Annotated in this window: 57 protein-coding genes and 2 pseudogenes (2 of these 59 running past the window's edge); 16 read left to right on the forward strand and 43 right to left on the reverse strand. The window is 71.5% G+C overall.

Translation table 11 applies throughout. The annotated features are described in order from the left end of the window. From FHX46_RS21080 to FHX46_RS21150, 15 genes are all read right to left on the reverse strand, one after another. On the reverse strand, positions 1-1,174 hold the 5' portion of the coding sequence (locus tag FHX46_RS21080; RefSeq protein ID WP_167117815.1) for a phage major capsid protein. Its footprint begins 137 nt before the window's first position; 1,174 of the gene's 1,311 nt are visible here — the first part of the coding sequence; it begins with the start codon at positions 1,172-1,174; its stop codon lies off the left edge, out of view. A 139-nt stretch (positions 1,175-1,313) separates the two neighbouring features. After that, on the reverse strand, positions 1,314-2,138 hold the full coding sequence (locus tag FHX46_RS21085) for an HK97 family phage prohead protease (RefSeq protein WP_167117818.1): 825 nt from the start codon (positions 2,136-2,138) through the stop codon (positions 1,314-1,316). Continuing rightward, positions 2,131-2,289 (reverse strand): hypothetical protein, encoded by a 159-nt coding sequence (locus tag FHX46_RS21090; RefSeq protein WP_167117821.1) that lies wholly within the window; start codon positions 2,287-2,289, stop codon positions 2,131-2,133. Before FHX46_RS21090 ends, FHX46_RS21085 begins: the two co-directional genes overlap by 8 nt. After that, a complete protein-coding gene (locus tag FHX46_RS21095; protein ID WP_167117824.1) occupies positions 2,286-3,527 on the reverse strand; it encodes a phage portal protein in 1,242 nt (413 codons plus the stop codon). The genes FHX46_RS21090 and FHX46_RS21095 overlap by 4 nt, the downstream gene beginning before the upstream one ends. Next, on the reverse strand, positions 3,527-3,709 hold the full coding sequence (locus tag FHX46_RS21100; protein ID WP_167117827.1) for a hypothetical protein: 183 nt from the start codon (positions 3,707-3,709) through the stop codon (positions 3,527-3,529). The genes FHX46_RS21095 and FHX46_RS21100 overlap by 1 nt, the downstream gene beginning before the upstream one ends. An 11-nt stretch (positions 3,710-3,720) precedes the next feature. Continuing rightward, entirely contained in the window at positions 3,721-5,220 is a 1,500-nt protein-coding gene (locus FHX46_RS21105; RefSeq protein ID WP_167117830.1) for a terminase large subunit, read from the reverse strand. Next, complete coding sequence (locus FHX46_RS21110) at positions 5,168-5,575, reverse strand: terminase small subunit (protein WP_167117833.1); 408 nt, start codon at positions 5,573-5,575, stop codon at positions 5,168-5,170. Before FHX46_RS21110 ends, FHX46_RS21105 begins: the two co-directional genes overlap by 53 nt. Positions 5,576-6,099: 524 nt before the next feature. After that, complete coding sequence (locus FHX46_RS21115) at positions 6,100-6,381, reverse strand: hypothetical protein (RefSeq protein ID WP_167117836.1); 282 nt, start codon at positions 6,379-6,381, stop codon at positions 6,100-6,102. 657 nt (positions 6,382-7,038) lie between these two features. Then, on the reverse strand, positions 7,039-7,431 hold the full coding sequence (locus FHX46_RS21120) for a hypothetical protein (RefSeq protein ID WP_167117838.1): 393 nt from the start codon (positions 7,429-7,431) through the stop codon (positions 7,039-7,041). Continuing rightward, the gene (locus FHX46_RS21125) at positions 7,428-8,360 is read right to left on the reverse strand and encodes a hypothetical protein (protein WP_167117841.1); all 933 of its coding nucleotides are present in this window, start codon (positions 8,358-8,360) and stop codon (positions 7,428-7,430) included. The genes FHX46_RS21120 and FHX46_RS21125 overlap by 4 nt, the downstream gene beginning before the upstream one ends. Positions 8,361-8,457: 97 nt before the next feature. Next, the gene (locus tag FHX46_RS21130; RefSeq protein ID WP_167117843.1) at positions 8,458-8,808 is read right to left on the reverse strand and encodes a hypothetical protein; all 351 of its coding nucleotides are present in this window, start codon (positions 8,806-8,808) and stop codon (positions 8,458-8,460) included. A 17-nt stretch (positions 8,809-8,825) separates the two neighbouring features. After that, positions 8,826-9,347, reverse strand: coding sequence for a hypothetical protein (locus FHX46_RS21135; protein ID WP_167117845.1), 522 nt, complete (start codon positions 9,345-9,347; stop codon positions 8,826-8,828). After that, positions 9,344-9,532 (reverse strand): hypothetical protein, encoded by a 189-nt coding sequence (locus tag FHX46_RS21140; protein ID WP_167117846.1) that lies wholly within the window; start codon positions 9,530-9,532, stop codon positions 9,344-9,346. The genes FHX46_RS21135 and FHX46_RS21140 overlap by 4 nt, the downstream gene beginning before the upstream one ends. Further along, positions 9,529-10,014 (reverse strand): hypothetical protein, encoded by a 486-nt coding sequence (locus tag FHX46_RS21145; RefSeq protein WP_167117848.1) that lies wholly within the window; start codon positions 10,012-10,014, stop codon positions 9,529-9,531. The genes FHX46_RS21140 and FHX46_RS21145 overlap by 4 nt, the downstream gene beginning before the upstream one ends. Further along, entirely contained in the window at positions 10,011-10,226 is a 216-nt protein-coding gene (locus FHX46_RS21150; RefSeq protein ID WP_167117850.1) for a helix-turn-helix transcriptional regulator, read from the reverse strand. The genes FHX46_RS21145 and FHX46_RS21150 overlap by 4 nt, the downstream gene beginning before the upstream one ends. 97 nt (positions 10,227-10,323) lie before the next feature. On the opposite strand from FHX46_RS21150, the gene FHX46_RS21155 reads away from it, so the two are divergent. Next, on the forward strand, positions 10,324-11,325 hold the full coding sequence (locus FHX46_RS21155) for a helix-turn-helix transcriptional regulator (protein ID WP_167117852.1): 1,002 nt from the start codon (positions 10,324-10,326) through the stop codon (positions 11,323-11,325). Positions 11,326-11,327: 2 nt separating this feature from the next. After that, positions 11,328-12,575 (forward strand): tyrosine-type recombinase/integrase, encoded by a 1,248-nt coding sequence (locus FHX46_RS21160; RefSeq protein ID WP_167117853.1) that lies wholly within the window; start codon positions 11,328-11,330, stop codon positions 12,573-12,575. An 81-nt stretch (positions 12,576-12,656) separates the two neighbouring features. Here the strand turns inward: FHX46_RS21160 and FHX46_RS28610 are convergent. From FHX46_RS28610 to nadD, 7 genes and pseudogenes are all read right to left on the reverse strand, one after another. Next, a pseudogene (locus tag FHX46_RS28610) lies at positions 12,657-13,076 on the reverse strand (ComEC/Rec2 family competence protein); the annotation flags it as partial. Positions 13,077-13,696: 620 nt separating this feature from the next. Continuing rightward, positions 13,697-14,452, reverse strand: coding sequence for a ComEA family DNA-binding protein (locus FHX46_RS21170; protein ID WP_167117855.1), 756 nt, complete (start codon positions 14,450-14,452; stop codon positions 13,697-13,699). Positions 14,453-14,631: 179 nt separating this feature from the next. After that, positions 14,632-15,486 (reverse strand): DegV family protein, encoded by an 855-nt coding sequence (locus FHX46_RS21175; RefSeq protein ID WP_167117858.1) that lies wholly within the window; start codon positions 15,484-15,486, stop codon positions 14,632-14,634. A 10-nt stretch (positions 15,487-15,496) separates the two neighbouring features. Next, positions 15,497-16,231, reverse strand: coding sequence for a diglucosylglycerate octanoyltransferase (gene octT, locus FHX46_RS21180; RefSeq protein ID WP_167117861.1), 735 nt, complete (start codon positions 16,229-16,231; stop codon positions 15,497-15,499). Between the two features lies 1 nt (position 16,232). Then, complete coding sequence (locus FHX46_RS21185) at positions 16,233-16,844, reverse strand: histidine phosphatase family protein (protein ID WP_167117864.1); 612 nt, start codon at positions 16,842-16,844, stop codon at positions 16,233-16,235. Beyond that, complete coding sequence (gene rsfS / locus FHX46_RS21190) at positions 16,841-17,230, reverse strand: ribosome silencing factor (protein WP_167117867.1); 390 nt, start codon at positions 17,228-17,230, stop codon at positions 16,841-16,843. Before rsfS ends, FHX46_RS21185 begins: the two co-directional genes overlap by 4 nt. 70 nt (positions 17,231-17,300) lie before the next feature. Then, positions 17,301-17,894 (reverse strand): nicotinate-nucleotide adenylyltransferase, encoded by a 594-nt coding sequence (nadD, locus tag FHX46_RS21195; protein WP_167098152.1) that lies wholly within the window; start codon positions 17,892-17,894, stop codon positions 17,301-17,303. A gap of 263 nt (positions 17,895-18,157) precedes the next feature. Here nadD and FHX46_RS21200 point away from each other — a divergent pair. Beyond that, a pseudogene (locus FHX46_RS21200) lies at positions 18,158-20,264 on the forward strand (RecQ family ATP-dependent DNA helicase). 705 nt (positions 20,265-20,969) lie between these two features. Then, a complete protein-coding gene (locus FHX46_RS21205; protein ID WP_167117904.1) occupies positions 20,970-22,259 on the forward strand; it encodes an MFS transporter in 1,290 nt (429 codons plus the stop codon). Here FHX46_RS21205 and proB read toward each other — a convergent pair. From proB to FHX46_RS21230, 5 genes are all read right to left on the reverse strand, one after another. Beyond that, positions 22,256-23,365: a glutamate 5-kinase gene (gene proB / locus FHX46_RS21210; protein WP_167098158.1), complete on the reverse strand. Its 1,110-nt coding sequence runs from the start codon at positions 23,363-23,365 to the stop codon at positions 22,256-22,258. The two genes, FHX46_RS21205 and proB, sit on opposite strands and share 4 nt — an antisense overlap. Next, on the reverse strand, positions 23,362-24,813 hold the full coding sequence (gene obgE / locus FHX46_RS21215; RefSeq protein ID WP_167117907.1) for a GTPase ObgE: 1,452 nt from the start codon (positions 24,811-24,813) through the stop codon (positions 23,362-23,364). Before obgE ends, proB begins: the two co-directional genes overlap by 4 nt. A 120-nt stretch (positions 24,814-24,933) precedes the next feature. Then, on the reverse strand, positions 24,934-25,191 hold the full coding sequence (gene rpmA, locus FHX46_RS21220; protein ID WP_094007727.1) for a 50S ribosomal protein L27: 258 nt from the start codon (positions 25,189-25,191) through the stop codon (positions 24,934-24,936). A gap of 15 nt (positions 25,192-25,206) precedes the next feature. Further along, positions 25,207-25,521, reverse strand: coding sequence for a 50S ribosomal protein L21 (gene rplU / locus FHX46_RS21225; protein ID WP_094007728.1), 315 nt, complete (start codon positions 25,519-25,521; stop codon positions 25,207-25,209). A 155-nt stretch (positions 25,522-25,676) separates the two neighbouring features. Beyond that, positions 25,677-29,006, reverse strand: coding sequence for an Rne/Rng family ribonuclease (locus FHX46_RS21230; RefSeq protein ID WP_167117910.1), 3,330 nt, complete (start codon positions 29,004-29,006; stop codon positions 25,677-25,679). Positions 29,007-29,504: 498 nt separating this feature from the next. Here FHX46_RS21230 and FHX46_RS21235 point away from each other — a divergent pair, with 498 nt between their 5' ends. Continuing rightward, a complete protein-coding gene (locus FHX46_RS21235) occupies positions 29,505-30,830 on the forward strand; it encodes a S8 family peptidase (protein WP_167117913.1) in 1,326 nt (441 codons plus the stop codon). A gap of 8 nt (positions 30,831-30,838) precedes the next feature. Here FHX46_RS21235 and FHX46_RS21240 read toward each other — a convergent pair whose 3' ends face one another. From FHX46_RS21240 to folC, 8 genes are all read right to left on the reverse strand, one after another. After that, positions 30,839-31,666 carry an ABC transporter permease gene (locus tag FHX46_RS21240; protein WP_167117916.1) on the reverse strand — a complete coding sequence of 276 codons (828 nt, stop codon included), beginning with the start codon at positions 31,664-31,666 and terminating at the stop codon, positions 30,839-30,841. A gap of 2 nt (positions 31,667-31,668) precedes the next feature. Then, the gene (locus FHX46_RS21245; RefSeq protein ID WP_167117919.1) at positions 31,669-32,472 is read right to left on the reverse strand and encodes an ABC transporter permease; all 804 of its coding nucleotides are present in this window, start codon (positions 32,470-32,472) and stop codon (positions 31,669-31,671) included. Beyond that, positions 32,472-33,383 (reverse strand): ABC transporter ATP-binding protein, encoded by a 912-nt coding sequence (locus tag FHX46_RS21250; RefSeq protein WP_167121599.1) that lies wholly within the window; start codon positions 33,381-33,383, stop codon positions 32,472-32,474. Before FHX46_RS21250 ends, FHX46_RS21245 begins: the two co-directional genes overlap by 1 nt. Positions 33,384-33,501: 118 nt before the next feature. Then, positions 33,502-33,912, reverse strand: coding sequence for a nucleoside-diphosphate kinase (gene ndk, locus FHX46_RS21255; RefSeq protein ID WP_017987723.1), 411 nt, complete (start codon positions 33,910-33,912; stop codon positions 33,502-33,504). A 45-nt stretch (positions 33,913-33,957) separates the two neighbouring features. Then, positions 33,958-35,508 (reverse strand): alkaline phosphatase D family protein, encoded by a 1,551-nt coding sequence (locus FHX46_RS21260; protein WP_167117922.1) that lies wholly within the window; start codon positions 35,506-35,508, stop codon positions 33,958-33,960. A gap of 61 nt (positions 35,509-35,569) precedes the next feature. Then, entirely contained in the window at positions 35,570-35,935 is a 366-nt protein-coding gene (locus FHX46_RS21265; RefSeq protein ID WP_167117925.1) for a DUF4260 family protein, read from the reverse strand. A gap of 112 nt (positions 35,936-36,047) precedes the next feature. After that, positions 36,048-36,440 carry a DUF4233 domain-containing protein gene (locus FHX46_RS21270; protein WP_167117928.1) on the reverse strand — a complete coding sequence of 131 codons (393 nt, stop codon included), beginning with the start codon at positions 36,438-36,440 and terminating at the stop codon, positions 36,048-36,050. Further along, positions 36,437-37,909, reverse strand: a complete 1,473-nt coding sequence (folC, locus tag FHX46_RS21275; protein WP_167117930.1) for a bifunctional tetrahydrofolate synthase/dihydrofolate synthase — start codon at positions 37,907-37,909, stop codon at positions 36,437-36,439. Before folC ends, FHX46_RS21270 begins: the two co-directional genes overlap by 4 nt. A gap of 72 nt (positions 37,910-37,981) precedes the next feature. Here folC and FHX46_RS21280 point away from each other — a divergent pair, with 72 nt between their 5' ends. After that, positions 37,982-38,578, forward strand: a complete 597-nt coding sequence (locus FHX46_RS21280; protein ID WP_167117933.1) for a class I SAM-dependent methyltransferase — start codon at positions 37,982-37,984, stop codon at positions 38,576-38,578. Here FHX46_RS21280 and FHX46_RS21285 read toward each other — a convergent pair. Next, positions 38,566-38,841 (reverse strand): DUF2277 domain-containing protein, encoded by a 276-nt coding sequence (locus FHX46_RS21285; protein ID WP_167117936.1) that lies wholly within the window; start codon positions 38,839-38,841, stop codon positions 38,566-38,568. The genes FHX46_RS21280 and FHX46_RS21285 overlap by 13 nt on opposite strands. Before the next feature lie 62 nt (positions 38,842-38,903). On the opposite strand from FHX46_RS21285, the gene FHX46_RS21290 reads away from it, so the two are divergent. The 3 genes from FHX46_RS21290 (at position 38,904) to FHX46_RS21300 (ending at position 42,281) form a co-directional block, all read left to right on the forward strand. Continuing rightward, positions 38,904-40,124, forward strand: coding sequence for an amidase (locus FHX46_RS21290; protein WP_167117939.1), 1,221 nt, complete (start codon positions 38,904-38,906; stop codon positions 40,122-40,124). Then, entirely contained in the window at positions 40,121-41,287 is a 1,167-nt protein-coding gene (locus tag FHX46_RS21295; RefSeq protein ID WP_167117942.1) for an acyl-CoA dehydrogenase family protein, read from the forward strand. The genes FHX46_RS21290 and FHX46_RS21295 overlap by 4 nt, the downstream gene beginning before the upstream one ends. 109 nt (positions 41,288-41,396) lie before the next feature. Beyond that, a complete protein-coding gene (locus tag FHX46_RS21300; RefSeq protein WP_167117945.1) occupies positions 41,397-42,281 on the forward strand; it encodes an SGNH/GDSL hydrolase family protein in 885 nt (294 codons plus the stop codon). On the opposite strand, the gene FHX46_RS21305 is transcribed toward FHX46_RS21300, so the two are convergent. Together FHX46_RS21305 and FHX46_RS21310 are read right to left on the reverse strand one after the other, a co-directional pair. Then, positions 42,270-42,752, reverse strand: a complete 483-nt coding sequence (locus tag FHX46_RS21305; RefSeq protein WP_243871321.1) for an ATP-binding protein — start codon at positions 42,750-42,752, stop codon at positions 42,270-42,272. The two genes, FHX46_RS21300 and FHX46_RS21305, sit on opposite strands and share 12 nt — an antisense overlap. 48 nt (positions 42,753-42,800) lie before the next feature. Beyond that, on the reverse strand, positions 42,801-44,288 hold the full coding sequence (locus tag FHX46_RS21310; RefSeq protein ID WP_167117948.1) for a long-chain-fatty-acid--CoA ligase: 1,488 nt from the start codon (positions 44,286-44,288) through the stop codon (positions 42,801-42,803). Positions 44,289-44,403: 115 nt separating this feature from the next. On the opposite strand from FHX46_RS21310, the gene FHX46_RS21315 reads away from it, so the two are divergent. Further along, positions 44,404-45,567, forward strand: a complete 1,164-nt coding sequence (locus tag FHX46_RS21315; protein ID WP_313886212.1) for a PucR family transcriptional regulator — start codon at positions 44,404-44,406, stop codon at positions 45,565-45,567. Between the two features lie 34 nt (positions 45,568-45,601). Continuing rightward, positions 45,602-46,099 (forward strand): DinB family protein, encoded by a 498-nt coding sequence (locus FHX46_RS21320; RefSeq protein ID WP_167117953.1) that lies wholly within the window; start codon positions 45,602-45,604, stop codon positions 46,097-46,099. 59 nt (positions 46,100-46,158) lie between these two features. Here the strand turns inward: FHX46_RS21320 and FHX46_RS21325 are convergent, their stop codons facing one another. Continuing rightward, positions 46,159-48,783 carry a valine--tRNA ligase gene (locus tag FHX46_RS21325; protein ID WP_167117968.1) on the reverse strand — a complete coding sequence of 875 codons (2,625 nt, stop codon included), beginning with the start codon at positions 48,781-48,783 and terminating at the stop codon, positions 46,159-46,161. Positions 48,784-49,016: 233 nt separating this feature from the next. On the opposite strand from FHX46_RS21325, the gene FHX46_RS21330 reads away from it, so the two are divergent. After that, entirely contained in the window at positions 49,017-49,454 is a 438-nt protein-coding gene (locus FHX46_RS21330; protein WP_167117971.1) for a MarR family winged helix-turn-helix transcriptional regulator, read from the forward strand. Between the two features lie 4 nt (positions 49,455-49,458). Beyond that, on the forward strand, positions 49,459-50,862 hold the full coding sequence (locus tag FHX46_RS21335) for an MFS transporter (RefSeq protein WP_313886213.1): 1,404 nt from the start codon (positions 49,459-49,461) through the stop codon (positions 50,860-50,862). A gap of 10 nt (positions 50,863-50,872) precedes the next feature. Here FHX46_RS21335 and FHX46_RS21340 read toward each other — a convergent pair whose 3' ends face one another. Both FHX46_RS21340 and FHX46_RS21345 read right to left on the reverse strand, forming a co-directional pair. Next, the gene (locus FHX46_RS21340; RefSeq protein ID WP_167117974.1) at positions 50,873-51,370 is read right to left on the reverse strand and encodes a VOC family protein; all 498 of its coding nucleotides are present in this window, start codon (positions 51,368-51,370) and stop codon (positions 50,873-50,875) included. A gap of 67 nt (positions 51,371-51,437) precedes the next feature. After that, positions 51,438-51,995, reverse strand: a complete 558-nt coding sequence (locus tag FHX46_RS21345; protein WP_167117977.1) for a YceI family protein — start codon at positions 51,993-51,995, stop codon at positions 51,438-51,440. 85 nt (positions 51,996-52,080) lie between these two features. Here FHX46_RS21345 and FHX46_RS21350 point away from each other — a divergent pair, with 85 nt between their 5' ends. After that, entirely contained in the window at positions 52,081-52,554 is a 474-nt protein-coding gene (locus FHX46_RS21350; protein WP_167117981.1) for a MarR family winged helix-turn-helix transcriptional regulator, read from the forward strand. Here the strand turns inward: FHX46_RS21350 and FHX46_RS21355 are convergent. Together FHX46_RS21355 and FHX46_RS21360 are read right to left on the reverse strand one after the other, a co-directional pair. After that, a complete protein-coding gene (locus FHX46_RS21355; protein WP_167117983.1) occupies positions 52,539-53,294 on the reverse strand; it encodes an SDR family NAD(P)-dependent oxidoreductase in 756 nt (251 codons plus the stop codon). The two genes, FHX46_RS21350 and FHX46_RS21355, sit on opposite strands and share 16 nt — an antisense overlap. Then, entirely contained in the window at positions 53,291-53,710 is a 420-nt protein-coding gene (locus FHX46_RS21360) for a VOC family protein (protein ID WP_167117986.1), read from the reverse strand. The genes FHX46_RS21355 and FHX46_RS21360 overlap by 4 nt, the downstream gene beginning before the upstream one ends. A 69-nt stretch (positions 53,711-53,779) precedes the next feature. Here FHX46_RS21360 and FHX46_RS21365 point away from each other — a divergent pair, with 69 nt between their 5' ends. Both FHX46_RS21365 and fdhD read left to right on the forward strand, forming a co-directional pair. Next, positions 53,780-54,439: a GntR family transcriptional regulator gene (locus FHX46_RS21365; protein WP_167117989.1), complete on the forward strand. Its 660-nt coding sequence runs from the start codon at positions 53,780-53,782 to the stop codon at positions 54,437-54,439. 83 nt (positions 54,440-54,522) lie between these two features. After that, positions 54,523-54,971, forward strand: partial view of a formate dehydrogenase accessory sulfurtransferase FdhD gene (fdhD, locus tag FHX46_RS21370; protein WP_167117991.1) — the 5' portion only. It continues 388 nt past the right edge of the window; 449 of the gene's 837 nt are visible here — the first part of the coding sequence; its start codon is at positions 54,523-54,525; its stop codon lies off the right edge, out of view.

Raw genomic sequence — 54,971 nt, forward strand, 5'->3', positions numbered from 1 at the left:
CGGCCAGGATCACCGCGTTCCTGCGGAGGACCGCGAACTTCTCGGCGTAGGCGGTGGGCAAGCCAGCAGAGGCCAGCACGTCCACGCCTTCGATATCACCGACCAGGACGTTGCCCAGGGCGCCGCGGGCGTTCTGCGGGCCGTAGCGAGACACCGGCATGAGCGGCCGGTTGTTGCCGTCCTTGAGCTTGCGGAACGCACCGAACCGGCGGAAGTTCATGACCGCCAGATCGGCCGGGCCACGCTGGTCACCAGCAACCGCGGTCTGCGCGTCGATCACCGCGTCGATCGCAGCGGCGTTGGTCGAGAACGCGGCCTCGGTGGCGAACGTGGTGCCCGCCGCGGTGCCGCCAGCGAGGATCGCCGAGCACACCAGGCCCTCGACAACGGTGTCCCACGCGGAACGCAGATCGCCCATAATGAGGCTGTCCACCGCCGGGGTGGAGGCATCGAGGAGCTGCCGCGAGACATCCTGGTAGGCGGCCTTCATGACCGGGGTCAGGGTGTCAGTGTTGCTGGTGTACCGGTCGGTGCCCCAGCCCGCGGTGTTCGTGCCCTCGGCGGCCTGCGTGAGGATGTTCGCGTCAGCGCCGGCGGTCTGCTTCGGCAAGACCAACGGGCGCGGATCACGGCCCAGCGGCAGGTGCCGGACAGCGTCGGCGACGACACGGTTCTGGCGGGCCAGAGCGTCGTACTCGTCGGTCAGCCACTTCGGCGGAATGATGCCGGTGCCGCCGGTTGCCTGAGTGACAGCGCGCATGTGCTCGTCAAGCCGCCGCTGCGCCTCGGGATCCCGCAGCGCCTTCGCCCGGTAGTGGTCGGCGAAGAACGAGTGCTGGCCGCCCTCCTTCTCCGACCGGTAGTGACCCGGGTCGCGGTCACGAGTGGTGGCGCGCCCGCGATGCTGGTCACCGCCGAGGTTCTGCTGCTCGCCGGCGTCACCGTCCAGCGAGGCCGCGAGCTCGCCGACGCGGCGGCTGCGGGTCTCGACCTCGGCTAGCTGCTCGATCTGCTCGGACAGGGTGCGCAGCTGGGTCGCCTGCTCAGTGACGCTGCGCAGCTCGTCTTCGGTGAGGTCGCGGTTGCCCTCGGCGGCGCGCGTCTGCAGGCCCTCGATCGAGGACCGCAGCGCGTCATGCTGCTCACGCAACCGGACCAGGTACGGGTTCGGCATGGCGCCGTCCTCCCGGTGTCGAAACGAATGGGGTCATTCGCACCGATTGGCCGGGGTGCTCGCTTCTGTGAGCGGCGAGGGTGTCGGCGTCCTGCGTTACTGCTCGTGTCCAGTGTAACCGATGACAGCGGTTAGCCGGTTAGGCCGCGTGTCCGCCGTGGTGCTTGGCGAACAGCGCCCGCCCGGCCGGGGTCGCCTGCATGATGTTGGTGGCCAGCCCGTCGGCCATGCTCGTCGGCACACCCTCGGAGATCAGCGCGTCGCGCAGCGCGGTCCAGGGGTGGGGGGACGTGGCGTAGCGGGCAAGCCCTTCCGGTCCTGTCCAGTACTCCCAGAGGGGCGAGCCGGGCCCGTACTTGAGGTTCGAGCCGCCGTGCGCGCTCGCGCGGGTCAGCGCCTCGGCGTCGGCGGACAGCACCGGCAGCGTCGCCACGATCTGGTCCAGCTGTGTTCGCCGGTCGACGGTGGCCGTGCTGCGGACGGCGGTAACGGTGGCTGCTTCGCCGTAGGCGCCGGCCATGACGATCGCGACCTCGGTCAGGGTGGCCGAGCGCCGCTCGACCACGCCGCCGGGGAGCTTCCGGTTTTGGCCCTCCCGGAACCCGATCGACAGCTCCGACAGTGCGCCGTCCTTGATCAGCTCTAGGGTTTCGTCGCCCTTCTCGGTCCGGGAAACCCGGAACCGGGTGAACAGGCCGGCCGCGTCGTCGCGCAGCTCGATCGCGCGGCCGATCAGCGTGCCGCCCATCTCGCCGTTGCGGCCGAAGTGGTCACGGAAGAACGGGACTCGGTGCGCGGCGCGGATCTGCGCGCTGAAGGCACCGCGGGCGAACTGCTCGGTCAGTCGGCTGTCGATGACCTGAGGCTTTCCGTAGGGCACGGCGATGCCCTCCACGGTCCGGCCATCGCCCGCCGAGCGGACCTCGAGTTCTGGCAGCCACTGGCGGGTGAAGGTCTCAGTCATGGTCGGGCTCCTTCACGTACCGCCACCCTGCCTCGTGGTGGACCTGGCACACGCCAAGATCCTCCAGTTCACGTTCTGTGCACCCGTCCACGATGCACTCCGCGTGCACGGTCCTGGGCTTGCCGGCCGGTTTGCGTGGCTTGCTGGTCATGCGGTCGCTCCCTGCGGTTCCGGGTTCTGGTTGGGCAGCGGCACCGCGGGCGCGGGCTGCTGCTCCGGTTCGGGATCGTCGTCGATGCCGGGCACGGGCGGCAGGTCCTCGATCTCGCGCACCTCGGACTTGAGCAGCCAGCCGTTGCGCACGGCGATCTCGTGCGCCTGGTAGCGGGTGAGGGTGTCGGCGCGCAGCACGGCGTCGAGGTTCGCCTGGACCCAGGTGCCGCGGGGGAAGTGCAGCGACAGAGTCTGCTCGAAGCGGCCCACGTGCCCGCCAAGGGAGAACTTCAACAGGTCGATGCTCTCGGCCTCGGCGTTGGTGTAGTCCATCGACCCGCCCGACGGGGCGCCGAGGAACCGTGGCGGCAGGCCGAAGATGTTGGCGACCTCGAGCAGCGACAGCTTGCGCGCCTCGATCAACTGCAACTCCTCGGGGTTCCAGGCCAGCGCCTCGAACTCGGTTCCCGGTCCCAGCGCGGCCACCGTGCGGTCTCGCTGCGCAACCAGCCACGCGGCCTTGGCATCGGACAGCTGATCGCGCGTCACATCGGGCGAGATCGCTTTCAGCACGCCGGTGGGGATGCCGGTGTTACCCAGGTTGCGCGCCTGCCGCGCCAGCTCCTCAGCGAGGTCGAGCGACCCGCTGCCATTGAGGTGCTTCTCCAGCACACCGACGCCGCGCAGTGCGCCCGGCTCACATGGGCCTTTCACGTGGATCACCTCGTCGGCGGCGAAAGACGAACCGCCGATGCTGTACTCGATCGCCCCGGTCGGCACGGCGGAGTACGTGGTGCCGACCGCCCGCCGCACGCCGACGTTGCGCGCCGGGACCGGGACGACCGCGGTCGGCAGGCCGGCGGCGTTCCGGTCGGCGATCACGCCGACGGCGTTGCCGTTGAGCACGAGGTCAGCCGCCCACGCCGACATGGTCGCGATGCGCGCTTCCTCTGGGTTGGGCTGCTCGAGCAGGATCGGCCGCGGGGTGATCTTCTCCGCGTAGTTGCGGCCGCGGTCGGTGTAGGCGTCCCACGGGAGCCCACCCAGCACGTCGGCGATCAGCATCACGGCCCGATCCACGCCGGGGATGCCCAGCGCCCGCACGTACCCGCCGCCACCCCACCCGGTGTCGCCGGTGATGAGGGCGGACGGGCCGATGCGCCAGCCATCCGACACGATCGTGCGGGAGTGCTGCAGCGGCCCGGTGGCGCGGGTGAACAGGCGTCCGAGTCCCATCAGGCACCCCTGACGATCTCGGCCAGCACCGCGACGGCGAAAACCAGCACGCCGATGACGAGCAGTCCCCAGGCGAGCCCGGCCACCATGAACAACCCAGCCCCGGCCGCGATCCCGCCGGTGGCCTGCGCGACGGACAGCAGCACGCCCCGGGCGCTGGTCGTGGTCCTCGTGTCGGTCATCTCATCTCCGTTCACACCACGCCGAACCACGGCGCGGGTTGCTCCTCGGGCAGGGTCAGGACGGTGTGCACCGCGCCCGCGGCGGCGTAGGCGGCGTCCACGTGGCCGGCACCACGACGGACGAAGCGCCACCCGTCGCCCTGGTAGTACTTCGACGCCCCGGCGATGTGGGCGTCCAGCAGCGGGTCGCCGGGGTGGATCACCCGGCGGGCGCGGACGAGGTCGGCTAGGCCCTGGCAGGCCTCGGCCACCGCGGCGCCCTTGATCTCGACCCACTCCGGCCAGGACCGCAGCAGCGGCGCCAGCGCGGCCGCAGGGCCGGACGGGAACCAGGCGCCGGCCTTGGGCTGGTACTCCTCGCGCAGCGCGGGCAGCTCGGCGCGCGCGGCCTCGGTGGAGTCCCACGCCTCGACGACCTCGACGCGCACCACCCCGGCGACCTCGCCCGCGGCGAGCAGCGCGACGTGTTTGCCATCCGGGGCCACGTCCAGGCACAGCACGATCCGGTCCTGCACGGCGTCGAGGGTCATGCTCGCGTCCCGGCACGCTTTCCAGGCGGCGAGGTCTACCGCGCCGTCGAGCTGGTCGACCTTCTGGGACAGCACCTCGGTGCGGAACACCTCGGGCGGGTCGGTCGCCAGTGCCGACCGGATCGCGGTGTGGGAGAGCGTGCGGCCCAGCGCCGGGTTCGCCTGCGCCCACGCCTGCTCGTCGTCCAGCTCGCACCCCTCCGGGGCCGACCACTCGAACAGGGCGATCGACTCGTCGCGCGCATCGCCCATGACGGCCACCCCGTCGCCGCCGTCGCCGACGCCGGCTGCGGCCCGCAGGTGGTTGAGGACCACCGACTGATCGTCACCGGCGTTGCTCAGCGCCCAGATCTGCCCGTTCGCCCGGGCCATGATGGTCTTCGACAGCGACGACCAGGCCGCCCAGTCACGCTGCTCGCGCACCTCGTCCAGCGTGAGGTGATCCACCGACAGCCCGCGGCCGGCCGACCGGTTCGACGCCTTGATCAGGTAGCGGCGGCCGCCGTCGAGGTTCAGCGACTCCTTGCCGTTCGCGGTGAGGTAGCTCAGCTTCTCGTCGGCCAGCTCGGGCACCTCGTCGACCGACTCGTTCGCCTTGTCCAGCACCTCGCGCGCGATGCCGAGGTCCTGCGCGGCGCCGAGCACCAGGCGCGCGCCGTCAATGAACAGGCGCCAGAGCGCCAGCACCTTCGACAGGTGGGTCTTGCCGTTCTGCCGCGCCACGATCGCCAGCACCGTCCGGAAGCGGAAGGTGCCCTCCGGCAGCAGCTCCAGGCCGTGGATCACCGCGAACTCCTGCCACGGCAGCAGCGGCTCACCGAGCACCTCGCGGGCGAAGTCGATGACCTCGTACCCGCGGGTCGTCTTGCGGGTCAGCGGGCGCAGCGGCGGCGTCCATAGCCGCGGCTCGGTGCGGCCGAGGAGCTTCTTACACGGCGCGGCTTTCCCGGATCGCCGCGAGCTTGCCGCCGCGCTGGCCACGTACCCCACCACCCTTCGCGGCAGCAGCACGCGCCTTCGGCGAGGCGCCCAACGCGTCGAGCGCGGCCAGCAGCTTCGGCCCCAGGTCGGACACCGCCGTCCGCTCGGCCAGCTTCGCCTTCAGCGCGGCGACCTGCTCGTACAGGTCCGGGTCCTCGGCCTGGTCGACGGCGCGCAGCACGCGGTCAGCGTGCGCCGCGGCGCCGGCCGCCTGGTCGATCTGCCGGGCGTAGGTCTCGGCCAGCCGCGAAAGCGCCTGATCCTCCTCGGACAGCTCCAGTTTCCCCAGAGACGCCGTGATCGCGGGCAGAAGCAGCCGATCCGCGGACCGAAGCCCCGCCGACTCACTCGCCACCCGCCACCTCCGACCGGTATAGAAATACCGGTTACAAGAATACCGCACGCCACCGACAGAACCCGCCCATCCGCTGCTCACACGCCGCGCCCGGCACGCCCCACGCACTCCCGGGGAGAGAGGAAGACAAGGGCATGGATCACCGGCGCGCCCCGACCACCTAAAAAGCGCAGGTCAGAGGCACCGTCCACTGTGGCGCAGCGTTTGCTCAGGTCAAGGTCTTGCGTTGCGTGATCACTGCACTGGCCTTGCTCGTCGTCGGCGTGGGCGTGGTCGCGGGTCTGCTGCCTGCCTGGCCTGCACCCCTGCTGCCCTGTTGCAGGACCTGTGCTCGGGCCCCTGGTACTCAGCCTTGCCGCTGCCGTCCACGTGTCCGAGGTCCCACGGTTGGCCCGGTTGGATGGTGTGGCCGCACCGTGCGCAGTCGACACCACCAGCAGCCACCCGCTCGGCCCACGCCCTGCGCAGGCGCTGGTGCGCGGAGCCGTAGCCCTGGCTGCTGGTGGTGCCGTACCGCCGGTCCATTAGTCGTCGCTCTCCCACCAGATCTCGCGGCGATCCCAACGAAGGAACTCCTCCGCGGTCCCGGCGGCAAGAACCAATTCGAACCGATCGCCGTGGCGTTCAGCGAGCCTCACCGCAGGCCCGACGATACGGCTGCATCCGAGACGGTGTCTCGTGACAGAGCAGAGGCGGTCGGCTAGCTGGCAGATGGCCGCGGTCCACCAGGGCTCCCGCAGGATGACGAGCTTCGTGAGGCGATCACCGTCGCGGAAGGTGGCCGCCACCTGGATCTCGTAGTGCATGACTTGCTCCCGGAACTCGTCCCCGCCCGGGTGGGCAGGATGGGTACCGGCGGGATCTCGTCATGGCAGCACCTCCGCAAGTGTCACGAGTTTAGCCGGGGGCCGCCCCGTGCGAGCGAGCAAGCGCTTCAGGCTTTTCGGCGGTTCACGTGGTTTCCTTCTTTCTTGCGGGCGCGGACTTGAGCCGACCGCATAGCCATGCGCAGGAAGTGGGCCTTCCGTGCGTGCTCAGCCCGGATGGCTCGTTCGCGCGGATCCAGGGTGCCGTCGGGGTCGACTTCGCGTTCGAACTTGGTCTGCAGACCACGTCGGCCAGGTTCCGTTGCAGCTGTCCGATCATCGGTCTTGGCCCATCGACTGTGTGCGGCGAGGCGGGCGCGGAGGGCGCGTTGTTCAGGCGTCATCATTGACTTCCAGGTCGTCGACATTGACTGGCCCGTCAAGTTGTACTACTGAGGTGTCCTCGTCGCCCAACGAGAGCCCTGTGCCGCTCGGTTCGGGAGCGAGGGCCGCAGCAGAGCCTCTACGACGACGAGAAGGGGACGGAGACTATCCGTACCCCTGGCGGGCCGCAGTCCGTCACCATCGTGTCGGAGCCGGGCCTGGGTGGCGGCCAGGTCGCCACGAGATCGCGCGCAGCCTTACGCAGCTCGGGGTTCATGCTGCTCCTTCCAGTTCGGGTAGTCGCTTGCCGCCGGCCCACGCCTCGAGGGCGCGGTCCGTAGCTTCGCGAATGTGGGTGCGGCGCCATTCAATCTCCGCGCGCGGGTCGTCGCCCAGTTCGCGTGGCGGGACGAGGTCGACGCTGAACAGCTTGGACGAGATCTCGCGCCGGAGCTGTTCGAGGGTGTCGGTGATGTGCGCGGGCTTGATCCGGGGCCGGTCGCCACCGCGCTTGTGGTACTCGATCACGGCGCGGCGGGCGAGCGGGAAGGTCCAGCCCTCCTCGACGGCGACCGTGCGCCAGGCGACCACGTCGGCCTCGCCGACGGTGCGCTGGTCGTAGGCGGCGATGAGGGTGAGCAGGTCGATGGTCTCGTCCGGGGTCATCTGAGGTCTCCTGTCGGGAGCTGCAGCACGTTCGCGCCGTTGCTGGCGAGCCGGGCCTTGAGCGCCTGAGCGGCGGCGACGCGCTGATCTGTTGTGGACGGCCGGTCGCCGGCCGATGCATGGCCTTCGAGCTGCTCGATGGCGTTGAGCAGGGTCTGGCGGGTGAGCGGCTTGTTGCGCTGGTGGGTGGCCATGTGCCGGAGCGCGTCGAACACCTGCTGCTCGGTGAAGGTGTTGAGCGCGTGCCGGACCACCTCGCGGACGGCCATGAACTTGACCTGCTTGCGCATGGCCTCGTAGTAGCGCGTGGCGAGGTCGTTGGCGGCCTTGTCCTTGGCCGGGTCCTTGCCGCCGCGCTTGGTGGCGGGCAGGGGCTTCACGACGGCGAGTTCGACCCCGGGGCTGTCCGGCGCAGGCGCCTCGGCGCCTGCCCTCTCCAGAGGTACCGGTTCATTACCGGTTCCCTTACCGGTTCTCGGCGGTTCTGAGTGCGTGACGTTGGCACTTAAAGTGCGTGACTCGGGATTTTGAGTGCGTGACATGGTGTCCTCGTGCGGATTTTGAGTGCGTGACGCCCTGGACTTGCGTTGCCGCTCGGCTGCCTTCGCGCGGGACTCCTCGACCTCGCGATCGATGGCCTCCCGATCGCTGTCCGGCCGCCGCAGCGCGGTGTTGAGCCGGTAGATGGTCACGTCGCCGCGCGTGCCGACGGCGGTGATCACCCGGGCTGCGGCGAGCCGGTCGAGGACGCGCTGGATCACCCTCCGGTCCAGGCCGGTCTTGTAGCGGATGGTGGCCAGCGCGAGGAACGCCTGCGGCGGCGTCCCTCGCGCGGCCTCAGCGAGGGCGACCAGGACAAGCCGGGCGGTGGTGTCGTGCTTCCCGGCGGGCGTCTGCAGCATCGGTGCCTGGTTCAGCGCCCACTCCACGGCCTGCCAGCTCATGCGGTGTTTCCTTCGCCTCCGCGGCTGCGGAGCCTCAGGGCCAGCGCCCGCCGCACGGCGAAGGGCAGGCGCTGGCCGACGATCAGAGGGCGAACTGGGCGTGGCTGTGCAGGAACTGCTTGCGCGCCTCGGTCATCGGCCCCAGGTGGCTGTCGAAGCGGTCGTAGACCAGGACCTGGTGCGGGCCTTCGGTGGCGACGGGGTCGTCCATCTCAGCGGCCAGCTTCTCGATGGTGACCAGCCCATTCGTTCCGGACAGGAACAGCGGCTTGCCACCGCCGGTGAAGGCGACGACCGGCAGGAACTCGGCGATCCGCTCGAGCTGTTCGAGGTGGTCGGCCGCGTCGATCGACGGCATTCCGGGAGCGGATTCCGGGTCTTCCCACATTACGCGGGCGTAGAAGCGGTTGGTGGGGGCGAAGGTGACGCTCATGGTCGGTCTCCCAGTAGTCAGGCGGCGTCGGCGGAGTGGTCGCGGTACCAGTCGATCCCGGCGGGCGTGGGCTCCCAGATCACCCACTGCGAGCCGCGGTGCTCTCGGATCCGGCCGGAGTCCCGCACGTACCCGCCCTCGACGAGTTCGGCGCGGCGAGGGCGCACGGAGTTGTCGAGCAGGCCGACCCGCTCGCAGATCTCGAAGTCGGTCGCCCCGGCGTGCTCGACGATGTCGGTGAGCACGCGGGCCCGCTGGGTGCCGGTCCGGGGCGCGATGTTGCGCGCGGTGCGGGCGGACGTGGCCGGCGCATCAGCGTGCACCTTGCCCTCGGTGGCGGCGCGCACCTCGCCGTCGCGAGCGATGGCCTGGCGGCGCAGGTACTCGCTCACCTCGGCCTCGGCGCGGCGCAGCGCCTCCAGCGCATCAAGGCGCCCCTGGTGGGCCTGCTCGGCGAAGTGCCCGACCCGGCCGAGTGCGCCGGTCGGCTCGAACGGCGGCTCGTCGGCGGCGGCGAAGAAGTCGAACGGCTCCGTCATCGCACCTCACCCCCGGATCGCCGGCCAGCCTCGGCGCCCTCGGCGACCTTCAACCAGTACTCGGCGCGAGCACGCGCACGGCGACGGTCCACAGCGCGCTCCAGCAGCGCGCCAGCGAACCCGCCGAGCGCGAACATCGCCAGCGCGAGCGCGGTGATCGCGAGGATCAAAGCGGTCAGGTTCACCGGGCACCGCCAACAAGCGCGCATGCCTCAGCCGCGGCGGCGGCGAAACCGTCGTCGTCGCCCATCAACCGGGCGGCCTCGGCGAACAGGTCGCGGGCCTTGCGGATGCCGTCGAGGTCGAGTTCGACGACCTCGGCCCAGCCCTCGATGGCCAACACCGCGTGGGTCGTCGGCTCCGGGTCCGTCGCGGACACCTCGAGCACCAACGGCGCGTCCGGGCGCGGGTCCTCGTCGATCAGGTCGTTCGCCAGCACCGGAATGATCCCCAGCTGGCGGGAGTGCCACACGCCTTGATCAGTAGGCGCGTGACGGCTGGCGTCGTCACACCACGCGGGGTGTGAGCAGGTCACGGCAGGTGTTAACGTGCGTTCGGGCATCTGGATTTCCTTCCGGGTGTTCGCAGCGACGGACGGCCCGACCTGTGCCGGCAAGCTGTGGATCGGGTCGTTCGTCGACGTGTTGATGGTGATCGTGTCGTTCATGCGGCGCCGTTCTGGGCGGCAAGCTCCTGGTCGAAACGCTCGACCTCGGCGAGTGGGTAGAGGACCTTGCGGCCCACCTTCACACCCTTGGGCCCGTAGCCGATCATGCGCCAATAGCGCACGGTCGACTCAGCGGTCCGGTACCGCTCCGCCAGCTCGGCGGTGACGAGGTACTCGGCCTGCTGCCCGCGAGCCCCATGCTGTTGGGTCATCCTTCATCTCCATCAGGACGCTGTTGAAAGTGAAGTTACAGCGTTGGGATTCACCATAGGCGTTGCCCCCTTCAAGTCAAGCAGGTACCTTCGTGTCGTGAAGGACCAACGCGAGCCAACGCCAGTGGAGCGGGTAGAGCGGATCTTCGCGCAGCGCCTCCGGGAACTTCGAGCAGAACGTGACCTCTCGCAGGCCGCCCTCGCGAAGCAGCTGCAGGAGCACGGGCTACAGCTTGACGATCTGGCAATCCTGCGCATCGAGAAGAACGAGGAGGACCCCCTGAAGGGCCGCCGGGTCCGGCTCGGGGAAGCCACTGTCATCGCGCAGGCACTCGGGGTGCGTCTCGACGAAATGCTGCAAGAAACGAAGTCGCCCGAGCTGAGGCGAGCAATGATCGAGGCTGAACTGGCCCACGCTCGAGCCTCCTGGAGGTCGGCGATCGACCAAGAGCAATCTGCTCACGAAAGGCGCCTGGAGTGGCACCGGAAGGTTCTGGAACTTGAAAGCCTATCGGCGAAATTGCAGCCTGGTGAAAAGATTCCTGAACTGCCGGGCGAGATTTACGTAGACCGGGCAACTGGCCTCAACATTCCCGTAGGGAATCTTCGCAGCGGAAACTCGATCACAATTCCAATGAAGAATGTTCTGAAAAAGACGCTTACCGAGGTGGCCGACGGCCTAATAAAGGATCCATTCTGGATCGAGGTGCACTACAGCGGTCGCGTCGGAACGCACATCGACCTCGGCGCGGCGGAACTCCGCCGTCGTGCAGTGCTACGACTCCCAGCCAGCGCATACCGTCGACGCCGCAACATCGACAAGAACATCGCTTCGAAGATTGCAAGTCATGCGTCGTCAATGAACGTCCCTCGGCTGGACATTCCGAATCTGGACGCGCTCCAGAAGCGGCTGATCGCCACGTCAAAGAACTTTCTGGAAATTAAGCTTGAGATCGCCAAGATTTCCGACAATGATCCAGCCTTCCCCGATGCGTCAGACGCATTTCGAGAATTATTCCGACAGTTCCTCTCGGCCGTCGAATCGTACGCTTATCAGCTATTCCTTCACGTGGACAAAGTAAAGCAGGCACAGGTATAGACGTGGGTTACACAAAAGATCTGTGGACGCGCCCGGAGGAGCAGCCCGACGGCAAGGTCAAGCGGGTGCCGAACGCGCGCTGGGGCAAGGGCAAGCGGTGGTTGGCGTGCTGGCTGGACCCGGACGGGAACGAGCGCACGAAGGCGTTCGCCACGAAGACACCGGCGGACAAGTACTGGCGGGACATGGAGTCCGCACGTGACCGTGGCGAGTACCACGATCCGAAGGCCGGCCGGAAGCTGTTCGGCGACCTCGCGCAGGCATGGTTCGAGGCTCTCGCCGTGGATCCCGCGACTCGGATCCGCACCGAGCAGGTGCTGCGCCTGCACGTCCTGCCGACCTTCGGTAAGCGGCAGCTCAAGGCGATCCAACCCTCGGAGATCAACACGTTCCTGGCCAAGCTCAGCGAGACCCACGAGTGGGCCACCAGGGCGAAGGCCCTCGGGATCCTGCAGGGCGTGCTCGACCTGGCCGAGGCGGACAACCTGGTCAAGAAGAACGTAGCGAAGTCAAAGGTGATCCAGCGGGTCAAGCCGACGTTCGAGAAGGTTGAGGCGTGGAGCGACGAGCGCGTGTTCGCCCTGATCGATGCCCACCCCGACGAGTACCGGCTGTTCCCGATCATCGCGGCGACGTGCGGGCTGCGCGCCGGCGAGCTGTTCGGGCTCGCCCTCGAAGACATCGACTTCGAGGACCAGGTGATCCACGTCCGCCGGCAGCTCAAGCGCATCGGCAAGCACCACGTGTTCGCGCTGCCCAAGAACGACCAGGAGCGCGATGTGCCGCTGGCCAACTGGACGGCAGAGAACATCCGCCTGCACGTCGAGAAGTACCGGCCGCGGCCCTGCTCGCTGCCCTGGGAGAAGCCGGACGGCCCGCTGCGGGCGCACAACATCCTCTTCCGGTGGCATGACGGCGGGTTCGTGAAGGACCGCAACTTCTCTGAGGAGGTGTGGAAGCCAGCAGCGCACGCCGCCGGCATCATCGGGCCGCCGGTGCCCAAGCAGCGCGGGCAGCTTCGCTACAACACGACCGGCAAGGAGGGCCCGCACCAGCTGCGGCACTACTACGCTTCGGTGACGCTCGCGGACGGCGTGAACATCAAGGAGCTGGCCGAGTACCTCGGGCACCACGACCCGAGCTTCACGCTCAAGCAGTACGCCCACATGCTGCCCGACTCCCATGATCGGGCTCGCGAGGCAGTCGACCGGAGGATGTTCCGGCCGCGCCTGGTTGCTGGCGGAACATAGACGGAACGGAGCCTCCCGTGGCAAGGACCGCGAAGGGTCGGAATGCAGGTCAAAACCGCTTCGAGCGGGCTGGAACCCGTAGACCACGGCCATCGCCGGATCCCAGGCCACGAGCACCCCCGTGGCCGCGGCCAGCCCCGGCACGACCGATCGCTCCCGCCCCAGCGCCAGCGCCAGGAGTGCGATCGCGCCCATCACCGCGGCTCGCAGGACGCTCGGCTCCCCACCCGCCAGGACGACGAACCCCGCAAGAGCCACTCCGGCCAATCCGGCCGAGAGCCGTGGCCCGGCCCGCAGCAGCCGCAACAGCAGCAGGACAGCGCCACAGACGATCGCGACATTCGACCCGCTGACCGCCATCAGGTGGGTGAGCCCGGCGTCGGTGAACTCCCGGTCGAGTCGTTCGGACAACCCGCTCGTGTCGCCGACGACCAGACCCGGCACCAACCCCGCCTGCTCCTCCGGCAGCACGTGGCAGGCTCGCCGGAGAGCTTCCCGCATCGCCTCCGCCCCCCGCTGCCACCACGGTGCCTCCGTCGGGCCGGACGGCGGTCCGCGGACGTAGACCGCGGCGACCGTCAGGTCTGTGCCGAGCGGCGGGGCGAGTTCCCCACGGGCGGTGATCTCCTGGCCGGGGAGGACCTGACGCCAGGAGTCGAACGGCGCGAGAAGCGCCACCCGGCCCGACGACACCACCGGTTCAGCACCGCGTTCCGCGGACAGAACTTCGGCCGCGACGACCGCTGATCGTGGTCCCGCCTGCTGGTCGGCGTACCCGGCCGAGCGGATCGGTGCGGGACGTTCTCTGATCAGCACCCGCAGGGTCACCTGGGTCCCGTGCTCCGCGAGGCCGCGCAACGGATCGTGCTCCGCCCGGTTCAGGCGCAGGCTCAGCGGCCCCACCAGCAGGAGACCGGCTACGAGCAACGCCGCGCCGCCCGACCACCAGGAGGAGGCGGCCGGGCGCAGCTTGGCCAGGAGCACCCCGGAGACCAGCACGGCCGCGGCACCGCACCCGAGGGCTGCCCACCACGTCCACAACAGCCCGAGCAACGCTCCGAGCCACAGCGCCACCGCCGCCGGTACCAGCCGGAAGTCGTGCCGGACCGCGGATTCGTCGATCACGAGACCGTCACCTGGTCCCGCAAGCGGGACAGCCGTGTCTCGCCGATGCCTTCGACTTCACGCAACTGGTCCACGGACCGGAACGCCCCGTGCTTGGTGCGCCAATCGATGATGCGCTGCGCGGTGACCTCGCCGACGCCGGGCAGTGCGTCGAGTTGCTCCGCGGTCGCCGTGTTCAGGTCGACGAGAGCCGGCGGGCCTCCCGCCGCGGCCGGCTGCTGCGCACCGGGCGGCGGCGGGACTCCGACGTAGATCTGCTCGCCGTCGGCGAGTTTGCGGGCGAGGTTCAGCGCCGAGACGTCGGCACCGTCGATCGCACCCCCGGCGGCCCGGACGGCGTCCGCGACGCGTGCACCGCCGGGCACGGTGACCAGACCGGGAGTGCGCACCTTGCCGACCACACTGATCACCAACGAGCTGTCGGCCACCCGGCTGGCAGACGCCGAGACGGGTGCGGGCCGGTCCGGCGCCGCGGGCAACACCGGCGCGCGTTCGACAGGCGGGCTACCGCCGAGGAACACGATCGAGGTGCCGACGAGGACGAGGACACCGACCACGGCCAGGAGGATCGTGGTGACGCGACGGCGATGCGGGCTTCCGGTCAGCGCGGCCGGCGCCCAGCGTTCGACCAGCCGCCCGACCGCGCCTGGCGGCCCGGTGTCATGGTCGGCCGCGGCGGCCTGACCGGCGAGCTGCTTGAGCCGGCGGTTGACGGGAACGCCCGGCGATTCCGGGCCTGATCGTTCGAACACGCATTCGACGCTAGGGGGAGCGGGGAGGCGGGAGAAGCGGGAATCGCGGGGGCTGTGGACAAGTGGGGGTCTGTGGACAAGTGCCGCGTTCTGCCGCGACGGCACCGGATTCTGTCGGTGCGCTGTGGCAGGGTGGACGGTTTGGGTGCGGCTGCGCGAAACCCGTACTGCCAGGGAATTCAGCGGCCGAGCGGGTTCCGTTGCACCACGACACCGAGGACACCAGGGCCGGTGTGCGCACCGACGACCGCGCCGAGTTCGGACACCACGCAGCCGTCGACGACGTTCAGCCGTTCCTCCAGGCGGTTGGCCAGTTCCACCGCGCGCTGCGGGGACGCGAGGTGGTGCACAGCCACCTCCACCGGCTCCCCGCTGGCCGCCTGTTCGGCCAGTTCCACCAGGCGCGCCATGGCGCGGTTCATCGTCCGCACCTTCTCCAGCGGCTTGATCCGCCCGTCGTCCAGGTGCAGCACCGGTTTCATGGCCAGCGCGGTACCCAGCAGGGCTGCCGCGGCGCCGATGCGCCCCCCGCGACGCAGGTACTCCAGCGTCTCGACCACGAAGAGCGTCTCCGAGCAGTGCACCGCCGCCGTCGCCGCCGCTTCGACCTCCGCTGCCGACGCCCCGGCCGACGCCGCACGCGCCGCGTGCAGCGCCGCGAACCCCAGGCCCATCGCCGTCCCGCGGGAATCAACCACGCGGACCAGGTCCGGCCCCACCTCCTGCGCTGCCAGGACAGCCGATTCCCAGGTTCCCGAGATTTCGCTCGACAGGTGGATCGACACAACCGAGTCCGCGCCCGCCTCCAGCGCTTCCCGGAACACCGCGGCGAACGCGCTCGGTGTCGGCCGGGACGTCGTGACGATCCGGCGCTGGCTGAGCGCCTCCGCGAGCGCCGCCGGCCCCACCTCCACGCCGTCCAGGGCCGCGACACCGTCGATCAGCACGTGCAGCGGAACGACGCGCAGCGCGTAGCGGTCGGCGAAGCCCTCGGGCAGATGGGCGGTGGAATCCGTGATGACGGCGACCGGCACGACCGTCAGCCTACGTGCCGGCCGGCGGTTCGACGGGAGCCAGCAGCGGTGCGACCAGCGCGGCCATCGCCTTGCCCACCAGCGCGTGACCCTCCCAACCCCAGTGCATGCCGTCCGGGTTCCCGCGACCGCTCAGGACGTGCTCCCCCACCACTTCGGCGAGGTTCAGCACCGGCACGTCCACCCGCCGTGACCAGGACGCGATGGCGGCAGCGGTCTCCGCGCGCCCGGTGTGCACGTTGCCGTAGGACGACGCCCGGTGCACGCTCGGCAGAACGGCGACGATCGGCAGTTCCGGTCGCAGGATCCGCAACGCGTACACCGCCCGATCGAGGTAGTGCACGGTCAGCTTCGCCGGTAGTACCCGCGGCCGTCCGCGCAACGCGACCGCCAGCCGCGGCTGGGCCGCCAGATACGCGCTCCGGACCGCGCGACGGAGACCGGCCGGCCGCAGGTACCGCAGCCCGCCGCGCAGATAGGTCGGCAGCGGCGACGGCAGCGTGTCCATGCTCCCGACGGCCAGCACCACGACGTCGGCCTGCTTCAGGTCGGCCCACACCCGCGGGTCGCCGATCATCGCCCACCACGCGTCGCGCGCGGTCCAGCCCGCGGACGCGACGAGGTCCGCCGTGCCGCCGAGCGCCGCGGCAGCGATGTTCGGCCACAACCGCGGCTCGTCGGCGGCGCACGGACTCTCCGGGCCCTGGAAACTCAGCGAGTCCCCGAAGACCAGCAGTCTCGGCATCTCAGCCGAGCATTCCGGCGTTGTAGGCGTACAGCCGCCAGCGCCCGTCACGCAGGCCCAGCTCGACCCAGTGGCAGTTGCCGATGCCACCCAGCTGGGACCACGCCTCGACCGGCAGTTCCAGCAGCTTGCCGGTCAGGGCCGTGATCAGCCCGCCGTGCGCGGCCAGCAGCACTGTCTCACCCGCGTCCGCGTCAGCCAGCAGATCGCCGACCACCTCCGCCGCGCGCTCCGCCACGTCCACCCGGGACTCCCCACCGGGCGGGGCCCAGGTCGCGTCGAGGCGCCAGAGCGCGCGGTCCCCGGGCCACCCCTGGTCGACCTCGTCGCCGGTCAGCCCCTGCCAGTCACCCAGGTGGGTCTCCCGCAGTCGCTTGTCGATCCGCAACGGCACCCCGATGGCCTCGGTGAGCACGGTCGCGGTGTCCATCGCGCGGTGCAGGTCCGACGAGATGACGAGGTCGGGCTCGAACCGCGCCAGCGCGGGCGCGGCGAACCGGGCCTGGTTCCAGCCCACCTCGGTCAGCGCCGAGTCCAGGTGGCCCTGCATGCGGCCCGCCGCGTTGTAGTCGGTCTCCCCGTGGCGCCACAGCACGAGGCGACGCAAACTCACTTGGCGTCCCCCGCCTCGACGGCCTCGGCCAGCCCGTCGATCTCGATCCGCGGGCAGTCCTTCCAGAGCCGCTCGATGCCGTAGAAGGAGCGCTCCTCGTCGTGCTGGACGTGCACCACGACGTCCACGAAGTCGAGCAGCACCCAGCGGCCCTCGCGGGCGCCCTCCCGGCGGACCGGCTTGTACCCCGCCTCGCGCAGCTTCTCCTCGACGTTGTCGACGATGGCGCCCACCTGGCGTTCGTTGGGCGCCGAGGCGATGACGAACACGTCGGTGATGACCAGCTGTTCGGAGACGTCCAGCACCACCACGTCGGTGGCCTTCTTGTCCGCGGCGGCGTAGGCCGCCACGGTCGCGATGTCTCGTGCCTGGGACGTCGCTGCCACTCCTGTGCTCCCTCATCCTGTGACCAGTCGGTTCACCGAGGGTACCTGCCGCCACCGACGGCCCGGTGTCTCAGGCGGGCTTGCGGTACAGCCCGCGCTTGTCGATGTACCGGACCACGCCGTCGGGCACCAGGTACCAGATGGGTTCGTCGCGCTCGACCCGCTCCCGGCAGGTCGTCGACGAGATGGCCATCGCGGTCACCTCCACGAGGCTCACCTTCCCGCTGGGGAGGTGGTGGTCGTTGAGCCGGTAGCCGGGGCGGGTGACGCCGATGAAGTGGGCCAGGGTGAACAGCTCGTCGGCGTTGTGCCAGGTCAGGATCTGTTCCAGGGCGTCCGCGCCGGTGATGAAGAAGAGCTCGTCCTCGGGGTACTCGGCTTTCAGGTCGCGCAGGGTGTCGACGGTGTAGGTCTCGCCGCCGCGGTCGATGTCCACCCTGCTCACCGAGAAGACCGGGTTGGAGGCGGTGGCGATGACCGTCATGAGGTAGCGGTCCTCGGCACGGGTGACTTCCCTGCTGGACTTCTGCCACGGCTGGCCCGTCGGCACGAAGATCACTTCGTCGAGGTCGAACCGGGACTGCACCTCACTGGCCGCGACGAGGTGGCCGTGGTGGACGGGGTCGAAAGTGCCGCCCATGACCCCGATTCGGCGTGGTGACATGACTGGATCGTAGAAGCGCGAGTGCGCGGGTACTGCCCCGCTCCCCGGTAACAGCACCCGCGCGCTTCGCTCCGCCGGGGGTTCGAGGGGAACCTCCGGAGGCGCCGGCGAACCCGCAAGTGAACCCGACGCGGAGGAGACCTCGGCGTCGAGCCCTCCTGATGCAACCAGTCGATGTGTCCTGCACCACATTACTCGACGACTGGTCCACTCGTGCGGCGCTCGGCTCGGTTTCGTCGGCGCCATCGGGTAGACGTGGACCCGTGGACCTTCACCTCCTGCGCGAACGAGCCGAAACGCTGCTCCAGGCACTGGCCGGCAGCGGCGCGACCCTGCGCGACGACCAGTGGACCGCGATCGAGGCGCTGGTCGCCCACCACAGGCGCGCTCTCGTCGTGCAGCGCACCGGGTGGGGCAAGTCAGCCGTGTACTTCCTCGCCACCGCACTGCTGCGCGAGCGCGGAGCCGGCCCGACGGTCATCATCTCGCCGCTGCTGGCGCTGATGCGCAACCAGATCGCGGCGGCCGGGCGCGCCGGCATCCACGCGGCGACGATGAACTCGGCGAACCCGCAGGAGTGGGACGACGTGCAGGCACGCATCACGGCCGGTGAGATCGACGTGCTGCTGGTCAGCCCGGAGCGGCTGAACAACCCGGACTTCCGCGACAGCGTGCTGCCCAAGCTGACCGCCACGGCCGGGCTGCTGGTGGTCGACGAGGCCCACTGCATCTCCGACTGGGGCCACGACTTCCGGCCGGACTACCGGCGCCTGCGGACACTGCTCACCGGGTTGCCCGAAGGTGTCCCGGTGCTGGCGACCACGGCGACGGCCAACGACCGGGTGGTCACCGACGTCGCCGAGCAGCTCGGACTCGGCCGGGGCGGCGACACGCTGGTCCTGCGCGGGCCGCTGGACCGGGAGAGCCTGCACCTGTCGGTGGCCGAACTGCCCACGCCGCAGGCCCGGCTCGCCTGGCTCGCGGACCGTCTCGGCGAGCTGCCCGGGTCCGGCATCATCTACACGTTGACCGTCGCCGCGGCGCACGACATCGCGGAGATGCTGCGGGAGCGCGGGTTCCCGGTCACGGCGTACACGGGCAAGACGGAGCCGGCCGAGCGGGAGGCGGCCGAAGACGATCTGCTCGCCAACCGGGTCAAGGCGCTGGTGGCGACCTCGGCCCTGGGCATGGGGTTCGACAAGCCCGACCTGGGGTTCGTCGTGCACGTCGGTGCGCCGTCCTCGCCGATCGCCTACTACCAGCAGGTCGGACGTGCCGGCCGCGGTGTGCGCAGGGCGGAGGTGATCCTCCTACCCGGCGCGGAGGACGCCGAGATCTGGCGGTACTTCGGATCGCTGGCCTTCCCCGACGAGCAGCGCGTCACGCAGGTGCTCAACGCCCTCGCCTACGCCGACCGTCCACTGTCGACAGCGGCGCTCGAGCCGATGGTCGAGCTGTCCCGGTCGCGGCTGGAGATGGTGCTGAAGGTGCTGGATGTGGACGGTGCGGTGCGCCGCGTCAAGGGCGGCTGGGAGGCGACCGGGCAGGACTGGAACTACGATCGCGAGCGGTACGAGCGTGTCGCCCAAGCACGGCAGGCCGAACAGCGGGCGATGCTGGAGTACCAGTCGACCACCTCGTGCCGCATGGAGTTCCTGCGCCGTCAGCTTGACGACCCCTACGCGGAGCCGTGCGGCCGATGTGACAACTGCACCGGTGTCCACCAGGACGTCACGGTGTCGGCGGAAGCGGTCGAGAAGACCGACGAGCGACTCCGGCGGCCAGGGGTCGAGGTGAGTCCGCGCCGGCAGTGGCCGACCGGCATGGCCTCGCTCGACGTGCCGCTGTCCGGGCGGATCGGGAAGGGCGAGCTCGCCGAGCCGGGCCGCACCCTCGGGCGGCTGACCGACGTCGGGTGGGGCGGACGGCTGCGCGAGCTGGTCGGCGAGCGCGCCGCCGACGGTGCGGTACCCGAGGCGGTCTTCCAGGCGTGCGTGCAGGTCCTGGCGGCATGGGACTGGCAGCAGCGGCCGACGGCCGTGGTGGCACTGCCGTCGGCGACACGGCCGCGGCTGGTGCACGACCTCGCCACCAGGCTGGCCCGGGTCGGGCGGCTGCACCTCCTCGGGGCGATGGAGAGCCGTGGCGGGCGGCCCCGTCGCGCGAACAGCGCCCCAGCGGGTGGCCGACCTGTGGCAATCGCTTGCGGTACCGGGTGATCTCGCCGCAACGCTGTCCGGCGTGGACGGTCCGGTGTTGCTTGTGGACGATCTCGTGGACACGGGCTGGACCATGACCCTGGCTGCCCGGCTCCTGCGTCAAGCCGGGGCACCAGCGGTGCTGCCCTTCGCCCTGGCGAGTACGAATTGAGGGGGTTGATCGGTTGGTGGCGGTACTGAACAAGGTTGCCGGGAGCGGGGTGATGGACCGCGAGTAGCGAGGCGTGCACCTCAATGGCGGTGATGGCGGCAGCGAGCGCCCACGCCCCGCCGCGCGACAGCCCCACGCATGACCACCACGGATACTCGGCTCAGGCACAGCAGCAGGCGCAAATCTCCGCCACGGCAGTCCCGTGGCGGGAGCGGATCATCGCGATCGTCGCGGCCACCGGTCTCGATGGCACCCGCGCTCGCTGTCACCCGCTCCCGATGTCACCCGCTCCCGATGTCACCCGCGCTCACGGTCACCGCCCGGCGGTGCCCCACTTCGACGGCGGACGCGGGGGCCGACCGGCCAGCGCCTCGGAACCGAGCATTGCCGCGGGAACGGAGTGGATCACCTGTCTGAGGGGCCGCCATTCGCGTGATCTTGCCGCGGCAGCACCGCCCACCGCGGGAACCACGTCGGTCCCGACGCGGGCGCGAACAGCACTTTCTGGCGAGGACGAGGCACTCCGGGGCGCCCACCGGGGCGGACGCGCCGGAACCGGCGGCGCAAGATCCACGGGGAGTTCCGGGCAGCAACCGGGGAGCCGAGGAAGAAGGCTGGGTGCGCCAGGGTTCAGGCAGAAAGTGACCTTTCCGTTCCCGCCGCCGTATGGCATTGTCCCACCATCGGGTGAATGTGGAGGCGTGCATGGTGGAGTCGCAGATCGGTGGCGCGGTTCGGCATCGGCTGCCGGTCCGGAAGTTGTTCGCAGCCAGCGTCGGCAACGCGCTGGAGTGGTTCGACTGGACGATCTACGCCACGTTCAGCATCTACTTCGCCACGGCGTTCTTCCCCGCCGGCAACGACCTGCTGGCCCAGATCAACACGTTCGCAACCTACGCGCTCGCCTTCTTCTTCCGGCCCCTCGGCGGGCTGCTCCTCGGGCGGTTCGCCGACGTCCGCGGCCGCAAACCCGCCATGCTCCTCACCATCAGCCTGATGGCAGGCGGCTCCGTGGTGATCGCCATCCTGCCGACCTTCCACCAAGTCGGCTGGCTCGCGCCGATCCTGCTGCTCCTCGCCCGTGTCGCCCAGGGGCTGTCCCTCGGCGGCGAGGTGTCCAACGCCTCCGCCTACCTCGGTGAGATCGCCCCGCCGAGGTGGCGCGGCCGCTACTCCTCGTTCTTCTACATCTCCACCGGGTCCGCGGTCCTGCTCGCCTCGGTGCTCGGGTTCGTGCTCGCCCGCACCATGGACAAGCCCGACCTGAGCTCCTACGGCTGGCGCATCCCGTTCCTGCTCGGCGGCGTGCTCGGCATGATCGGGCTGTGGCTGCGGCGCAGCCTCTCCGAGACCGAGCAGTTCGAGCAGAACAAGAACCGCGCCCAGCGCGTGCGCCGCCCGCTGCTGACGACCCTGCGCGAGCACCCGAAGGCCGTCGTCCAGCTCGTCGGCATCACCATGCTCTCGACGCTGTGCTACTACACGTTCTTCAGCGCCCTCACGCCGTTCGCGGTCAAGACCCGCCACGCGAACGACGTCGACGTCTTCCTCGCCCTGTCCATCGGCACCGCGCTGTTCGTCGCGCTGCAATACCCCTACGGGGCGCTCTCCGACCGCATCGGCCGCAAACCCCAGCTGTTCGCCTGGTCCGCGGCCACCGCGATCCTCATCGTGCCACTGTCCACGCTCGTCAAACCCGGACTGGGCAACCTGATCCTCGTCTTCTGCGTCGGCCTCGGGCTCTACGCGGCCCTGTCCAGCCTCGCCCCCGCGATCATGAGCGAGCTGTTCCCCACCGAACTGCGCGGGCTGGGCATCGGCGCCTGGTACAACCTCACCGTCGCCCTGTTCGGCGGCACCGCACCGCTCGTCATCAGCGCGCTGTCCGCAGCCGGCGCGTCGATTCTGTTCTTCTGGTACGTCGCCGCCGGCGCGGTCATCGCGTTCCTGGTGCTGCTCACCCTGCCCGAAACCAAGGGCAGCGAGCTGCGCTAACGGCGGAACGGCACCAGATCGTCGGCGTGCACGACCTCCCGGCGGTGCTCCTCCGGCAACTCGTGGCTGGACCGGCCGATCAGCTCCGGCAACTCCCCCGCGTCGAACGCCACCACCCCGCGCGCCACCACCCGCTGTGCCGCGTCGACCAGCTCGACGACGTCGCCGGCCTCGAAATCACCGTCCACACCCGTGATCCCGGCCGCCAGCAGGGACCGGCGGCGCCGCACCACCGCGGCCACCGCACCGTCGTCCAGGTGCAGCCGCCCCCGCGTGCCGGCCGCGTAACCGAGCCAGAACCGGCGCGCGGACAGGCGGGACTCGGCGGCGTGGAAGGCGGTACCCACCTCCGCTGTGGACAACGCACGGGCAGCCTCGGACGCGGCAGCCAGCAGCACCGGGATCCCCGCCGAGGCGGCAGTGCGCGCGGCCGCCAGTTTGGACACCATGCCGCCGGTACCGAGCCCGGAGCTGGACATACCCACCGCAATGCCCTCGACGTCCGCGGGCCCCGTCACCTCGGCGATCCGCCGCGTCGACCCCGAGCGCGGATCCCCGTCGTACAGGCCATCCACATCGGACAACAGAACCAGCGCATCCGCACCGATCAGGTGCGCCACCAGCGCCGCCAGCCGGTCGTTGTCGCCGAACTTGATCTCCTCCGTGGCCACCGTGTCGTTCTCGTTGACCACCGGCACCGCGCCCAGCGTGAGCAGCCGGGAGAACGTCCGCTGCGCGTTGCGGTAATGCGCGCGCCGCACCACGTCGTCGGAGGTCAGCAGCACCTGGCCGACGGTCAGCGAATACCGCCCGAACGACTCGGCGTAGGCGTGCGCGAGCTGCAGCTGACCGACGCTCGCCGCCGCCTGCTGGGTCGCGAGGTCGCGTGGCCGCTTGCCCAGGGCCAGCGGCGCCAGCCCGGCGCCGATCGCGCCCGAGGAAACCAGCACGATCTGGCTGCCCCGCGCGATCCGCGACGCAATGGCGTCGACCAGCGCGTTCAGCCGCGTCACATCGAGCCCGTCGCCGGCGGTGGTCAGTGCCGAGGAACCGACCTTGACGACCAGTCGATCCGCCGCCGCGACGGCTTCGCGGGCCACGCTCATCGTCCTGCCGGGTCCTCGGGCTCGTCCGGGCCGTCGCGCCGGATGCGCCGGGCCTCCTTGCGCTCCGCGGCCGAGACGCGGTTGTTCTTCTCCAGCCGCGCGTCGGTGCCCCGGCCGGTCAGGTGCGCCGCCACACCGGGCGTCGACGGCTCCCACTCGAACGTGATGTCGCCGATGGTCACCGGGCAGCCGGGCTCGGCACCACGCTTGGCCAGCGCATCCTCCACACCGAGCCGGTTGAGCCGGTCGGCGAGGTAGCCCACGGCCTCGTCGTTGCCGAAGTCGGTCTGCCGGATCCACCGCTCGGGACGGGCGCCCCGCACGATGAAGCCACCCGGCTCCTCGGGGTCCTCCTCGATGGTGAAGCCCGAATCGTCGACCGCGACCGGGCGCAGCACGATCCGCGTCGGCTCCGCCTCGGGCTGCGCCGCGCGGTACTTCTCGACCTCCCGGGCCAGCGCGTAGGTCAGCTCCCGCAGACCCTGGCGCGTCACCGTGGACACCTCGAACACCGGCAGGCCGCGCGCCTCGAACTCGGGCCGCACCATTTCGGCCAGCTCGGCCGCGTCCGGCACGTCGGTCTTGTTCAGCACCACCACCCGCGGCCGTTCGTCCAGGTCACCACCGAGCGCGGGGGTGTAGCGGGCGAGCTCGGACTCGAGGGCGTCCACGTCGGACACCGGGTCGCGGCCCGGCTCGAAGGTGGCGCAGTCGACGACGTGCACCAGCACCGCGCAACGCTCGATGTGGCGGAGGAAGTCCAGGCCGAGCCCCTTGCCCTCGCTGGCGCCCGGGATCAGGCCGGGCACGTCGGCCATCGTGAACACGGTGTCGCCCGCGTTGACGACGCCGAGGTTCGGCACCAGCGTCGTGAAGGGGTAGTCGGCGATCTTCGGCTTCGCCGCGGACAGCACCGAGATCAGCGACGACTTGCCGGCCGACGGGAACCCGAGCAGGCCCGCATCGGCGACTGAACGCAGCTCCAGCACCAGGCTGCGCTGCTCACCGGGCTCGCCGAGCAGTGCGAACCCGGGCGCCTTGCGGGCCTTGGACGCCAGCGCCGCGTTGCCAAGGCCCCCGCGCCCGCCCTGTGCGGCGACGAAGGTCGTGCCCGGGCCGACCAGGTCCGCCAGGACCTCGCCGTCCTCGGACAGCACAACGGTGCCGTCGGGCACCTTCAGCTCCAGGGTCTCGCCCGCCGCGCCGGCGCGGTTGCTGCCCTGGCCCTGGCGGCCGTTGGTGGCCTTGGCGTGCGGGTGGAAGTGGAAGTCGAGCAGCGTGTGCACGTTCGGGTCGACGACCAGGAGCACATCGCCGCCGTTGCCGCCGTTGCCCCCGTCGGGACCGCCGAGCGGCTTGAACTTCTCGCGGTGGATCGAGGCACAGCCGTGCCCGCCGTCGCCCGCGGCAACGTGGATCACCGCGCGGTCAACGAACCGGGACGCCATCGTGAAGCCTCTTCTCGTTCTTCGAAAGGGATGTTCAGCCACCCTCAGCAACAAGGGGCGGGACCGGATCTGTTCCGGGCCCGCCCCTCGCTGAAGGTGCTGGGTTGTCTAGCCGGACCCTCAGGCCTCGGCCGGGACGATGTTGACCGTCTTGCGGCCACGCTTCGAGCCGAACTCCACGGTGCCCGCCGACAGGGCGAACAGCGTGTCGTCGCCGCCGCGGCCGACGTTCAGGCCGGGGTGGAACTTGGTGCCGCGCTGGCGGACCAGGATCTCACCCGCGTTCACGAGCTGACCACCGTAGCGCTTGACGCCGAGGTACTGGGGGTTGGAGTCGCGCCCGTTGCGGGAGCTGGACGCACCCTTCTTGTGTGCCATGGCTCCTGCAGCTCCTTACTTCGTGATTCCGGTGACCTCGACGCGGGTCAGCTGCTGACGGTGACCCTGCCGCTTGTGGTACCCGGTCTTGTTCTTGAACTTGTGGATGCGGATCTTGGGACCCTTGGTCTGCTCGACGACCTTGCCGGTGACCGAGATCTTCGCGAGTGCTTCGGCATCCGCCGTGACATCGCTGCCGTCGACGTACAGCACGGCGGGGAAAGAGTGCTCGGTGCCCGGCTTGCCCTCGAGCTTCTCGACCTCGACGACGTCGCCGACGGCCACCTTGTACTGCTTGCCGCCGGTCTTGACGATCGCGTACGCCGACACGGAAGTCTCCTGCTAACTCGACAATGGGTGAGGGCTTGCGCCACGTCCCGCGGGGTGCGGTCCAGTGATCGCGCCATAGCCCGTCCGGGGACGGGCCGTCTTACAGGTTACGTGACGCCCCGGCGCCTGCCGACACCGGGGCTCACGAAGGTGGATCAGCTCTGCTCCGAGGCGTGCACCGGCGGACCGGCCGGGCGCGACGCCGCCCGGCGCGGGCGCCGGCGGGCCGTCCGGGTGGCCGGCGTCGGCACGCTGACGTCCGGAGCGGGCTGCTCCTGGGCCGCATCTTCGGGGGTCTCCACGGCTTCCGTGGCGCCGTTCGTCACCGGCTTCTGCGGGACGTCCGCCTGGCCGGCCGGACCGGCCGTCACGGGCGCCTGCGGGGCCGGCGAGGGCTCGCTGGGCTCCGGCGGCGCGGCCGGCCTGCGAGCCACGCGGCGGGTCCGGGAGCTCGCCGGGCGCTCCGCACGCTGCGGCGCGGCCTGCTCCGGCTCAGCCTGCACCGTGGCGCGGGTCGTGGCGGGGGTCTCCCCCGGCGCTCCGGACGGACCGGCGGCGTCCGCGGAAGCCGGCTCGGCCTCGCCGGTGGCGGCCTCGACCGCCGCGCCGGACCGCACGGGGGCATCGGCGGAGACGGCGCGGTGACCGGACGCCGGAGCTTCGGTGACCTTCTCGTCCTGGGCCGGGGCGTCCACGAACCTCGCCGTCCCGGAGTGGTCGGCCGCGTCCTCGGCTCCCGCCTCGTCCGGACCGGCCGAGGCCGTCCCAGCCCCGCCGCGCCGGGCATCGGACCGCTCACCGGCCTTCGACCCGCCCCGGGTCCGGCCGGAGCGCTCCCCGCGCTCCGCGCCGTTCGAGGCACCGCCGTCGGCCGGCTTGTCACCCTCGGTCTTCGTCGAGGCGATCTTCGCGGCCTTCGCCATCGCCTCGACCGCCGACAACGTGCTCTCGCGCTGCACCGGCGAGGGCTCCGGGCTCTTCGGCTCCACCTGCGGCTCCTCGGCCTTGCCCCGGCCGCGGGACCGGCGCGAACCACCACCGCCGCCACCGCCGCCGTGCTGGTGCCCGCCGTTGCCGCCGTTGCCCGACTTGACCGGTTCGGTCGACACGACGACCCCGCGGCCCTTGCAGTGCTCACACGTGGTGGAGAAGGCCTCGAGCAGACCGGTGCCGATCTTCTTGCGGGTCATCTGCACCAGGCCCAGCGAGGTCACCTCGGCGACCTGGTGCCGGGTGCGGTCCCGGCCGAGGCACTCCGTCAGCCGCTTGAGCACCAGCTCGCGGTTGGACTCCAGCACCATGTCGATGAAGTCGATCACGATGATGCCGCCGATGTCGCGCAGCCGCAGCTGGCGCACGATCTCCTCGGCCGACTCCAGGTTGTTGCGGGTGACCGTCTCCTCGAGGTTGCCGCCCGACCCGGTGAACTTGCCGGTGTTGACGTCGATCACCGTCATCGCCTCGGTGCGGTCGATGACGAGGTACCCGCCGGAGGGCAGCCAGACCTTGCGGTCCAGTGCCTTGGTCAGCTGCTCGTCGATGCGGTGGTCGGCGAAGACGTCACCGGTGCCCACGTAGCGCTTGACCCGCGACGTGAGGTCGGGGGCGACGTGGTCGACGTAGGCGCGGATGGTCTCCCAGGCCGTGTCGCCCTGGACCTCGAGCGAGACGAAGTCCTCGGTGAACAGGTCGCGAACGACCTTGACCAGCAGGTCCGGCTCCTCGTAGAGCATGACCGGGGCGGACGACTTCTTGCTGCCGGACGCCGCGTCGGCCTTCTCCTTGACGACCTCCCACTGCGCCTTCAGCCGGCGGACGTCACGTTCCAGCTCCTCCTCGCTGATGCCCTCCGAGGCGGTGCGGATGATCACGCCGGCGTCCTCGGGGACGATCCGCTTGAGGATGTCCTTGAGCCGCCGCCGCTCGTTCTCCGGCAGCTTGCGGGAGATGCCGGTGGCCCCGCCGGAGGGCATGTAGACCAGGAAGCGGCCGGGCAGCGAGATCTGGGTGGTCAGCCGGGCGCCCTTGTGCCCGACCGGGTCCTTGGTGACCTGGACCAGCACGTTGTCGCCGGTCGACAGGGCCTGCTCGATCTTGCGCGACTTGCCCTCCAGGCCGGCGGCGTCCCAGTCGACCTCGCCGGCGTAGAGCACGGCGTTGCGGCCGCGGCCGATGTCGACGAACGCGGCCTCCATCGACGGCAGCACGTTCTGCACGCGCCCGAGGTAGACGTTGCCGACGATCGAGCCGCTGCCCTGCGACGTCACGAAGTGCTCGACCAGGACACCGTCCTCGAGCACCGCGATCTGGGTGTGCTCGCCGCGCTCGGCGACCACCATGGTGCGCTCCACCGACTCGCGGCGGGCGAGGAACTCGGCCTCGGAGAGGATCGGCGCGCGGCGGCGGCCGGCCTCACGGCCGTCCCGGCGGCGCTGCCGCTTGGCCTCCAGGCGGGTCGAGCCGCGCACGCTGCGCACGCCGTCCGAGCTGCTGGTGCTCTTGTCCTCGGCCTTGGTCTCCCGGACGTGGACGACGGTGTTCGGCGGGTCGTCGCCGGTGGACTCGGCGGTGTCGGAGTCGGAGCCCTTGCGGCGGCGACGACGGCGGCGGCGACGGCTCGAGCCGTCGGCCTCGTCCGTGTCGTCCGTGGACTCGCCCTCGTCGGCGGTGTCCTCGTCGTCGGTCTTGCCGGCGTCCTCGGCCGGCCGGGTCTCGCCGGACGCCCGGGACTCCGCGTCCGCAGCCTCACCGGTGTCGGTGCTCTCGGTGGCGTTCTCGTCCCCGCCCTTGCCGCGGCCACGGCCACGGCGGCCGCGACGGCGGCGACGGCGGCCGGCGCCGTCCTCACCGTCGTCGCCGTCCTCGTCCGGACCGGCCTCCTCGACCGGGGCCGGCCGGGCGGCGGGCGTCTCGGCGGCGGTGGCCTCCGGCGGGAGGAACACCGGCGACGGCGCGGCGAACACCGGCATGTGCGGCGGGCGCTTCGGCTCCCGCGCGGGCTTCGGCTCCGGGGTGGGCTCCCGCTCGGCCGCGACCTCGGGAGTGGTCTCGGGCCGGCGAGCGGTCTCGGGCTGGCGAGTGGTTTCCGGCGCGGTCCCGGCCTGGGCGGCCTGGGTGGCCGGCTCCGTGGCAGGCGTCTCGGCGACCGGCTCCGGTGCGCTCTCCGCAACCGGGTCGGGCGCGGCCGCCGTGTTCTCGGCGGGGACGACCGCCTCGGGTGCGGCCGCCTCCTCGGTGGCCTGCTCGTCGGCCGGGGCGAGCGCCTCGGCGACCCGCACCGCGACCTCCCGCGGCACGCTCGACTGGGCGCTGCGTGCGGTCTCCCCCAGTTCGCTGAGCTTCGCCAGCACGACCCGGCTGCTGGAGCCGAGCAGCTTCGCCAGGGCGTGCACCCGGACGCGGGGCGGCAGTTCGCCCAACGGGCCGGTTGCGGGTACGGCGGTGTTCCCGCCGGTGTTCTCGGCGGGTGTGTCCGCGTTCGACATACATCTCCTCCGCCCCCGGGCGCGTCCCAGCCGCTCGGGCTGGCGGACGCGGCCGCACAGGGGCCCTTCCTGTCTGGTCCGCCGGGGTGGTCACCGCCGGCGGGAATCCTGTGCCTCGTCTCACCCCGACGGCGCCGGGGTCCGGCTCCCGCCGATGGCAGGTCCGCTCGGTGACGAGCCGTCCAAGCCGGCGGTTCCCGTCCGCCTGCCGCTCGTCGAGCCACCCAGGTGGGTCCTGGCGGCGACGACCTGGCGCTCTTCCAGCCTGTCTCCGGGCCGCTACCCCCGGACGGACCGCAGGTCGCGGTCGTGTCGGCGGAAGCAGCCAAGCCGAGTATCCCACACGGTGCGTCCGGTGCGGTGTAGTCGGTGCCGACAGTGGCGTGACCACGGCCGGGCGAACTTGCGCGTCGCGCTTGTCGCTACCGCACGGGGTGGCTTAGCGTGCGGCAGAACGATCTCGGCTTCCGCCGCTGTTCGCCCTGTTGGAGGTCCCCGGTGCGCGCCTTCGGACGATCACTCGTCGCGGTGGCGTGCGCCACCCTGGTGATCACGCCGGCCCGCGCCACGGCGGCGGAACCGGAGCGAACGTGCCATGACGGCGGGCCGACCGTGCCCTACCTGGTGGTCTTCGACGGCGACACACCACGGGCGGCGGCCCGGGACCAGGTGCGGGACGCGTGCGGGGAACTGACCGGGTACTACCCGCAGATCGGCGTGGGCGTCGCGGACGCCGACACCGGCTTCGCGCCCCGTCTGGGAGCGGGCCGCGCGTACAGCGCGCTGAACGAACGACGGGCCGCGCAGCGGCCGATGCGGCACGCGGTCGGGGCGACCGTCCCGGCGGAGGTGTCCTCGGCCGACCGGTCCGCCGAGCAGTGGAACCTCACCACGGTGGGTGGACCCGGCGCGGGCAGCCCGGAGGTCGTGGTCGGCGTGCTGGACTCCGGCATCGATCCCGACCACCCCGACCTGGCCGCGGCGCTGGACCGCGACGACTCGGCGAGCTGCGTCGGCGGGATCGCCGATCCCGCCGAGGACGCGTGGCGGGCCACCACCTCCGGGCACGGCACCCACGTGGCCGGCATCATCGCCGCAGCCGACGACGGCCGCGGCACCACCGGTGTCGCGCCCGGGACCCGCGTGGCGTCGGTGAAGGTCGTCGACGACCGCGGGATCGTCACACCCGAGGCCGTGGTGTGCGGGCTGATGTGGGCGGCCGAGCACCGGATGGCGGTGACCAACAGCAGCGTCGCGATCAACACGTGGGGCGCGTTCTGCACCTGGTCGCCGGGGCGCGAGGTGGTCCGCGAAGCCATCGGGCGGGCCGCGGCCTACTCGGCCGCGCGGGGCACGCTGAACGTGGCCGCCGCGACGAACGAAGCCACCGACCTGAGCCGGCCCGCCGGCGCGTGCGCGGCGCTGCCCGCGACCGCGCGGGACGTGCTGGCGGTGTCCGCGGTGGGGCGGGACGGGGCGAAGACGCGCTACAGCTCCTACGGACTCGGCATGGTGGACCTGACCGCGCCGGGTGGCGACGGCGACGACTGCGTGCTCTCGACCGTGCCGGGCGGCTACGGGAAGCTGTGCGGCACGTCGATGGCCGCACCGCACGTGGCCGGAGCCGCGGCGGTGCTCGCCGCGGCGCGGCCGGGAGCGACGTCCGCGGACCTGAAGCAGGCGCTGGAAGAGCGTGCGCGGCCGGTGCCGTGCCCGGCGGAGTACGACCCCGCCGGCGACGGCCGGCCGGCGGCGGTCTGCGCCGGGTACACCCGGTACAACAGCTTCTACGGGCACGGGCTGGTGCAGACCGGGGCGGGTTGATCGGACGGTCAGCGGAGGAGCAGCCCGCTCAGCCGGCGGGCCGCGCCCCAGACACCGAGAACCGCGAGCGCCACCAGGTAGGCGATGTGACCGATCATGGCGGGGTGCAGCGCGCCTGCGGCGAGTTCGCGCATCAGCTGGATGCCGTGGTACAGCGGCGAGCACTGCACCACGATTCTCAGGGCCTCCGGGTAGACCGTCAGCGGGTAGAACGTCGTGGAGAACAGGAACATCGGGACCACGGCGAGCTGGATGTAGTCGAACTGCGAGGTCGACCGCAGGAACGTCGCGCAGGTCATGCCGACGGCGGCGAACGCGAACGCGATCAGCAGCGCGACCGGGATCATCAGCACCGCCCACGGCGAGCTGACCAGGCCCATCACCGCCATGACGGCGAAGAACGCCGCCGAGTACAGCCCGCCGCGCAGCACGGCCCACGCGATCTCGCCGACCGCGATGTCCAGCGGGCCGATCGGGGTGGCCAGCATCGCGTCGTAGGTCTTGGCGTAGCGGACCTTGAAGAACACGTTGAACGTGCTGTCGAAGATCGCGCCGTTCATCGCCGACGAGGCCAGCAGCGCGGGCGCGACGAACGCCACGTAGCTCATCGGCGCGCCGTCCGGGCCGGTCGCGTCCCCGACCAGCCTGCCGAAGCCGATCTGGAACGCCACCAGGTAGAACAGCGGCTCGAGCACCCCGGAGGCGAACACCAGCCACATCCGCGAGTAGGCCAGGACCGACCGCTCGACCAGCTTGCTCGCGCGCCCGGCGTACAGGCCCGGCGGCAGGACGCGCAGGAGCAGTCCGCGGCGCGGGGTGCGGGTCAGGGCTGTCATCGTCAGACCACCAGCCGCCGGTAGAAGTAGCGGCGGGCGAGAACGGCGCCGATCGCGAACAGGGCCGCCAGGAAGGCCAGGTGGCCGAGCGCCGCGGCCGGGCTCAACCCGCCGAGGGTGACCCCCCGGGCGAGTTCGTTGCCGTGCCACAGCGGCGAGATCCAGGCCAGCCAGCGCACCGCGAGCGGGATCTGGCCGATCGGGAAGAACGTGCCCGCGAACAGGGTCATCGGCATCACTACGAACCGGAACACGGCGTTGAACCGGACGCCCTCGTCGTACGTGGTCGCGGCCAGCGCGGTGACCGGCGCGGCGCACGCCAGCCCGGTGACGGTGCCGACCAGCACCACCAGCACGGCCCCGGCGTTCAGCCAAGCCCCGAACGGTATCGCGACCAGCGCGTACACCGAGCCGGACAGCAGCAGCCGCAGCGCCACCCAGATCAGGTGCCCGCCCAGCACCTGCCCCGGGGTGACCGGGGTGGCCGTGACGGCGAGGTAGTCCTTCTGCCACTTGAACCCGGACAGCACCGGGTACGTCGACTCGCCCACCGCGTTCTGCAACGCCGCCGACACCAGCAGCGCAGGAGCGATGTAGTGCACATAGGACAGTCCACCGGTGGCAGGCCCGGCCTGCACCTGCGACCCGAACCCCAGCCCCATCGCGAGCAGGAACAACAGCGGCTGCAGACCGGTGGAGTACACATTGGACCGCCAATACCGCCGGTACCACGCCCAGTACCCCTCGACACGCAACCACGCGCCCCGCCACGCCGGCACGACCCGGCCCGTCGACCCGGCGACCATCAGTCCACCAGTGTCCGACCGGTCAGGCGGAGGAACACGTCCTCCAGCGAACCGCGCCGCACCAGTGACGACAGCGGCCGCACACCCCGCTCGTGCACCTGCTCCAGCGCCGCCTCACCGTTGGCCGTGTAGAGCAGCAGGCGGTCGGGCAGCACCTCGACCCGCTCGGCGAGGTCGGCGACGCGGCCGGCGGGGACCTCCTCCCCCGGCGCGAACCGCAGCTCCACCACCTCGCGCGTGGAGTAGCGCAGGATCAGCTCGGCCGGTGACCCCTCGGCGACGATGCGGCCGCCGTCCATCACGACGAGCCGGTCACACAACTGCTCCGCCTCGTCCATGTAGTGCGTGGTGACGATGAGCGTGACGCCCTGCGCCTTGAGCCGGAACAGCCGGTCCCACAACAGGTGCCGCGCCTGCGGGTCCAGGCCCGTGGTCGGCTCGTCGAGCAGCAGCAGCTCCGGATCGTTGACCAGCGCCCTGGCGATGGTCAACCGCCGCTTCATACCGCCGGACAACGGCTCGACCTCGTCCTCGGCGCGGTCGGACAGCTGCGCGAACTCCATCAGCTCGACCGCCTTGCGCCGCACGTGCGCCCGGGACAGCCCGAAGTACCGCCCGTAGACGTGCAGGTTCTGCCGCACGGTCAGCTCGTTGTCGAGGTTGTCCTGCTGCGGCACCACGCCGAGGCGGGCGCGGATGCGCGGGCCGTCGACGTCCGGGTCCATGCCGAGGACCGTCAGGTCGCCGTCGGTGCGTGGCGACACCGAGGCGATCATCCGCATGGTGGACGACTTGCCCGCGCCGTTGGGCCCGAGGAACCCGAACGCCTCGCCGCGCCGGACCTCGACGTCGATCCCCCGCACCGCCTCGAAGTCGCCGAAGCGCTTCACCAGCGCCTTGGCCCGCACCATGCTCGGTTCGTCCACACCGAGCACACTACGACCGGCCACCGACAGTTTTCGATCGGTTCACGAACACGAGCGAGGGGGCTCCCCGTGGTCCCGGAAAGCCCCCTCGCTCGGTCTCACGTCACAGGTCGGGGAACCAGAGCTTCAGCTCGCGCTCGGCCGACTCGGGCGAGTCCGAGCCGTGCACCAGGTTGAACTGGGTCTCCAGTCCGTAGTCCCCGCGCAGGGTGCCGGGGGTGGCCTTCTCCACCGGGTCGGTGCCGCCGGCGAGCTGCCGGAAGGCCGCGATCGCCCGCACGCCCTCGACCGCGATCGCCACGACCGGGCCGGAGGTGATGAACTCCAGCAGGTCGCCGAAGAACGGCTTGTCCTTGTGCTCGGCGTAGTGCTCCTCGGCGACCGAACGCTCGACGGTGCGCAGCTCGAGCGCGGCCAGCTTCAGCCCCTTGCGCTCGATGCGCGAGATGACCTCGCCGACGAGGCCGCGCTGTACGCCGTCGGGCTTGACCAGGACCAGCGTGCGTTCACTCACGACTGCGTTTCTCCTTCAGAACACGTGCATGGAATGACCGGAAGCCTACTGGCCTGGTGAGCGCTGCGGTTCCAGGGTCGTCGACCAGAGCGCGGCACCCGCGCCGTCGCGGAGATCGACCCGCAGTTCACCGGTGCGCCCGTTGATGTTGATTTCGCCGAAATGCTGGAAACCGGCCATCGGCGACGCGTTCGCCGCGGGCGGGGCGTGCACGAAGACCGCCTCCGGGCCGAACGTCGGATCGAGGGTGTTCGGGCCGAACGCGCCGGCGTGCAGCGGGCCGGAAACGAATTCCCAGAACGGGTCGAAATCGCCTACCGCGGCCCGGTCGGGCGAATAGTGGTGCGCCGCGGTGTAGTGCACGTCCGCGGTCAGCCACACCACGTTGCGCACCTTACGCTTCGCCAGTTCCCGCAGCACCCACGCGATTTCGCTCTCCCGGCCGGCCGGGGTGCCGGGCCGGTTGTTCGCCACGCCCTCGATGCCGGAGCCGTCGAGCACCGCGAGGCCGATCGGCAAGTCGGCCTGCACGATCTTCCAGGTGGCGCGGCTGCGGCTGAGCCCGTCCACCAGCCACTGCGCCTGCTTCTCGCCCAGGATGTGCCCGGGCTTGCTCTGGTCGGCGGTGTTGGCGTCCTTGTAGCTGCGCATGTCGAGGACGAACACCTCGAGCCGCGAGCCGTAGGGGAAGCTGCGGTACACCCGGCCGTCGACCGCGCGCCGCGGGTCGATCGGCTGCCACTCGTGGAACGCCTGGAACGCCCGGGCGGCGAGGACGTCGACGCGCTTCTCGGTGTACTGCGGCAGGTCCAGGATCTCGCCGGGGTACCAGTTGTTGGTCACCTCGTGGTCGTCCCACTGCACGTAGCTGGGGACGGCGGCGGTGAAGGCACGGACGTTGGCGTCGAGCATGTTGTAGGCGAACTGCCCGCGGTACTCGTCGAGGGTCTCGGCGACCTTGCTCTTCTCCGGGGTGACGACGTTGCGCCACACCCGCCCGTCGGGCAGCGTCACCTTCTCGCTGAGCGGGCCGTCGGCGTAGACGGTGTCCCCGCTGTGCAGGAACAGGTCGGGGCGGCGGGCGAGCATCGCGGCGTAGGCGGTCATCCCGCCGATGTCGGGGTTGATGCCCCAGCCCTGCCCGGCGACGTCGCCGGACCAGGTCAGCCGCACGTCGCTGCGGCCGGCGGGGGCGGTCTTGAAGGTGCCGGTGAGCGGCTCGCTGGTGGTGCGGCCGTCGAGCGATTCGGCGGTGACGCGGTAGTGCACCTCGGTGCCCGGCGCGAGCGCGGGGATCCGCAGCTTGCCGGTGCCGCCGGTGTCCGGGGTGAGCAGCGGGCCCCGGAGGGTGCGCACGTGCCGGAACGACGGGTCGCGCGAGACCTCGACGACCATCCGGGACGGGCGGTCGGCGCGCGTCCACACCAGCGCCGAGTTCGTGGTCACGTCGCCGGACTGGATGCCGTGGGTGAGCACCGGGCGGTCCGGGCGGACGAGGGCGGCGCCCGCGGCGGGGCTGCCGAGGGCACCGGCGGCGAGGACACCGGCACCGACGAGGCCGGTTCTGAGGGCGGAACGGCGGGTCTGTTCGGTCATGCCGGAGTTCTATGCGGGCTCGGGGGCGGCCGGGCCAACTCCGGCTGTCCGGGCGGTGAAATCACGCGGCCGTCCGCTGACGGCCCTCGGCCGTGCGCAGACCGTAGCCGAAGACGCGGTCCACCGCGATGTGCGCGAGCCAGGCGAGACCGAGGGTGAACGCGGCCGGGCTCGTGACGAGGCTGAAGACCACGAGCAGGACCGCCGGCCCGGCCCAGTGGTGGGCCGCGTTGTAGAACGGCACGACCGGCCGTGGCAGGGCTCCGCGCTCGACGACCGGGGCGCCGATCCCGATGAGGAACGTCAGGTCCGGCCCGATGAGCCCGAGCAGCAGGGCGCCAAGGGCCCACCCGCCGTGCTGGACCACCTCGAACACGGCGAACGCGAGCAGGACGGCGGCGGCCAGGGCCCAGGCGATGCGTGTCACGGGCACACTCCTCAGAGATCAGTTGTCCACTTCGAGAGCGGTGCTCTCACAAGACAAGCATGACCCCGGAGAGCGCCCTTGTCAAGAGCACTGCTCTCGTTGTGGATCGCCGCTACTGCTGCTGGCTGGGCAGCCGTCCCTCGGCCATGCGCCGGGCGACGTCGTTGCGCAGCCACAGCGCCCACAGCCAGAACGCCAGGAACAACAGGCCGATGATGCCGATCGCGACCTGCTCGACGAAGTACACGACCAGCGCGACCTGCAGCACCAGGATCGCCGGCACCGCCCAGCGCCGCTTGAGGACGCCGCACAGGAGCACGTGCAGCACGGCGATCACGATGATCCCCCAGCCGGCGAGGGTGCCGATCCCGCCGCCCAGGTTCGCGATCACCGGCAACGCGAGGCCGACCGTGATCGCCTCGCAGATCAGCGTGCCGGCCATCACGCCGCGGAAGGACTTCATCGGGTCCTTCGCCGGCGGCCGCACCGTCTTCTCCTCGCTCACGCCGGCTCCTTCCCGAACAACGTCCGCGCGTCCCCCACCGTGACCACCGAACCCGTGATCAGCACACCACCACCGGCGAGCGGCTCGCCCGGGTCGTCGCTCTCCTCGACCAGGGTCACCGCGGTCTCCACCGCCGCGTCCAAACTGGACTCGGCGACCACGCGGTCCTCGCCGAAGACCGCCAGCGCCAGCTCGTTCAGCTCGTCCAGCGGCATCGCCCGCGGCGAGCTGTTCTTGGTGACCACGACGTCGGAGACCACCGGCTCGAGCGCCTCCAGGACACCACGCACGTCCTTGTCCGCCAGCACCCCGATCACCGCGGTGAGCTTGCGGAACGCGAACTCCTCCTCGATCGCGGCGGCCAACGCCCGCGCACCGTGCGGGTTGTGCGCCGCGTCGAGCAGCACGGTCGGCGCGGCGCGCACGCGCTCCAGGCGGCCCGGGAGCTCCACCGCGGCGAACGCCTCGCGCACCGCGTCGATGTCGAGCCTGCGGTCCTTGCCCGCGCCGAAGAACGCCTCGACCGCGGCCAGCGCCAGCAACGCGTTGTTCGCCTGGTGCGCGCCGTGCAGGGGAAGGAAGATCTCGTCGTAGACCCCGCCGAGACCCTGCAGGGTCAGCATCTGCCCGCCGACCGCGATCTCCCGCCGCAGCACGCCGAACTCGCTGCCCGCGCGGGCGACGGTGGCATCCACCTCGACCGTCCGCTCCAGCAGCACGCGCTGCGCCTCGGGCTCCTGCTCGGCGAGGATCGCGACGCTGCCCGGCTTGATGATCCCGGCCTTCTCCCCCGCGATCTGGCCGAGCTCGCTGCCCAGGTACTCCGTGTGGTCGAGCCCGACCGGGGTGACGACCGCGACCTGACCGTCGGCGACGTTCGTGGCGTCCCAGGTCCCGCCCATGCCCGTCTCGATCACCGCCGCGTCGACCGGGGCGTCCGCGAACGCGGCGAACGCCATGCCGGTGAGCACCTCGAACTTGCTCATCCTCGGACCGCCGGCGCCGTCCACCATGCCGATGTAGGGCTCGATGTCGCGGTAGATGTCGACGTACTTCGACGCGGGAATCGGGGCACCGTCCACGGCGATGCGCTCGGTGACCAGTTGCAGGTGCGGGCTCGTGTAGCGGCCCACCCGCAGCCCGAGCCGGGACAGCAACGCGTCGATCATGCGGGTGACGGAGCCCTTGCCGTTGGTGCCGGCCACGTGCAGCACCGGGTAGGTCTTCTGCGGATCACCCAGCACGGTCATCAGCGCGGCGATCCGGTCCAGCGACGGCTCGATCTTCGTCTCCGGCCACCGCTGGTTCAGCTCGGCCTCCACGCGCAGCAGCTCGCGGCGGGCCTGGCGCTCGATCTCCTCGAGGTCGACCGGGTCGGCCTCGGCCGGGTCATCGGGGAGCGGACCGGCCACGAAGTTGCCCCCGCTGGACAGCTCCGCCGGGTACTCCTCGTCCTCGCCCGATGTCACGCGTTCTCCCTACTCGGCCCGGCCTGGCTACCCCGCCGAGTCTACTTTCGCGGGCACTGGCAGGTTGACCGCATGCCGTTCGACCACAACCACGCCTACCACCGGCTGCTGCTGCGACAGGTGCCCGCCGGGGCCCGCACCGCGCTGGACGTCGGCTGCGGCGCCGGGCGGTTCGCCCGCCGCCTCGCCGCGGCCGGCCTGGAGGTGGACGGTCTCGACCCGTCCGGGGAGATGATCGGGATCGCGCAGGCGCTCGGGCCGGCCACGATCACCTACCGGCACGGGGACGTCACCACCGCCGAGCTGGGCCGGTACGACTTCATCTCGTGCCTGGCGTCGCTGCACCACGTGCCGTTCGAGACGGTGACGAAGCTGCGCGCGGCGCTCAACCCGGGCGGGGTGCTGGCGGTGCTGGGACTGGCGAAGCCGCGCTCGATCGCGGACTGGGTGAAGTGGGGCCTGCTGGCGCCGCCGGTCAACCTCGCGGCCCGGCTCGTCGTGGCGGCCGGAGACCAGCTCAACGGCGGCCCGGACCCGGTGGCGGCCGCCCCGGTGCAGGGCTGGGACACGACGATGACCCAGGTGCGGCGCGAGTCCGCGCGACTGCTGCCCGGGAGCACCGTGCAGCCGTTGTTGTTCTTCCGCTACCTGCTGCTCTACCGGGCCTGACGCGCCGCGATCCGAGCCTGGACCTCCGGGCGGCGCAGCGGCGGGACGGTCGCCGGGGGCTGCCGGCGCGGGGGGAGCTCCGCGAGCAGCCGGGTGGTGGTCGCGGCGACCTCGGCCACCGCTTGCTCGAACGGGCCGCGCGTCGCCTCGGAGAGGGTCTGCACACCGCTCACCTTGCGGACGTACTGGCGCGCGGCGGCCTCGATCTCCTCGGCCGTCGCCGACGGTTCCAGGCCCCGGAGCACCGTGATGTTTCGGCACATGTGCGGAAGACTACGCGTGCCCCGCCCCCGGCGGGGTCACACTGATCGGGCAAGCTGCCCCCGTGCACGAGGAGGTGTACGCGCTGACTTCCGACTTCGGCGCCTACGTCGAGCGCTTCCCCCATCCGGAGACCGGAACGCCCTTGGCTGTCAAGGACTTCCTCGACGTGGCCGGCCAGACGACGCGCAACGGCACGCCCGGTCTGGGTCACCACGTCGCGGTCGAGGACTCCGACGCCGTCGCCCGGCTGCGTGCGGCGGGTTACGTGCCCGTCGCGCGGACCACCGTGCCCGAGCTGGCCTGGTCGTCGCGGACGCCGGGGTGCCGCAACCCGTGGGCCCCCGACCGCGACGCCGGCGGGTCCAGCGGCGGGTCGGCCGTCGCGGTCGCCCTCGGGGACGTGCCGGTCGCGCTGGGCACCGACACCGGTGGCTCGATCCGCATCCCGGCCGCGCTCTGCGGGGTCGCCGGGCTACGGCCGACGCACGGCACCGTGCCGATGCGCGGGGTGACGCCACTGACGCCGTCGATGGACACCGTCGGGCCGATCGCCGCCACCGCCGCGGACTGCCTGGCGGTGCACCGCATCCTGGCCGGGACCGCGGAACCCGCGCCGGACACCGTGGCGGGGCTGCGGCTCGGGTGGCCGGAGCACCTGTGGGGCACCAAGATCGATCCCGAGGTGCTGCGGATCATCGAGTCGGCGGCGGGCACGCTGCGCGCGGCCGGCGCCGAGATCGTGCCGGTCGAGCTGCCGCTGGGCCACCGGTACGCCCGCACCGCCGGGTTCACGACCATGCTGTTCGAGTCCGCGCGGCAGTGGTGGCGGGCCTACACCGAGGACCCGTCCGGCCTGCGCGGACGGGCGATCGGGCAGCTCAAGGCCGGCACGGAGGTCACGCAGGAGGACTACGACGCCGCCCGCGCCCGCGCCCGGGAGATCGCCGCCGAGGTGGACGCGGCCTTCACCGAGGTGGACGCCCTGCTGATGCCCACCCTGCCGGTCACCGCCGCACCCGCGGACACCGAGACGGTCGAGGTTGGCGGGCGGGAAGAACCACTCGAAAACGCCTACTACCGGCTCACCGCACTAGCCTCGGTGAGCGGGCATCCCGCACTGACGGTTCCGGCGGGGCTGACCGAAGCCGGTCTCCCGGTCGGCGCCCAGCTCGTCGGGCCACGACGGCGGGAGGCCCTGCTCTGCCTGCTCGGCGGAGTGATCGAAGCCGGTCCACCCGCCCGTGCCCTGGCCCGGGCCCGCACAGGAAGAACGCGCCCATGACGAAGCCCGACCCCCGCGACCTGCTCGGCATCCGCGACCTGCTGACCGACGAGGAACGCGAGATCGCGGACACGGTGCGGACCTTCGTGCGCAAGGAGGTCACCGACCACGCCGGCCAGTGGTTCGAGGACGCCACCTTCCCGAAGCACCTGGTCCCCCAGCTCGGCGAGATGGGGCTGCTCGGCATGCACCTGACCGGCTACGGCTGCGCCGGCACCAGCGCCACCGCCTACGGCCTGGCCTGCCTGGAGCTGGAGGCCGGTGACAGCGGGCTGCGCAGCTTCGTGTCGGTGCAGGGATCGCTGGCGATGTTCCCGATCTGGAAGTACGGCTCGGACGAGCAGAAGGACCGCTGGCTGCCGGCGATGGCGCGCGGCGAGGCCATCGGCTGCTTCGGCCTCACCGAGCCCGACCGCGGCTCCGACCCGGGCGACATGCGCACCTTCGCCAAGCGGGACGGCGGCGACTGGATCCTCAACGGCGCCAAGATGTGGATCACCAACGGCACGCTCGCCGACGTCGCGGTGGTGTGGGCGCGCACGGACGAGGGCGTGCGCGGGTTCGTGGTGCCCACGGACACGCCGGGCTTCACCGCGCGGGAGATCAAGCACAAGCTGTCCCTGCGGATGTCGGCCACCGCCGAGCTGTCCTTCGACGACCTGCGGCTGCCCGGCGACGCCGTGCTGCCCGGCGTGACGGGGTTGAAGGGGCCGCTGTCCTGCCTGTCCGAGGCGCGGTTCGGGATCCTGTTCGGTGCGCTGGGCGCGGCCCGGGCCTGTTATGAGAGCGCGCTCGACTACGCGGCGACGCGGGAGCAGTTCGGGCGCCCGATCGGCGGGTTCCAGCTCACCCAGCAGAAGCTCGTCGGGATGGCGCTGGAGCTGAACAAGGGCCTGCTGCTCGCGGTGCACCTGGGCCGGCGCAAGGACGGCGGCGACCTCCCGCCCGAGCTGGTCAGCTTCGGCAAGCTGAACAACGTCCGCACCGCGATCGACATCGCCCGCACCGCGCGCACGATCCTCGCGGCGAACGGGATCAGCCTCGAGTACCCGGTGCTGCGGCACGCCAACAACCTGGAGAGCGTGCTGACCTACGAGGGCACCGAAGAGATCCACACGCTGGTGCTCGGCCAGCTGCTGACCGGGCAGAGCGCCTACCGCTGACCCGGTCGGGTGGCGGGCGCCGGTGTGCCCGCCACCCGACCGGTCACAAACGGGCCGCCCCACCCGAATGGCGGCGGCAGGGGCGGGCCGCAGCGGTTAAGAAGAAGTCATGCGCCGCACCCTGCTCGTCCTCGTGGTCGCCGCCTGCACGCTGCTCGCCACCACGGTCACCGCCTCCGCCGCGCCCCAGGTCCGGCATCACCGGCACTACCAGCACTACACAGCCCTCGGCGACTCCTACACGGCCGGTCCGCTGATCCCGTTGCAGCGCCTGGACCCGGTCGGCTGCCTGCGCTCCACCAGCAACTACCCGTCGCTGCTGGCGATCGCGTTGCGCGTCGGCTCGTTCACGGACGTGTCGTGCAGCGGCGCGGACACCCACGACATGGTCGCCCCGCAGGACGTGGTCCTCGGCCCGAACCCGCCCCAGCTGGACGCCCTGCGGCCGGACACCGACCTGGTCACGCTCGGCATCGGCGGCAACGACTACAGCGTGTTCGGCACGATCGTCGGCACCTGCCCCGGCCTGCGGGACTCGGACCCGGCCGGCAACCCGTGCGAGCGGCACTTCACGGTGGACGGCGTGGACACCATCAAGGCCCGGCTGCCGCGGACGCAGGCGAACGTCACCGCGGTGCTCGGCGAGATCCACGACCGGGCGCCGGATGCCGACGTGCTGGTGATCGGGTACCCGCGCATCGCGCCGCCGTCGGGCACCTGCCCGGCCGTCCTGCCCTTCGCCGACGGCGACTACGCGTGGCTCAACAGCGTCGAGGAGGAGCTGAACGCGGCGCTGGCGAAGGCGGCCGCCGACGACGGGCACGCGTCCTACGTGGACACCTTCACCCCGTCGCTCGGTCACGACGCGTGCGCCCCGCCGGGGCGGGCGTGGATCAACGGCAAGGACCTCAAGCCGTGGGCGGCGAACTACCACCCGTTCTTCACCGGGATGCAGGGCGTCGCCGCGGTGACGTACGCGCACCTACGCGATTGATCGCGCGTCCCCGCGGTCGTGCGGCAGCTGCCAGGTCATCGACACGGTGGTGCCCTCCTCGGTCGCCATGACCTCGACGTGCCCGGCCAGCCCGCGGATGAGCCGCAGGCCGTGCCCGTCGAACATCGAGCGGCCCGGCGGGGGCGGCCGCCAGCGGCCGCGGTCGAGGACGGTGACCGCGATCAGGTCGTGGTCGCGGCTGGCGTGCAGCTCGACCGGGCCGTCCGTGCCTTCGGGGTAGGCGTGGGTGGCGGAGTTCGTCAGCGCCTCGTAGCCGGCGAGGCCGATCGCGTGCGCGAGGTGACCCGGGAGGTCGAGGTCCTGCGCCCACCGCACCAGCTCGTCCCGCAGGGCGGTGACGTTCCACGGCGAGGCGGGCCAGCGGCAGTGCAGGCTGGTTTCGGTGCACCCTGATGGACTGGGCGTCGTGTCCATCGGCGGCCCCCGTTCGAGCACGGACAGGTGGTCCAACCATGGTCACACCCGCGGTGGGCGGGCTGAAGGGTCCTTCGACCCCTCCTACGCCCGTGCGGCGATCTCCCGCTTGAGGATCTTGCCGGTCGGCCCCTTCGGCAGCTCCGGCACCAGCCACACCTGCCGCGGGTACTTGTACGCGGCGACGCGTTCCTTGACGTAGTCACGCAGGTCGTCCGCGGTGGTGGTGGCGCCGGGCTTGAGCGCGACCGCGGCCGCGACCTCCTGCCCGTGCGTGGGGTGCGGCACGCCGATCACCGCGGCCTCGGCCACGTCCGGGTGCTCGTAGAGGACCTCCTCGACCTCCCGCGGGTACACGTTGTAGCCACCACGGATGATCAGGTCCTTCTTCCGGTCGACGATGAAGTAGTAGCCGTCCTCGTCCTGCCGGGCGAGGTCGCCGGTGCGCAGCCAGCCGTCCGGGATCGCCTCGGCCGTGGCCTCCGGCAGGTTCCAGTAGCCGCGCATCACGTTCGGCCCGCGCACCGCGATCTCCCCGACCTCGCCGGGCTCGACCTCGGCGCCGTCGGGATCGAGCAGGCGCACCTCGACCCCCTCGATCGGCGTGCCGATCGAGCCGGCCTTGCGCGGCCGGTCCGGGTGGTTGAAGGTGACGACCGGCGAGGTCTCGGACAGGCCGTAGCCTTCGAGGACCGCGCAGCCGAAGGTGTCCTCGAACCCGCGCAGGACCTCGACGGGCAGGGCCGCGCCACCGGAGACGCACATGCGCAGGGTGCTCGCGTCGATCCCGGCGGCGCGGGGGTGCTGCAACAGGGCCCCGTACATGGTGGGCACCCCCTCGAAGACGGTGACCCCGAACCGTTCGATCGCGTCCAGCACGGCCTCCGGCTCGAACCGCGGCACCAGGACCAGGCAGGCGCCGCGGTGGACCGACGCGTTGAGCGCGCACGCCTGCCCGAACGTGTGGAACAGGGGCAGGCAACCCAGGACGACATCGGAGGGCCGCAGGTCCAGCATCCGCCCGGCCACGGTGGCGACGTTGCTGCGCACGTTGGCGTGGGTGAGGACGGCGCCCTTGGGCCGCCCGGTGGTGCCCGAGGTGTAGAGGATGACCGCCGGGTCGCCGTCGTCACGGGCCGCGACGTCGTGCTCCACCGGCCCGGTGAGACCGGTCAGGAACGTGGCCGGGTCGACGACCGTGCAGGGCATGCCGGCCGCGGCGGCGGCCTTGCCCGCCTCGTCGGCGACCCCGCCGAGGACGAACAGCCGGGTGGCGCCGGAGTCGGTCAGGTAATGCTCCACCTCGCGGGCCTTGAGCATCGGGTTCATCGGCACGACCACGCCGCCGGCACGCAGGACGCCGTAGTAGAGGACGGCGAACGGCAGGACGTTCGGCAGCATCACGCACACGCGGTCGCCGGCCTGCAGCCCCTCGGCGTGCAACCGGCCGGCCACGCGGCCACTGGCCTCGTCCAGGGCGGCGTAGCTCAGCACGGCGTCGCCCAGGCGCAGCGCGGGTGCCTCCGGCTGCCGCCGGGCGGTGCTGGTCAGGATGTGCGCGAGATTCGTCATTGAATGCCCTCCGCCGGCTCGTCCGCATCATGGTGCGGGTCGGCGGCCGCGGCGGCCCATGTTCACACGGACAACCGTCAACCGGTGTCTGTTGTCATGGGGAACAATGACGGTCGTGTCGCGCACCGCTCCCGGGTTGCCGGCCGTGGCGGCGACGCTGCTGGCCCGGCTGGATCCGCTCGCCGCCGAACTGACCGCCCGGATCCGCGCCGAGATCGGTTTCTACGTCGTCAGCGACGACGTGCCGGACGCTTCGCTGGCGGAGTCGGTGCGGGACAACCTGCGTCTGATCCTGCACGCCCTGATCGCCGGCGACCCGCCGGACCTGGCCGCCGCGCACGCCACCGGGCGGGAACGGGCCGTCCAGTCCGCACCGCTGCCGGAGGTGCTGGCGGCGTTCCGGATCGGCTTCGGCGGCCTGTGGGCCGCGATCGCCGCCGAGGCCCGTGCGACGGGAGCCATCGACGACGCCGCCCTGGTGGACATGGTGGCCGGCGTGTGGCAGCTGGCCGGGGACGTGGCGGACGCGATGACCGCGGCCTACCGGGACGCCGTCGCGGAGATGATGCTGCGCGACGAACACCGACGCTCGGTGCTCGTCGAGGCGCTGCTGTCCGGGGAGATCGACCAGCAGTCGCTGTGGGAGACGGCGCACGCGCTGCGGCTGCCGGTCGAGGGCCGCTTCGTCGTCGTGGCCGCGGCGACCCCGGAGCCCGGCGGGGAGGCGCTGCCGGGGATCGCCTCCCGCCTCGCCGCGTCCGACATCCGGTCGGCGTGGCGGTTGCAGCCCCACCAGCAGGTCGGGGTGCTGGCCCTGCCCGCACCGGCCACTGTGGACGGTGTGCTCACGGTGCTGCGACGGGCGAACGCGCGCGCCGGCGTCAGCCCGGTGTACCGCACGCTGCGGGAGACGCCGCAGGCGCTCCAGTTCGCCCGGCTGGCGCTGCGTGGCCTCGGGGACGGCGAGGTCGCGCAGTTCGCCGACACCCCGCTCGCGGTGCTGATGGCCGCGGCGCCCGCCGAGGCGGGGCAGGTCGCCGCCCGCGTGCTCGGGCCCGTTCTGGCGCTGGCGGACCGGGCACGCTTGCTGGACACGCTGGAGTGCTGGTTCGACGCGGGCGGTTCGGCGGCCGAAGCGGCACAGCGGCTGTTCTGCCATCCCAACACCGTGCGGTACCGGCTGCGGCGGGTCGAGGAACTGACCGGCCGGAAGCTGACGGACCCGCGGGCCGTCGCGGAACTGTCGGCGGCCCTCCAGGCACTCCGGATGCATCCCTGACCGGTGCCAGCCCGCGACCGCATAGGGTGGCGGCATGACGAACCGCGGTGACGTGCGTCCGCCCAGCGGAAACGAGGACGAGAAGACCACGCTGGTGACCTTCCTCGACTACCTCAGGGAGGCGATCGTCGCGAAGGTCGCCGGTGTCCCGGACGCCGCCGGGCGCGCCGCGGGAGTGCCGTCCGGCACCAGCCTGCTGTGGCTGCTCAAGCACCTGATCGCGGTCGAGCACAACTGGTTCGCCTGGGCCTACCGGGGCGAGGAGCCGCGCGTGGACGACGACGCCCTTCCCGCTGACGCCGACACCGCGGACACGCTGATCGCCGAATACCGCGAGACCGTGCGGCGGTGCAACGAGATCATCGCCGAGTGCCCCGATCTGGACCGCCCCGGGGCGCGATCGCTGCGGGAAACGGACTCCTGCCCGCCGTCGATGCGCTGGCTGCTCGTCCACATGATCGAGAAAACCGCCCGGCACGCCGGTCACGCCGACATCCTGCGCGAGCAGATCGACGGCTCCACCGGCCGCTGACCCCTCCGCCTGCCGGGAACGGGGGCCGTCCGCGGGAAACCCGCGAACGGCCCCCCGGCTCACGCCGTGGGCAGGGAACCCAGCCGCGCCGTCAGGCGCTCGATGTCCGCCGCCGCCGCATCGCGCCGCACCTTGATCTTGTCGACCACCTCAGCCGGCGCCTTGTCCAGGAACGCCTGGTTCCCGAGCTTGCCCTCGGTCTGCTTCAGCTCCTTCTGAGCCGCCGCCAGATCCTTCTCCAGCCGCTTCCGCTCGGCCGCCACGTCCACCGCGCCGGACAGGTCCAGCTCGACGTGCACGTTCCCGCCGGACAGGCTCACCTCGACCGAGGCCGAGGCGGTGAACCCGTCCTCCGGTGCGGTCAGGCGCGCCAGCGCCCGGACCGCTTCCTCGTGCCGGCCGAGGTCTGCGAAGCCCGCACCGTCGACCCGCGCCGCGACGCGCTGCCCCGGCTTGAGGCCCTGGTCGGAGCGGAACCGGCGGATCTCGGTGATCAGCTTCTGCACGTCGGCGATCCGCGCCTCGGCCGCGGCATCCGTGTAGGAGTCGTCGGCCGTGGGCCAGGGGGCGATCACGATCGACTCACCGCCGGTCAGCGCCTGCCACAGCTTCTCGGTGATGAACGGGATCACCGGGTGCAGCAGCCGCAGCACCGTGTCGAACACGTGGCCCAGCACCGCGCGGGTGCCGTCGGCGTGCGCACCGGCGATCTGGACCTTCGCCAGCTCCAGGTACCAGTCGCACAGCTCGTCCCAGGTGAAGTGGTAGAGCCGGTCGACGGCCTTGGCGAACTGGAAGTCCTCCAGCAGGCTGTCCACTTCGGACACCGTGGTGGCGAGCCTGCCGAGGATCCAGCGGTCGGCCTCGGTCAGGTCCGCCGCGGCGGGCAGCGGCTTCGCCACGGTGGCGCCGTTCATCAGCGCGAACTTCGTGGCGTTCCACAGCTTCGTGCAGAAGTTGCGGGAACCGGCCGCCCACTCCTCCGCCACCGCCATGTCCGCGCCCGGGTTGGCGCCGCGGGCGAGGGTGAAGCGGGTGGCGTCGGCGCCGTAGCTGTCCATCCAGTCCAGCGGGTCGATGCCGTTGCCGCGGGACTTCGACATCTTCTTGCCGAACTGGTCCCGGATCAGCCCGTGCAGGTAGACGTGGTCGAACGGCTGGACGCCGTCACCGGCGTAGAGACCGAACATCATCATCCGGGCGACCCAGAAGAACAGGATGTCGTAGCCGGTGGACAGCACGGTGGTCGGGTAGAACTTCGCCAGGTCCGCGGTCTGTTCCGGCCAGCCCAGCGTGGACAGCGGCCACAGGCCCGAGGAGAACCAGGTGTCCAGCACGTCCGGATCCTGGGTCCACCCGTCACCCGACGGCGGCTGCTCGTCCGGCCCGACGCACACCGTCTCGCCGTCCGGCCCGTACCAGACCGGGATGCGGTGGCCCCACCACAGCTGGCGCGAGATCGTCCAGTCGTGCATGTTGTCGACCCAGTCGAAGTAGCGCTTCGCCAGCTCCGGCGGGTGGACCTTGGTGCGCCCGTCGCGCACCGCGTCCCCGGCGGCGCGGGCCAGCGGCTCCACGTTGACCCACCACTGCAACGACAGCCGCGGCTCGACCACGGTGTCGCACCGCGAGCAGTGGCCGACCGCGTGCAGGTACGGCCGCTTCTCGGCCACGATCCGGCCCTGCTCGCGCAGCGCGGCGACGATCGCCGGGCGGGCCTCGAACCGGTCGAGCCCCTGGAACGGGCCGGCGACGGTGATCGTGGCGCGCTCATCCATGATCGTCGGCATCGGCAGGTCGTGCCGGCGGCCGATCTCGAAGTCGTTCGGGTCGTGCGCGGGGGTGACCTTGACGGCGCCGGTGCCGAACTCCGGGTCGACGTGCTCGTCGGCGATGACCGGGATGCGGCGGCCGGTCAGCGGCAGCTCCACCTCGGTGCCGACCAGGTGCCGGTACCGCTCGTCGTCCGGGTGCACGGCCACCGCGGTGTCGCCCAGCATGGTCTCGGCGCGGGTGGTGGCCACGACGATCGCGTGGTCACCGTCGCCGTAGCGGATCGAGACGAGCTCGCCCTCGTCCTCGGAGTGCTCCACCTCGATGTCCGACAGCGCGGTGAGGCACCGCGGGCACCAGTTGATGATGCGCTCGGCGCGGTAGATCAGGCCGTCGTCGAACAGCCGCTTGAAGATCGTCTGGACGGCGCGGGACAGGCCCTTGTCCATGGTGAACCGCTCGCGCGACCAGTCGACGCCGTCACCGAGGCGCCGCATCTGGTCGAGGATCTTGCCCCCGTACTCGGCCTTCCACTCCCAGACCCGCTCGACGAACTTCTCGCGGCCCAGGTCGTGGCGGGACTTGCCCTGCTCCGCCAGCTCGCGCTCGACCGCGTTCTGGGTGGCGATGCCGGCGTGGTCCATGCCCGGCAGCCAGAGGACCTCGTAGCCCTGCATGCGGCGGCGGCGCGTCATCAAGTCCATCAGCGTGTGGTTGAGCGCGTGCCCCATGTGCAGGCTGCCGGTCACGTTCGGCGGCGGCAGCACGATGGTGAACGGAGGCTTGTCCGACCCGGCGTCGGCCGTGAAGTAGCCCGCGTCTACCCACCGCTGGTAGAGGGCGGCTTCTTCATCGGCCGGGTTCCACGCGGCCGGGAGGGCGGGCTGCTGGTCAGGGGCGTTCTCCGTCACAACCGGTAAGTGTACGAACCGGGTAATCCGCGCTGCATCCGCATCGGCTCCGTGACCGGTGACGATCTCCGCGCGCCGCGTCCGGCGCGGGGCAGGTCCGAAGTGGACGGGCAGCTCGACGTCCGGCTTCGACGGGACCGCGACGAACGACGTCACCAAGCCGCTGCCCGAGTTCACCGGCGGCTGCCGCCGACCAGTTCGACAGGCTGGACTCATCAGTCTAGACTGTGGATATGCCCCGGGTACCGAACGACGTCGCGCGACTGGCGGGATCCGTGCGGGCCGTGGTCGGGCAGCTGCACCGCCGGTTGCGGCAGGTCGACAACGCCGGGGTGCTCACGCCGTCCCAGTCGGCGGTGCTCGCCCGGCTGGACCGGGACGGTCCGGCGACCCAGGCGCAGCTCGCGGCGGCCGAGCACGTCCGGCAGCAGTCCATGGCGGCCACGCTCGCCGTGCTGGACGAGCTCGGCTACCTCACCCGGACGCCCGACCCGCGGGACGGCCGCCGCATCGTGATCAGCCTGTCGGACCTGGGCGAGAAGACCGTGCGGGGCGTCCACCAGCACCGCGAGGAGTGGCTGGCCCGCGCCCTGGTCGACGAGCTCACCCCGGACGAACGCCGCACGATCGAGGACGCGCTGCCGCTGCTGCGGCGACTGGCGCAACGATGAGGGAGTGGTGACGACGGCTCAGCCCACGACGACGCGATCCTCCACCGCCTATCCCCCGCGCCTGGTCCTCCCGCTGGTGGCCAGCGCGGTCCTCAACCCCATCAACTCCACCCTGATCGCCGTCGCGCTGGTGCCGATCGGCCGGGCGTTCGGCGCCGGGCCGGAGCAGACCGCGTGGCTGATCACCTCGCTGTACCTGGCCACGGCCGTGGGGCAGCCGGTGGTCGGGCTGTTCGTCGACCGGTTCGGCGCGCGGCGCGTGCTGCTGGCCGGCGCGGTGACCGTGATGCTCGCGGGCATCGGCGGGCTGCTCGCGTTCTCGCTGGGCTGGCTCGTCGCCGTGCGGGTCGTGCTCGGGGTCGGCACGTGCGCCGGGTTCCCGGCCGCGATGGCGGTGCTGCGCCGGCGCGCGGACACCACCGGCGGTGGCGTACCGAGCCGGATCCTGTCGGTCCTCGCGATGTCGGCGCAGACCGTCATGGTGATCGGGCCGACGCTCGGCGGTGCGCTGATCGGTCTGGCGGGGTGGCCGGCGATCTTCGCGGTCAACATCCCGCTGGCCGCCGTCGCGATCGTGCTCGCCCTCCTCTGGGTGCCCAAGGACCCGGCGCCCAGCGGCCCCCGGGAGCCGATCGACGTCGCCGGCATCGCGTTGTTCTCGGCGACCCTGCTCGCGGTGCTCCTCTACGTGATGGCGCCCGCGGTGTCCGACCTGTACCTGCTCGGCGTCGCGGTGCTGCTGGCCGCGCTGTTCATCCGCGTCGAGCTGCGTTCCCGCCGGCCGTTCCTCGACCTGCGCATGCTCGCGGGGAACGGCCCGCTGCTGCGCACCTACCTGCGCCAGGCACTGGCGTTCCTCATCGTCTACGCGGTCATGTTCGGGTACGTCCAGTGGCTGGAGTCGGCGCGCGAGCTGTCCGAGTCGGCGGCCGGCGCGCTGCTGATGCCGATGTCGGTCGCCGCCGTGGTGGCTGCGGCCTGGGCCGGCAAACCGACCCGGCTCAAGGGCCGACTGATCGTCAACTCGACGGCCCTGCTCGCCGGGGCGGTGCTGCTGCTGTTCGTGGGCGACGGGACGTGGCTCGGCGCGCTGGTGGTGCTGGCCGCGATCTTCGGGCTGGGCCAGGGGCTGACGAGCGTCACCAACCAGACCGTCCTGTATGGACAGGCGCCGCCGGAGGTGATCGGCACCGCGAGCGGCCTGTTCCGCACCGCGCAGTACCTCGGCGCGATCGCGGCGTCGACGCTGATCGCGTTGTGCTTCGGCGACCGGGCCAGCTCGGGCGGCCTGCACGGGCTGGCCGTCGCGCTCATCGTGATCGGCGTGGTGCTGTTCATCGTGACGGCCGCCGACCGGGCCCTGCGGAACGCCGGTACCGGGGCCGGCGCACCCGGGCACCGGCCGTGACCGCCGGCTTCTAGAGCACCTGGTGGCCGTACATCTCACCCAAGGGGTCGGCGATGAGCTCGATGCGGGCGCCGTCCGGATCGCGGAAGTAGACCGAGACGTCGCTGTGCACGGCGTGCTCGACGCCGGCGTCGGCCAGCTTGCCCGCCAGCCGCTGCCACCGCTGCGGGTCGACCGAGATGGCGACGTGGTGCAGCCCGCCGAGCACCTCGGCGTAGGGGCCGACGTCCAGGCCGGGGAAGTCGAAGAAGGCCAGCAGGTTGCCGTTGCCGATGTCGAAGAAGAAGTGCGACGAGCCGGGGTAGTCGCGGTTCTCGATCAGCTCGGTGAGCGGGAACTCCAGCACGTCCTGGTAGAAGCGGATGGTCCGCTCGACGTCGCTGCTGATCAGCGCCGTGTGGTGCAGGCCACGGGCGGAGGAGGCCGGCCGTTGCCCGGCGGGCTGGAGGTGGGCGTCGCGGATGCGGTCGCGCTCCGCGCGCACCGCGTCGAGGTCGACGGAGCTCATGGCGTTCCTTTCTCCGGTGCGGAGGTGGTGTGCCCGGCTTACCCGCCGGGCACCACCGGCATCCGCGTCAGGCGGCTTTGATCGCGGAGACCTCGAACTCCAGGGTGACCTTGTCGCTGACCAGGACACCGCCGGTCTCCAGGGCGGCGTTCCAGGTGACGCCGAAGTCCTTGCGGTTGATGGTGGTCGAGCCCTCGAAGCCGATCCGGGCGTTGCCGAACGGGTCCTGCGCGGCGCCCTCGAACTCGAACGGGATCGTGACCGGCTTCGTGATGCCCCGGATCGTCAGGTCCCCGGTCACGTCGAAGCTCGTCTCACCGGTCTGCTCGATGGCGGTGGAGACGAAGGTGATCTCCGGGTGCTCGTCCATCGACAGGAAGTCGTTGCTGCGCAGGTGCGCGTCGCGGTCGGCGTTGCGGGTGTCGATGCTGTCGGCCTTGATGGCGACCGTCACCGACGATTTCGCCGGGTTCTCGCCGTCGATCCGCGCGGTGCCGCTGAACTCGTTGAACGAACCGCGCACCTTGGTCACCATCGCGTGGCGGGCGACGAAACCGATGCGGGTGTGGGTCGGGTCCAGGGTGTACTCGCCGGTCAGGGTCGGGTAGCTGGTCTGGGCGGTCATTCGGGTTCCTCCACTGGTTGATGTGTCATCCTCACCGTGGCACAACTTGGGTGACACGTCAACTATTCCCGCTATACTCGGGAGCATGACCCGATGGCTCGACGAGTCCGAACAGCAGGCGTGGCGCGCGTACGTGACCATGCAGAGCCACCTGAACGCCGCACTGGGCCGCCGGATGCAGGCCGACTCGAAGCTGTCGCTGCCCGATTTCGAGGTCCTGGTGCAGCTCACCGAGACCCGGGAGGGACGGGTTCGGGTGTTCGAGCTGGCCCGGGCGCTGGACTGGGAGAAGAGCCGGCTGTCCCACCACCTGCGCCGCATGCAGAAGCGCGGACTGGTGGCGCGCGAGGAGTGCCCGGACGACGCGCGCGGCGCCTACATCGCAGTGACACCCGAAGGCCGGGAGGCGATCGAGCAGGCCGCGCCGCACCACGTGGAGACCGTGCGCGAGCTGGTGTTCGACGTCCTGACCCCGGATCAGGTGGACGCCCTGCGGGCGATCTCCGAGCGGATCCTCGCCGCGGTCCGCCCGGAGGACTGGGCTCAGGACCGCAAGTAGGAGGCGCCGTTGACGTCGAGGATGGCACCGGCGGCCCATTCGGCCCCGGCCGAGGCGAGGTAGACGACCGCGGCGGCGATCTCACCCGGTTCGGCGACCCGGCCGAACGGCGACTGCGCCCGCAACGCCGCGCCCCGCTCCCCCGTCAGCCAGTCCGCGACCCGCTCGGTGGCGATGAACCCCGGCGCGACGGCGCTGACCGCGATGCCGTGCGGCGCGAGGTGCACGGCGAGCGACTGGCCCAGCGAGTGCAACGCGGCCTTGGTCGCCCCGTACGCCGGGTGGTCCGGTTCGCCGCGGAAGGCGCCACGCGAACCGACGTTGACCACCCGACCGCGGGCGCCACGGGCGATCATGTGCCGGGCGACGCAGAACGTGAGGTCAGCCGCGCCGAGCAGGTTGACCTCGACCGACTGCCGCCACACCGCGCGCCAGTGCTCGAACGTGGTCTCCGCCAGCGGGTGCGCCGTCTCGGTGGTGGTCACCACGGCGGCGTTGTTGACCAGCACGTCGACACCGCCGAGCGCCTCCTCGGCGGTGTCGGCGATGACCCGCGCGTCCCGGATGTCGCCCTGCACGAGCGCGTGGCCGTCGCCGGGCAGGGCGGCGAGCGTGGCTTCCGCGGCCACCCGGTTGGCGTTGAAGTGCACCGCGACCCGGTCACCGCGCTCGGCGAACGCCGTCGCGATCGCGCGGCCCAGGCCGGCCGAGGCACCGGTGACGAGGACTCCGCGGCTCATCGGGCGAACAACTGGGACTCGTCGCGGAACGCCTTGAACTCCAGGGCGTTGCCGGCCGGATCGTGCAGGAACATCGTCCACTGCTCCCCCTTCTCGCCCGCGAACCGCTGGTAGGGCTCGATGACGAACCGCGTCCCTGCGGCCCGGAGCCGGTCGGCCAGCTCGTGGAACGCGTCCACGGTCAGCACCAGCCCGAAGTGCGGCACCGGGACGTCGTGGCCGTCCACCGGGTTGCGCCCGGCCTCCGCCCGCGCCCCCTCGACGACGTGGGTGACCACCTGGTGGCCGTGGAAGTTCCAGTCGACCCACTTCGCGTCGGAGCGCCCCTCGGGCAGGCCGAGCACCCCGCCGTAGAACTCCCGGGCTCGGCGGAGGTCGTCGACCGGGATCGCGAGGTGGAATGCGGGACGAGTCATCGAGCGGTCCTCCTTGTCGTCGGTGGGCCCAGCTTGACCGAGCCGGGGCAGCAATGTCAACATTCGAACATGCAGCCCGCCCGGCGGCGCGGCCTGGCCGAGGAGGCCGCCGACCGCATCCGCGACGAGATCCTCGCCGGCCGGTTCGCGCCCGGCAGTGCCCTGCGGGAGGTCGAGCTGGCCGCGTCCCTGCGGGTCAGCCGCGGGTCGGTGCGGGAGGGCCTGGCGATCCTGGAGCGGGAAGGCCTGGTGCACAGCGAGTGGCACCGGGGCACGCGGATCATCGGGCTGACCGAGACCGACATCATCGAGGTGTACGCGGTCCGCGCCGCGCTGGACCGGCTCGCGACGCTGACCGCGGCCCGGCGCGGACGGCCGGAGCAGTTCGACGAGCTGGACCAGCTGGTCGCGACGATGGAGCGGGAGACCCGGGGCGCCGCCGACGGCGGACGGCTGGTGGCGCTGGACATCGAGTTCCACGACTGCGTGTACGCGATGGCCGGCAACGGCCGGCTGACCAGCGCGTGGGAGGCCGTGCGGTCGCAGGTGCACCTCTTCCAGGCCCACCGGGTGCGGCTGTCGCACGAGCACTACCGGACCCGCGTGGTCGGCGAGCACCGGGAACTGGCGGCCCTGCTGCGTGCCGGGCGCGTCGAGGGGCTCGGCGACCTGGCGGAGGAGCACGTGCAATCGGCGTGCCGCGGACTGCTCGACAGCCTCCAGGCCTGACGGCCCCGGCCCGCTCGCCTAGGCTGGTCCTCGCGGCGGCACTACCCAGCCGTGGTCGCCGAGACGGGGAACGAGGGGTCGCCATGGGCCGCGTGACGGTGCGACGTCCGGTGCGGAAGCTGACCGGCGACGGGCAGCACCGCCGGGCCGATCTGCTGGCGGCCGAGGAGCCGCTGGAGCTGCGGGTCGGCGGCGCGGCGCTGGCCGTCACCATGCGCACCCCCGGGCACGACGTGGAGCTCGCGCACGGGTTCCTGCTGTCCGAGGGCGTCATCGGCGCGCGCGACGACGTGTTCGCCGCCCGCTACTGCGACGGCGTGGACGACCAGGGACGCAACACCTACAACGTGCTCGACCTGACCCTGGCCGACGGTGTCGCACCGCCGGAGACCGGCGTGGAACGGAACTTCTACACCACGTCCTCGTGCGGGGTGTGCGGCAAGGCGGCACTCGACGCGGTGAAACTCAAGACCCGGTTCCCGCCCGGGCAGTCGGCGTTCGCCGTCACGACCGAGGTGCTCGCCGGGTTGCC

This window comes from Amycolatopsis viridis (assembly GCF_011758765.1).
Taxonomy (GTDB): Bacteria; Actinomycetota; Actinomycetes; order Mycobacteriales; family Pseudonocardiaceae; genus Amycolatopsis_E; species Amycolatopsis_E viridis.

What these genes read in the sequence shown, in the direction of transcription:
- FHX46_RS21240 (WP_167117916.1), bottom strand. Translation starts at nt 31,666, where the DNA reads ATGACAGCCCTGACCCGCACCCCGCGCCGCGGACTGCTCCTGCGCGTC.
- FHX46_RS21245 (WP_167117919.1), bottom strand. Translation starts at nt 32,472, where the DNA reads ATGGTCGCCGGGTCGACGGGCCGGGTCGTGCCGGCGTGGCGGGGCGCG.
- obgE (WP_167117907.1), bottom strand. Translation starts at nt 24,813, where the DNA reads ATGGCGTCCCGGTTCGTTGACCGCGCGGTGATCCACGTTGCCGCGGGC.
- FHX46_RS21120 (WP_167117838.1), bottom strand. Translation starts at nt 7,431, where the DNA reads ATGACCCCGGACGAGACCATCGACCTGCTCACCCTCATCGCCGCCTAC.
- FHX46_RS21095 (WP_167117824.1), bottom strand. Translation starts at nt 3,527, where the DNA reads ATGGGACTCGGACGCCTGTTCACCCGCGCCACCGGGCCGCTGCAGCAC.
- FHX46_RS21345 (WP_167117977.1), bottom strand. Translation starts at nt 51,995, where the DNA reads ATGACCGCCCAGACCAGCTACCCGACCCTGACCGGCGAGTACACCCTG.
- FHX46_RS21260 (WP_167117922.1), bottom strand. Translation starts at nt 35,508, where the DNA reads ATGACCGAACAGACCCGCCGTTCCGCCCTCAGAACCGGCCTCGTCGGT.
- FHX46_RS21355 (WP_167117983.1), bottom strand. Translation starts at nt 53,294, where the DNA reads ATGAGCCGCGGAGTCCTCGTCACCGGTGCCTCGGCCGGCCTGGGCCGC.
- FHX46_RS21205 (WP_167117904.1), top strand. Translation starts at nt 20,970, where the DNA reads ATGGTGGAGTCGCAGATCGGTGGCGCGGTTCGGCATCGGCTGCCGGTC.
- proB (WP_167098158.1), bottom strand. Translation starts at nt 23,365, where the DNA reads ATGAGCGTGGCCCGCGAAGCCGTCGCGGCGGCGGATCGACTGGTCGTC.
- FHX46_RS21090 (WP_167117821.1), bottom strand. Translation starts at nt 2,289, where the DNA reads ATGACCAGCAAGCCACGCAAACCGGCCGGCAAGCCCAGGACCGTGCAC.
- FHX46_RS21100 (WP_167117827.1), bottom strand. Translation starts at nt 3,709, where the DNA reads ATGACCGACACGAGGACCACGACCAGCGCCCGGGGCGTGCTGCTGTCC.
- FHX46_RS21115 (WP_167117836.1), bottom strand. Translation starts at nt 6,381, where the DNA reads ATGCACTACGAGATCCAGGTGGCGGCCACCTTCCGCGACGGTGATCGC.
- octT (WP_167117861.1), bottom strand. Translation starts at nt 16,231, where the DNA reads ATGCCGAGACTGCTGGTCTTCGGGGACTCGCTGAGTTTCCAGGGCCCG.
- FHX46_RS21320 (WP_167117953.1), top strand. Translation starts at nt 45,602, where the DNA reads ATGACGAACCGCGGTGACGTGCGTCCGCCCAGCGGAAACGAGGACGAG.
- FHX46_RS21230 (WP_167117910.1), bottom strand. Translation starts at nt 29,006, where the DNA reads ATGTCGAACGCGGACACACCCGCCGAGAACACCGGCGGGAACACCGCC.
- rpmA (WP_094007727.1), bottom strand. Translation starts at nt 25,191, where the DNA reads ATGGCACACAAGAAGGGTGCGTCCAGCTCCCGCAACGGGCGCGACTCC.
- FHX46_RS21340 (WP_167117974.1), bottom strand. Translation starts at nt 51,370, where the DNA reads ATGAGCTCCGTCGACCTCGACGCGGTGCGCGCGGAGCGCGACCGCATC.
- FHX46_RS21360 (WP_167117986.1), bottom strand. Translation starts at nt 53,710, where the DNA reads ATGACTCGTCCCGCATTCCACCTCGCGATCCCGGTCGACGACCTCCGC.
- FHX46_RS21365 (WP_167117989.1), top strand. Translation starts at nt 53,780, where the DNA reads ATGCAGCCCGCCCGGCGGCGCGGCCTGGCCGAGGAGGCCGCCGACCGC.
- FHX46_RS21295 (WP_167117942.1), top strand. Translation starts at nt 40,121, where the DNA reads ATGACGAAGCCCGACCCCCGCGACCTGCTCGGCATCCGCGACCTGCTG.
- nadD (WP_167098152.1), bottom strand. Translation starts at nt 17,894, where the DNA reads ATGTCACCACGCCGAATCGGGGTCATGGGCGGCACTTTCGACCCCGTC.
- FHX46_RS21330 (WP_167117971.1), top strand. Translation starts at nt 49,017, where the DNA reads ATGCCCCGGGTACCGAACGACGTCGCGCGACTGGCGGGATCCGTGCGG.
- FHX46_RS21135 (WP_167117845.1), bottom strand. Translation starts at nt 9,347, where the DNA reads ATGACGGAGCCGTTCGACTTCTTCGCCGCCGCCGACGAGCCGCCGTTC.
- FHX46_RS21150 (WP_167117850.1), bottom strand. Translation starts at nt 10,226, where the DNA reads ATGACCCAACAGCATGGGGCTCGCGGGCAGCAGGCCGAGTACCTCGTC.
- FHX46_RS21280 (WP_167117933.1), top strand. Translation starts at nt 37,982, where the DNA reads ATGCCGTTCGACCACAACCACGCCTACCACCGGCTGCTGCTGCGACAG.
- FHX46_RS21130 (WP_167117843.1), bottom strand. Translation starts at nt 8,808, where the DNA reads ATGAGCGTCACCTTCGCCCCCACCAACCGCTTCTACGCCCGCGTAATG.
- FHX46_RS21310 (WP_167117948.1), bottom strand. Translation starts at nt 44,288, where the DNA reads ATGACGAATCTCGCGCACATCCTGACCAGCACCGCCCGGCGGCAGCCG.
- FHX46_RS21145 (WP_167117848.1), bottom strand. Translation starts at nt 10,014, where the DNA reads ATGAACGACACGATCACCATCAACACGTCGACGAACGACCCGATCCAC.
- FHX46_RS21085 (WP_167117818.1), bottom strand. Translation starts at nt 2,138, where the DNA reads ATGACTGAGACCTTCACCCGCCAGTGGCTGCCAGAACTCGAGGTCCGC.
- FHX46_RS21300 (WP_167117945.1), top strand. Translation starts at nt 41,397, where the DNA reads ATGCGCCGCACCCTGCTCGTCCTCGTGGTCGCCGCCTGCACGCTGCTC.
- FHX46_RS21250 (WP_167121599.1), bottom strand. Translation starts at nt 33,383, where the DNA reads ATGGTGCGGGCCAAGGCGCTGGTGAAGCGCTTCGGCGACTTCGAGGCG.
- FHX46_RS21350 (WP_167117981.1), top strand. Translation starts at nt 52,081, where the DNA reads ATGACCCGATGGCTCGACGAGTCCGAACAGCAGGCGTGGCGCGCGTAC.
- FHX46_RS21285 (WP_167117936.1), bottom strand. Translation starts at nt 38,841, where the DNA reads ATGTGCCGAAACATCACGGTGCTCCGGGGCCTGGAACCGTCGGCGACG.